Here is a 57,671-nt window from a genome sequence, read left to right as displayed (position 1 = left end):
CCCTGACGGGGCTGCTGCGCGCGCTCGCCGAGCTGGCCGCCGCGGGCGTCCCGGTCGACCCGCTGCCCCTGTTCGCCGGGCGCGACGCCCGCCCGCTGCCCGCCGAGCCCGCCCCGGCGCCCGGCTGGATCGTCAACGGCCATCTCGTCCGCACCGCCGACGGCGCGTACCCGGCGGGCGCGCTCCGGCCCGCCGAGCCCGTCGAAGGCCCCGGCCCGGGCGGCTCGGAGGCCGCCGTCCTGGAGTACCTGCGCGCGAGCCGCGAGGTGATCGCAGCGCAGCGCGAGGTGGTCCTTCGGCACCTCGCGGCCCCGGCGGGACGGGACGCGGCGGCGCGGTCCGTCCCCGCGCCCCGTCCCGTCCTGCCGGGCGAGACGCTGCCCGCCCCGAACGTGGCACAGGGCACGGCACAGGACGCGGCGCGGGAAGGAGCGCAGGACGCTTCGGACGACGCGCCGGAGGAGCGGCCGCCCGCCGATGGCAGGCGGGACGTGCACGCCGCCGCCGGTGCGGTGATCCGCGCCCGCACCGGCGACGACCGGGCGAACGCGCCCGCGGAGCCGCGCCCCACCGTCCCGGAGCCCGCCGCGCCGGAACCCGCGGCGCCCGAGATCACCGTGCTGCCCGAAGTAACCGTGCCGCCCGAGACGACCGTGCCGCCTCCGGCGCGGCCGTCCGCCCATGTGGGGGCCGCGGACCTGTTCGGTCGCCGCCCCGCGCCGCGGGTGTCGCGGCAGATCCCGCGGATCGTCGAACTGGAGGCGCTGCCGGCGCCGCCGGAGTCCGGGACGGGGTTCGCGGGCCGACGCTTCCTGATCGTGGACGACGCCTGCGGCGTCGCGCTCGAACTGGCCGACCTGCTGGAGCGGCACGGCGCGCAGGTGCGCGTGCCCTCGGACGTGGACGGGCCCTGCGACGGGCTCGTCCATCTGGCGGCGCTCCGGCCGGGGGCCGCGCCCGTGCTGCCCCAGGCGTTCGCGGGCGTCCGGCAGGCGCTGGCGGGCGGGCTGCGGTGGCTCGTCTTCGCCAGTGGCGCCGGCGGAACGTTCGGGCACCGGTTCGGCGGCGGCGCCGTCGGGGATCCCGGGCCGGGCGCGGGCCTGGCGGGGCTGGCCCGGACCATCGCCCGGGAGTACCCGGAGATGCTCGTCCGCGCGCTGGACGTCGACACCAAGGACACCCCGCGCGCGATCGCGCAGCGGATCCTGGCCGAGCTGCTGACCGCCGACGCGCCGGTCGTGGTCGGGCACGAGGGCGGCCGCCGCAACGCCCTGGACCTGATCCCCGCCGGGCCGCCCGGCGGGGGAGCGGCAGCCGTGCCGGACCTCGGGCCGGACGGCGTCGTCCTGCTGACCGGGGGCGCGCGGGGCGCCACCGCCCGGGTCGCGCTGGAGTTCGCCCGGACGAGCGGCTGCCACATCGAGCTGGTGGGCCGCACCCCGGAGCCCGAAGGGGAGCCGGACTTCCCCGGCGCCGAGGACGAGGCCGGGCTGCGCCGGGCCCTCGTGGCGCACGGCGAGGAGCAGCCCGCCGAGATCGAGGCGACGGTCCGCAGGCTCCTGGCCGAGCGCGAGATACGCCGGACCCTCACCGCCCTGAGCGGCCACGCCGCCTCCGTGCGGTACCACGCGGCGGACGTGCGGAAGCCGGCCGCCGTGCGGGCCGTGGTGGACGACGTCTACCGGCGGCACCGGCGGCTGGACGGCGTCGTCCACGGCGCCGGCCTCGCCGGGGACCGCCTCGTCCGCGACACCTCGCCCGAGTCGTTCGCGCGGGTGTACCGGACGAAGGTGGACGGCGCCGCCGCGCTCGTCCAGGCGGTCCGGCCCGGCCTCGGGTTCTTCGTCGTCCTCGGCGGCCTCGCCGGCGAGCACGGCGACCGGGGGCAGGCCGGCTGCGCGGCGGCCGGGGACGCGTGCGGCACGCTCGCGCACGTGTGGCGGAGGCGGCTGCGCGGGCGGGTGCTCGTGGCCGAATGGGGCCCGTGGGCCGACGGGGCGGTGCCGCCCGAGCGGGTGCGCGAGCACGCGCGGCACGGCGTCGGCCCGATCGATCCGGACGCCGGGGCGGCGGCCCTGCTCAGGGAGATCGCGCACGGCGACGAGACGCGGGTCGTGCTGACGGGGACGCTCCGGTGAGCGAGGCGGGGGAGCCGATCGCGATCGTCGGCGCCGGGGCGCTGTTCCCCGGCGCGGGCTCGGCGGCGGAACTGTGGCGCAACGTCCTCGACGGCGTCGACGCGATCGGCGACGTGCCGCCCGGCCGCTGGGACCCCGCGCTCTACTACGACCCGGGCGCGTACGGGCGGGAGCCGGAGAGCGACCGGTTCTACTGCCGGCGCGGCGGGTTCGTGGACGAGCTGGCCACCGTCGACCCGGCCAGGTTCGGGATTCACCCGGCGGCGGTGCGGGGCATGGAGCCCGACCACCTGCTGGCGCTGCGCGCGGCCGGGGACGCGATTGCGGACGCGGGCGGCGCCGAGCGGCTGCCCGACCGGTCCCGGATCGGCGTCGTCCTCGGGCGCGGCGGCTTCATCACCCCGGGCGCGGCGCGGGTCGACCAGCGGGTCAGGACCTCCCACCAGGTCGCCGCGATCCTCGGCGAGCTGGTGCCCGAACTCGGGCCGCGGCGCCTGGCGGAGATCCGCCGGGCGTTCTGCGAGCGGCTCGGCCCCGACGATCCCGACGCCTCGGCCGGGCTGCTGCCGAACTTCGCCGCGGCCCGCGTCGCGGACCGGTTCGATCTGCGCGGCCCCGCCTACACGCTCGACGCGGCGTGCGCGTCGTCGCTGCTCGCGGTCGAGCACGCCGTCCGGGCGCTGCGCGGCGGGCAGGCCGACGCGATGCTCGCGGGCGGCGTCCACCACGCGCACCACGCCACGGTGTGGAGCGTCTTCAGCCGGCTCCGCGCGCTGAGCCCGAGCGAGACGATCCGGCCGTTCGACCGCGCCGCCGACGGGACGCTCCTCTCGGAGGGGACGGGCGTCGTCCTGCTCAAGCGGCTGTCGGACGCGCGGCGGGCCGGGGACCGCGTCCACGCGGTGATCCTGGGCGCCGGATCGTCCAGCGACGGGCGCGCCGCGAGCGTCCTGAGCCCGATGGTGGACGGGCAGGTCCTCGCGGTCGAGCGGGCGTGGCGGGACGCGGGCCTGGACCCGGCCGCACCCGGCGCGGTGGGGCTGATCGAGGCGCACGGCACCGGCGCTCCCGCGGGCGACGAGGCGGAGCTGGCGACGCTGCGCCGGGTCTTCGGCGCCGCCGGCCCGCCGATCGGCCTCGGCACGGTCAAGTCGATGATCGGGCACGCGATGCCGGCCGCCGGGATCGCCGGGCTGCTCAAGGCCGCGTTCGCGCTGCGCGACGGCGTCCTGCCGCCGACGCTGCACGTCGACGACCCGCATCCGGCGCTGGACGGCGGGCGGCTGCGGCTCGTCCGGGAGGCCGCGGAGTGGGCCCGGGAGGGCGGCCCCCGCAGGGCGGCGGTCAACGCGTTCGGGTTCGGCGGCGCCAACGCGCACGTGGTCCTGGAGGAGCCGCCCGCCGCCCGCAGGCCGCGGCGGCGCAGGCTCGACGCGCCGCCGTCGGACGAGGGCGTCCTGCGCCTGGCCGCGCGCACGCCCGAGGAACTGTCCGAGGCCCTGGCCGCCCCCGACGAGGAGCTCCTCGCCAGGGCCCGCGACGACGTCCCCGACCTTCCGTGCCGTCTCGCCATCGTCGGCCCGACGCCGCGCAGGCTCGACCTGGCGCGCGCCCTCGTCCAGCGCGGGACGGCCTGGCGGGGACGCAGCGACGTGTGGTTCGCGCCCCGCCCCCTCCTCGCGGGCGGCGGGCGGCTGGCGTTCCTGTACCCCGGGTTCGAGGCCGCCTTCGACCCGCGCGTGGACGACGTCGCCGCGCATTTCGGCATGCCGGTGCCCGCGCTGACCGGCCGCACGGATTTGGCCGGGCACGCCGCCGACGTGCTGCGCGCCGGCCGCCTGCTGACCGCGGCGCTCGGCCGGCTCGGTGTCGAGCCCGACGTCGTCGCGGGCCACAGCCTCGGCGAGTGGACGGCGATGACCGCCGCCGGCGTGTGCGACGCGGACGAGGTCGAGGCGCTCCTCGCCGCGCTCGACGGCGAGGCCCTGGACGTCCCCGACGCCGTGTACGCGGCGCTCGGCTGCGGCGCGGCCCGGGTGCGGGAGGCCGTGGGCGCGCGGTCCGGCGTCGTCGTCAGCCACGACAACTGCCCGCACCAGTCGGTGGTGTGCGGCCCGGCCCGGGAGGTCCGCGAGGTCCTAGGGCGGCTCGCCTCCGAAGGGGTGCTCGGCCGGGAGCTGCCGTTCCGGTGGGGTTTCCACACCCCGCTCGCCGAGGCGTACGAGAAGCCGCTGCGGCGCTCGTTCGAGGCGCTGGACATCCGCGAGCCCCGCGTCCCGCTGTGGTCGGCGACCGCGGTCGCGCCGTTCCCGCGCCGCCCCGCCGAGGTCCGCGAGCTGGTCGCGCGCCACCTGCTCGAACCCGTCCGGTTCGGGGACCTGGTCGAGGAGCTGTACGGCGCGGCGCACGTGCGGGCGTTCGTCCAGGTCGGGCCGGGCGGCCTCACCGAGTTCGTCGCCGACCGCCTCGGCGGCCGCGAGCACCTCGCCCTGGCCGTGAACGTGCCGAAGCGCGACGGGATGGCCCAGCTCCGCCGCGTCGTCGCCGCGCTGTGGACCGAGGGCTACGGCGCGTCCTCGCCGTCCCCGCCCTCGACGACGGGCATGCGCCTGGACCTCGGGACGCCGCTGGTCAGCCTGGACGGGGCCGTGGAGCCCGTCCGGCTCGGCCGCGGGGTCCCGCCGCTGCCCGCGGACGACCCCGTGCTGGCCGAGCTGGAGGCCCTGCTCGACGACGCCGCGAGCGGGGCGCAGTCGGTCCTGGAGGCGCTCGGGGGCGGGCCCCCGCCCCCGCCCGTCCCGGGCGAGGACGTCTCGCCGGTGGCCGCCGAACTGAACGTCTCCCGCGTCTTCTCGGTCGAGTCGATGCCGTGGCTGCGCGACCACTGCCTCGTCCCGCAGCCCCCCGACTGGCCGGACATGGCCGACCGGTTCCCGGTCGTCCCGCTGGCGGGGCTCCTGGAGGTCATGGCCGACACGGCGCGCGAGCTCCTGCCCGACCTGGTGGTCGTCGGGTACGAGAACGTCCGCGCGGTCCGCTGGCTCGTCGCGGCCCCGCCGACGGCCGCCGACATCCGCGCCTACCTCATCGAGTCGGCGGGGCGGCCCCGCAAGGTGAAGGTCGTCGTCAACGGCCACGCCGACGGGACGGTCCTGCTCGCCGAGCGCTACCCGGCGCCGCCCCTGCCGGACCGCACGCCGCTGAGCATCGAGGGGCCCCCCATCGTCACCGCCGAGCGGCTCTACGAGGAGCGCTGGATGCACCACGGCCCCCTCTTCCGCGGCGTCACCGAGATCACGGCGCTCGCGGAGGACGGTGTCCGAGCCGTCCTGACCTCGCTGCCCACGCCGGGCGCGCTCATGGACGGCGCAGGGCAGCTCTGCGCCCACTGGATCCAGGTGTACGGCGACACCAACCAGACCGTCTTCCCGGTGGGAATCGAGCGGGTCGCCCTCTACGGGCCCACCCCGTCCCCGGGGGAGAACCTGGACACGACCATCTGGAACCAGTCCCTCACCGACACCACCATGCGCTGCTCGGCGGAGATGGTCACGGAGAGCGGGAGGGTGTGGGGGCGCGTCGACGGATGGACGACCCACCGCTTCTACACCGACGAGGCGCTCTGGCGGATGAAGTTCACCCCCGAGGTGTCCGGAACGGGGGAGCCGCAACCCGGCCGCTGGTGCCTGGCCCGCAAGCGGTGGGACGGCACCGCGTCCCGCGACCTGCTGATGCGCCAGTACCTCTGCGCCTCCGAGCGCGCCGAGTACGAGGCCCTTCCCCCGTTCGCGCAGGGGCCGTGGCTGCTCGGACGGATCGCCGCCAAGGACGCCGTCCGCCACCACCTGTGGCGCGAGGGCCACGGGCCGCTGTTCCCCGCCGAGCTCACCGTCCGGGACGGCCCGGACGTGACGGGGCCGTTCGAGGAGCCGCTCACGCTCGCGATCGCCGCGGACGCCGACCTGGGCGTGGCCCTGGTCAGGCCCGGCCGCGAACCGGCCGGCATCGGGCTCGCCCCGAACGGGGAGGGCGCGCGGATCCGCGCGGCCAAGCAGGCGGTGCTCCAGGCGGTGCTGCGGGGCACGGGCACCGGAACCGACCGCCCCGAACTGGTGGTGACCGTCGCCGACGCCGAACGGCTCCTGATCGCGGCGGGCGGCACGGTCACCACGGTGGAGACCCGCGAAGTCGAAGGACACGTCGTGGCCTGGACGGCCGCGTCCGGCGCGACGGACATGGAGGAGAGCCGAGTATGAACGACGTCGACCAGCCCCGGACACCGGCGGGAGCCGCCCGGTGAGCGCCCGCCGTGTCCGGGTGCCGTCCCTGCTGGGCGATCCCGGGGTCGCGCGGGCGTGCACCTCGCCGCGCCGCTTCCTGTTCGCGGTCCCGCCGCTCGCGGGGCACGTCGCCGCGGTCGCCGCGGTCGCCGCCGAGCTCGCCCGCCGCGGCCACAAGATCGCCTGGACGGGCCACCGCGCGTCCCTCGAACCCCGGCTGCGCCCCCGCTCGCGGATCTTCAGCGCCCTCGACGACGGCGACGCGGCGCGCCTGTGCGACGACCGGATCCGGGGGCGCGGTCCCGCCGACCCGCGCTTCTGGGAGGAGTTCCTCGTCCCCCTCGGCCACGCGATGCTGCCCGGCGTCGAGACGGCGGTCGAGCGGTTCCGCCCGCACGCGGTGGTCGGCGACCAGCTCGTCCTCGCCGCGCCCGTCGCGGCCCGCCGCCGCGAGATCCCCTGGGCCACGGCCGCGGCGACGCCCGCCGAGTTCACCCGCCCGCTCGCCGACCGGCCGGAGGACGAGCGGCGGGTGCGCGAGCGGATCGGCGGGTTCCAGCTCGACCACGGCATCGACGACCTGCTCGACCTGCGCTTCTCCGACCACCTCGTGCTGGTCTTCGCCACCGGCGCGCTGCTCGGCGACATCTCCTTCTTCCCCGACCACTTCGCCTTCGTGGGGCCCGTCCTCGGCCGTCCGGCGCCGAGCGCGTTCCCGTGGGACCGGCTGGACGGCCGGCCCGCCGTGCTCGTCTCGCTCGACACCGCCGACGACCTGTCGCGCGAGCGGTTCTTCCAGGCCGCCGCCGAGGCCGTCCGCGAGCTGGACGTCCAGGCGGTCTTCGCGGCGCCGGCCGCCCTGGTGGGGGACGTGCCGCCGAACGTCATCGTCCGCGACCAGGTTCCCCGGCCCAAGCTCCTCGAACGGATGTCGGCGGTCGTCTGCGACGGCGGCTACGGCGCCGTGTGCGAGTCGCTGGCCCACGGCCTCCCGCTCGTGGCCGCGCCGGTCCGCGACGACCAGCCGATCATCGCGGGGCTGCTGGAGAAGGCGGGCGCGGGGACGGCGGTCCCGTTCGACGCCGTCCGTCCGGACGGGCTGCGGGCCGCCCTCGCGACCGTCCTGGCCGACGGGCCGCACCGCGCCGCCGCCGGGCGCGTCCGCGACTCCTTCGCCGCGGCGGGAGGCGCCGCCGAGGCCGCCGACCGCCTGGAGAAACTGGCCTGACCCCGCGGGCGGCCGGGATCCCGGAGCGCTCCATACTTGCGGCCATGACGGAACGACGCGCGATCCTCAGCGGTTCGACCTTCGAGGAGCGGATCGGGTACGCCCGCGCAGTGGTGGACGGCGACCGGGTCCACGTCTCGGGCACGACCGGGTTCGACTACGCCACCATGACCATCTCCGACGACGTGGTGGAGCAGGCCGAGCAGTGCCTGCGCAACATCGAGGCCGCGCTCGCGGAGGCGGACTGCACGTTCGCCGACGTGGTGCGCGTCCGGTACCTGCTGCCCGAGCGCGCCGACTTCGAGCCCTGCTGGCCCGTCCTGCGGCGCCGCTTCGGCGAGGTGCGGCCGGCCGCGACCATGCAGGTGTGCGGGCTCGCCGACCCCCGCATGAAGATCGAGATCGAGGTCGACGCGCGGAGGGCGGGCAGGTAAGGCGGGGGCGGCCTAGCCGGCGGCGACGAAGGAGTCGAGGAGGCCGCCGAGGTTGCCGAGGGGGGACGCCGCCTCGCGGAGGCGGTCGGGCCAGTCGGGGTCGGTGCGCTGAGCGCCCACCGCGGTCTCCAGCCCGTGAGAGGAGCCCCACAGCGCGAGATCGCGGGCGGCGACGTCGCGCTGGTCGCGGTCCCACCAGGCGCTGACGGCGCGGAACTGCGCGGCGAGCGTGTCACCGGGGATCGCGCGCCCGTAGCGGCTCTCCCACTCCCCGCTCCGTGGATGGCGCCCGCCGTCGGGAGCCGCTCGCCGCGCCTCCCCGAGCTCCTCCAGCAGGAGGCACCAGCGGTACGGGGCGGCGAAGAACTCCACCTCGTCGGCGGCGCACGCGCTTCCTCGCAGGAGCGCGGCCAGATGGCCGGCCACACCGGCGGGGGCGGCGCGGGACGCGACGGCCGCGTCCACCGCGTGCGAGACGGCGCAGTCGCGGGCCCGGGGCGGCAGCCCGTCCAGGACGGAGGGGGAGGGGCGGGGGGAGCCCCAGCCGGTCAGGTGGGCGGCGGCGGCGAGCTCCGCCCACACCACCAGCTCGGGACGGTCGGACAGGACCCGCTGGGCCGTGCGCATGTCCCGCAGCGTGCAGGGGGAGTCGTGGCAGTCCGGCCCGCACGTCCCGCTGCGGGGGGTCACGAGCGCGCGGGGCGAGGCCGTGGGCGGCGCGGCCTCCTCCAGGCGCGAGCCGTCCGGCATCCGGACCAGGTGCGGGTAGTCCATGCCGTCGGTGAACACCGCGCCCTCGCCCGGCGTGAGCGTGACGAGGAACTGCGACTGCCCCTCGGTGATGTTCATCGTGGCGCCGACCGCGTCCCGGTCGTCCTTCGCGGGCAGCCGGTGAACGATCTTGACGGCGGTGTTCTTGATGACGTCCGGGACGAGCTTGGACGGGATCTGCTCCGCCACGATCAGCCCCTCCCCGTACGCGCGGATCTCCGCCAGCAGGCTCGCGAACGTCTCCACCGCGTGGGACGCGGGACCGGCCTGCTCGCTGCGGCGCAGCAGCCGGTGCGCCTCCTCGAACACGCTGAGGTGCCGCAGCCCGGGCGGCGCGCCCTGCCGCTGCCGCAGCCGCAGGTGCTCGACCAGCCGGACCAGGACGGTGCCCATCAGGAACGCCTTGTCGCGGTCGTCCCCGACGTCCTCGATCTCCAGGACGACGTTGCGGGCGAGCAGCGCGTCGAAGTCGATGGGGTGGCCGCCCTCGAAGAACCGCCCGGTGGTGCCGAGCCGCAGGCTGGACAGCCGGACCCGGATGAAGCCGCGCACGTTGTCGGTGATCTCCTGGCCGTAGCCGATCTCGTCGACGACCTGCTCGGCGGTGGCCTGGAGGTCGGCCAGCGTCGGGTAGCGCGGCGCGGTGCCCGGCACGGTCGGCTCGCCGAGCGCGAGGTCCCAGCCGAGCCGCTCGTAGCAGCGGGTCAGCGCCGCCGCGAGCACCTGCGGGAACGGCTCGTCGGCCTCGAACGCCGCGAGGAACAGGGCCCGGACGAGGTCGGCGTGGGTCTGCAGCGGGAACGGCCGCCCGTCCGGTCCGGTCGCCGGTTCGAGCGGGTTGATCCCGGCCGCGATCGCCTCGGCGTCCCCCGGGCGGACCGTGACGACCTCCGCGTCCGGGAGCCGCGCCGCCATCAGCCGGTACTCCGCCTTCGCGGGCTCCACCACCAGCCACGGCAGCCCCGCGCCCGACGCGGCCGCGAGCAGCGACCGGACGGTCTGCGACTTCCCGGCGCCGGTCGCGCCGCACACGAAGGTGTGCCGGTTCAGGCTGGACAGCGGCAGCGAGATCGGGCCCACGTCGCGGCGGTTGCGGTCCAGGACCCGTCCCAGCGCGACCCCGCCGCCGGGCGACTCGGGCGTGACGTCGAACTCCGGCCGCATCACGAACCGCACCCCGGCGACCTCGCGGACGGGCGGACGGGCCAGCGCCGCGACGAGCTGCGTGCTCGCCTCGAACGGCCCCGCCGCGCCGGGGACCAGCGCGTACGGCAGGCGGCCGAGGTCCGCCGACGCGCACACGAGCGCCGCGACCCGCGCGGCGGCCCGGGGCGTCGCCGCCCCGGCCGCCAGGTGCACCCGCCAGAGGCCCGACGTGGCGGCCTGGCGCAGCTCGCGGTGCCGCTTCTCCATCCGGAGGGCCGCGACCGAGTCCTCCGGCGACAGCTCCGCCATCGACCGGGCCCGCTGCTGCCGGTCGGCCAGGTCGTCGGCGAGGCGCCGCGCCTCGTCCGGGTCGACGGGCTCGGCGACGAGCATCCAGGCGAACGGCTGCGTCCACACCGCGAGCAGGCCGTCCTCCAGGGACGGCCGCGCGGGCTCCTCCGGCGGGGGATCCTCCACGAGCAGGCCGTCGGAGATGCCGCCGATGCTCACCCAGTGCGGCATCGAGTCCTCGCCGACGCCCTCGGGCAGCAGCGTCCCGCGCCCGCCCGCGGGAAGGCTCAGGGTCGCCGCGCGCCCGTCGAGGTCGGCGACGAGGCCGTCCCCGCCGACGAAGACCTCCGTGGGGCCGAACGCCTCCGCGCGCCGCCAGCCGACGAGCACCGGCTCCTTGCCCGCGTGGTACGCCGAGACCAGCGCCGCGAGCCGCTGGTCGCGCCACTCGTCCCGGCCGTCGGACTCGTCGGGGCGGGGGACCTCCGTCAGCCGGCACACCGCGAGCCCGCGCACGACGTCCCACATGGTCAGCCGCGCCGGCGGGCCGGGCCGGACATTTTCGCGATCTCGCCTCGGTCCAAGGTCATGAGCAGTCAGGCTATTGAGCAAGGACCCCGTTGGGAAGGCCGATTCCCGATCAGGGGCCTGACAAGTCACATGTCAATCTGCTTGGGTTATTTGCGGCATATCGAGCGGGGCGGGACGGGGGTTCGGATCGTGAGGGCGGTCGACCATGGGGGATTGCTGTCGCGCCGCGAACGGCTCTTCACCCCCGATCCCCGTCTCGGCTGGGTGTTCCGCGACCGCTGGTGGTTCCTGCGCCCCTTCCCGGAAGCGCCGCCCCAGCAGCAGGCGCTGCCGGACTACCTGGCGCGCCGGGTCCACCAGACCGAGCAGGTCGCGCAGCGCAGGCTGAGCCGGACGCTCCCCGTGAGCGCGACGATCGCGATGGTCCTCGTGCTCTTCGCCGCCTGCTCGGCGGGCGGCTCCGGGTCCGTCTCGATCGGCTCGCTCCTGCTGGCCGCCCTCGTCCTCGCCCCCGGCGCGGCGCTGACCTGGTGGGCCGTGCGGCAGCGGCAGAGCGCCCGGAAGGCCCACGACCTGGCCCAGCAGCAGATCATCGGCGGCTACCAGGACCAGGCGCGGCAGTGGCACGCGCGCAAGCAGGCACACGACGCCGCGGAGCGCGCGCGGCTGCACGACCTGCCCGAATGGGGCGCGGCCCGGCGGCCCGGCCGCCGCCTGGACGTGTTCGGCGGGACGCTCTGGGCGTGGGAGGCGCTGCTCACCACCTACGGGACGTCCACCCTCGCCGTCCAGCCGCTGCTCGTGCTCGACCTGTCCCGCGAGGTCGTCAGCCGCGAACTCGTCGAGCTCGCGCAGGCCGCGTGGATGGGCGTGGACGCGCAGCTGCTGCCCAGCCGCCAGGCATCCTCCGGCCTGCTCGCCGACATGACGCCCCGCGACCTGGTGGACGCGATCGTCGAGTCCATGCACGGCGGCACGCCCGACGCCGCGCGCGCCGACCGCAGCATGGACGACCGCATCCTGACCAAGGTCTGCGGCGCGCTCGGCGACGACGTCACGCTCGGCCGGATCGCGGCGGCGTTGCGCGCCCTGATGGGGGAGCCCGACGACGGCGACGCGCTGACCCGCGACGAGCGCCGCCACATCGCGAACGAGCTGTTCACCGTGGAGTACCGGCGGCAGGCCCACGCGAACCTGTCGCGGATCGAGTCCTACATCCATCCGCTGGAAGACCTCGGGACGGCGCCCGCCGACAGGGAGGGCGCCGGCTACCTGACCTGCGTCGCGCTCGACAGCCAGGCCCGCAACGTCCGCTCCGAGCTGCTGACCGACCTCATCGTCCAGTGGGTGACGCACCGCATCACCGCGTCGCAGGCCTCCACGCCCGCCCTCGTCGTCGCCGGCGCGGACGAGCTGGCCCGCCGCCACCTCGAACGCCTCTCGGACGCCTGCGAGCGGCGCGGCGTCCCGCTGACCCTGCTGTTCCGGCGCCTGCGGGAGACCTCCGCGGAGATGATCGGCGGCGGCGCCGTCGCGTTCATGCGGCTCGGCAACCACGAGGACGCGGCCCGCGCCGCCGACTTCATCGGTCGCGACCACCGCTTCGTCCTGTCGCAGATCACCAAGAACGTCGGCGGGAACGAGTCCCACACCACCACCGAGACCGAGGGCACGGGCGACTCCGAGACCTACAGCACCAGCCGCACCACCGGGACGTCCCGCAACTGGGGGACGTCCCGCTCGTCCGGCACCACCTACTCGGGCGGCGAGATGTTCGGGCTCTTCCCCGACCGCTCGACGTCGCACCAGCGCGGCAGCAACCGGGGCGGCTCCACCAGCACCAGCGACACCGAGGGCACCTCCACGTCCACGTCGCGGAACTGGTCGGCCGCCTACTCCTACGCGGAGGGCACCAACTGGAGCGACGCCGACACCACGCAGCGCGTGTACGAGTACGTCGTCGAACCCGTCACCCTCCAGCACCTGCCCGACCACGCGCTGCTGCTGGTCGAGTCGGCGCCCGGTGGCGGCCGTACGATCACGCCCGTCGAGTGCGACCCGGCCATCATCACGCTGGACCGCGTCACCACCGGCCCCCTCCCGGACCCGCCGCCCCCGCAGCAGGCGCTCCCCGCCCCCGGCCCGGCGCTGGCCTCACCCGGCCCGGCGCCCCAGCCCCAGCCCCAGCAGTGGGGCGCGCCGTCCGCCCCGCAATGGGCCGCCCCGACCGCGCCGCCCCCGCCGCGGGCGCCCCCCGGGACTCGGCCGGGCCCGCCGCCCGGCCAGCAGACCGGCCCGCGGCCGCCCGACGACCCCCGCCAGGGCCCGCCGCCGCTGTTCGGCGGGCGGACCTGACCGGCTCAGCCGAGCCGGCGGCGCAGCGCCTGCGCCCGCCGGACGAGGGGCAGCGGCAGCCCGTCGGGCTGGTGCTCGATGCGATGCTCCACGGCCGCGACCAGGTCCGCGCCGAACCCCATGCCCACCGCCGCCGCGTCCGCCCGCGCCTCGCCCCCGGCGCCCAGCAGCCGCGCGCCCAGCGAGGCGGCGTAGGCGAGCGCGGCCGGCACCGCCACCAGCGCCGTCACCGCCAGGGCGACGGCGGCGAGCAGGAACACCCCGAGGAACCCGATCGGCCGGTGCCACTCGACGGCCCGCTTCCACATCGGGCCGATCGGCGACCACGCCGTCCGCAGCGCCCACTGCAGCGTCCGGTTCGGCAGCGTCACCTGCGCGTGGACGAACGCCGGCACCGCCCGCCACCCCTGGAGGTGCCCCAGCTCATGGGCGAGGACGGCGGCGAGGTGCCCGGGCGCCAGCGATCGGGCCGACTGCGACGTGACCGCCACCGTGCGCGCTGACGGCCTGCACGCGTTCAACCCGTCCGACTCCACGACCACGAGCCGGTAGCCGCTGACACCGGCGTGCTGCTGCACGTAGCGCCACGCGTGCTCCAGCCGCGCGCGCTCCTCGCCGTCCGGCTCCCGGTAGCCGTACGAGCGCGGGGCGCTGAGGGGCGCCAGCAGCAGGAGCGCCCACACGGCGAACACCGAGACGGCGCCCCAGAAGGGCCAGACGGACGCCGCCCCGAACGCGACGGCGGCGACCACGCCCCCTTCGACCAGCACGACGAGGCCGATCGCGACCCTGGCCCGCCCGGACGGCGTGCCCTGCGGTTGCCCTGGCGGAAGATAACGCGGCCCAGGCTCCTCCGCCTGCCGCGGCGCCTCCGCCGCCCGCTGCCCGGGCACCGGCGGCCGCCGCACCGGCCCGGCGGCCCGCGGTGCCGGAGGCCGCGGAGCATGAGGCTTCCGCAGCCCCGGCGTCGGAGGCGCCGACGACTCCATCCGAGCCTCCTGCAAGGGCGGCGGCTGCACAGGCCGCGCCGAAGGAGCCCCTCCAAGCCGCGGGGGAGGCGCAGACGATTCGAACCGCGCCTGCGGAGGCACGGGCCACGAGCCCGCCCCCCGCCCTGACTCCGCACCCGAGGACGCCCCATGCGGCCGCGCTGCCCGAGCCCCCGCCGAGGGCGGCACCCGCGGAGAAGGCGCCGCACGGCCCTCACCGAGACTCGGCGGCGGAGTTTCCGCCGGGGGCGGCGGGACGGGTGCGTGCGGGCGTGTAGGTGTCGTGGGGCGCGGTGGTGTCGTGGGGCGCGGTGGTGTCGTGGGGCGCGGTGGTGTCGGGCTGGGCGGTGAGGTGTGCGGCGGGGGTGGAGCGGAGGGCGTGGGGGGCTCGCCGAGGCTTGGTGACGGAGTCGCCGGTGTTCTCGGCGGAGCTTCCGCCGAGGGAGGCTGCGCGTTTGCGGACGGGCGCGAAGGCGTCGTAAGGCGCGGCGGTGGGTCCTGCGGCCCGGCCGGGGCGGACGGCGTGCGAGCCTCTGTCTCCGGTGAAGCTTCCGGCGAGGGCGGCGAGGGCGGCGAGGGCGGCGAGGGCGCGGCTGGCCGGGGTGGGGGTGAAGGAGCGGCTGCGGGCCGCTGCTGGGGCGGCGAAGGGGGGCGCTGCGGTGTGGGGGACGCGCCGAGGCTCGGCGGGGGAGGCGTGAGGGGATCGGGCCGAGCCTCTTGGAAGGGCGACTGTGAAGCAGGCGGCGTCTCGACAACAGGGGGCGTCTCGACAACAGGGGGCGGGGCCGCGTGCTGCGGCACTCCAGGGCCTGAAAGCGGCGTGTGCGGTGCTTGTGGTGACTGGGGCGGTGGCGCGGGTGCCGGGGTGGCGTCGGACGGGGGGCGGAGTGGAGGCGCGCCCGTGGAGTGTTGCGGTTCGGACCCTGAAAGCGGCGGTGGCGCGGGGTGCGGGGACGGTGCTTCAGGCTCGGTGGCCGCAGGGGAAGGCGGCTCAGGCGCCGGCCGGGGTGCGGGGGTGGGGCGTTGCGGGCGCGGGGCGGGGGCGGGCGGGGGTTCGGCGCTCAGGTTGGCGCGGCGGCGTGCGCGGGAGTCGTAGCGGCGCGACTCGCCGGTCCAGGTCTGACCGTCCCAGTAGCGTTCGCGACCCATCAACTCCGGATCTGGGTACCACCCAGGTGGTGCGCTCACCGGAACCCCGCCTCCCGTAAGGAACAGATCAAGGCTTGCGCACGGCGCGACACAGCGTCAACACGGCGGTCACAGCTTGGGGGTGAAGGGGCGGCGATGGGCGGGATCGTCCGGCTCGGCGAGGCCGCGCAGGGCCGTCTCGACGAGCTCGATCCCCTGGAGGAGGGAGACGAGGCGGGCGCCCTCGCGGCGGTAGGCGTCCAGGACGGACTCGACGCCGTGCGGGGGGACGACGTCGCCGAGGTCGACGCGAGCGGTGCGGAAGCCCTCCCGGGCCGCCTCCACGGACGCGTGGACGTGGTGGCGGGCCATGCGGGCGAGGGCGATGGGGTAGCGGCGCAGGACGCCGTAGCGCCGGTACTCGGGCGGGACGAGTTCCAGCAGCCAGGCGAGCGCCGTGTCCACGAAGCGGTCGGTGCCCGGCGGATGCACCTGCGAGGGCCAGCCGGGCGGAACGTAGGTGCTCACGAGGGCAGGATAACCCCGATTCGAACCTATGTTCGAGAGCGGTTCAATGTGATCATGCGGGGGGCGGGGTGCGCCGGATCCGGATCTTGCCGGACTCCAGGTCGTCGCGGACGTTGCCGGATCCGGTCTGCTCGTGGTCGTCCTGGCGGAGCACCTTCTCCCGCTCCAGCTCCTCCTGCTTGACCTTCTTGGAGCCCTCGAAGGCGGAGGCGAGGTCCTCGAACATGCCCCCGCCGAAGCCGGCGCCGGTCTCGCCGTCGCCCCTGATGGCCCCCATCAGGGACGACTTGCCCGTCCCCTCGCGGGGCCATTCGATGGTCTCCGGCTCGGCCGCCTCCGGGCGGTTGCCCATCGGACGGCCCTTGACGCGCTTGCGGCGGCGAAAGGGTGGCTTCACACACTCTCCAACGCGATGAGTCTCCAGAATGATCCCAGCGGACATTCAGGTTACAAACGACCACCGGGTGGGAGAACCGGTGAAATCTCCCTGGCGGAGCCCGAACACCGACTGTGGCCGCACCGCGACGGTGGCGTTCACCTCCGGGTCCAGGAAGTCGACACGATAGCGCGTGGCGTACTTGGAGTTGACCAGGTCGATGAACCGCTGTAGATCCCGCAGTTCGGTGACGATCTCGGCGCGCCCCTCGATGACCACGGGGTTCTCGGCCTCCTCTGTGGTGACCACCACCTGGGGGTTCGCCCGCAGGTTCACCATCTTGCGGGACGGCACCGCGCTGCTGAACAGCAGCGCCTCTCCCGACCAGGCGCCCCAGACCGGCATGGAGTGCGGACGTCCGTCCGGCCGCACCGTGCATACCCAGAAGTTCCGGGCGGCCCGCAGCCGCTCCACGGCCCAGGACCACGGCAGCAGGCCGCTTCCCTCGTGCGGTCCCTGGATGCCGTAACCCGGCATGTACGGACGTTCCGCCTTCGGTTCGACGGGTCGGATGGGCTGGATGGGCTCCGGTTCCGCGGCGGCGCCGGCGGCCGACATGGCGTTCCTCCCTCGGTCGTGCACTGTCCGTCCCATATCGTTACAGACCTTGGCGTCTCGGGGTGACGCTCGGTGGCTCGTTGGGAGCGCCCGGGCGCGGTAGCCTGCGGGACGTGCGCCTATCCCATGTCATCTCCGCTTTGGAGGAGCTCTACCCACCCGCATGGGCGGAGTCCTGGGACGCCGTCGGCCTCGTCTGCGGCGACCCCGGCCAGGAGGTGGGACGGGTGCTGTTCGCCGTCGACCCCGTCGCCGCCGTGATCGACGAGGCGCTGGCATGGGGGGCCGACCTCGTGGTCACGCACCACCCGCTGCTGCTGCGCGGGGTGCACTCGGTCGCCGCCACCACGCCCAAGGGCCGGCTCCTCCACCGCATGATCACTAACGGGATCGCGCTGCACACCGCGCACACCAACGCCGACCGGGCCGTCCCGGGCGTGTCGGACGCGCTGGCGCGGGCCGTCGGACTCACCGGCGAGCTGCGCCCGATGGTCCCCGCCGACGACGACCCGCGCCGCGGCCTCGGCCGGATCGGGGAGCTGGACGAGCCGGTCGCGCTCCGGGAGTTCACCCGGCGCGCCGCGGCCGGGCTGCCGTCCACCGCCTGGGGCGTCCGGGCGGCCGGCGACCCGGACCGCCCCGTCCGCACCGTCGCCGTCTGCGGCGGCGCCGGCGACTCCCTGCTCGGCACCGCCCGGGCGGCCGGCGTCGACGTCTACCTCACCGCCGACCTGCGGCATCACCCCGCGTCGGAGTTCGCCGAGGAGGGCGGTCCGGCCCTGGTGGACGCCGCGCACTGGGCGACCGAGTGGCCCTGGCTCGCCGACGCCCAGCGGCGCCTGGCCGGGTCGTCCCCAGAAGCGGGCAAGTTGGAGACCCGGGTGTCCACGCTCATCACCGACGCGTGGACCCTTCACGACGAAGGAGCAAAGTGAAAGCCGCACCGCAAGCCCAGCTTCGCCTGATCGACCTGCAGGACCTCGACAGCTCTCTCGACCGGCTGGCGCACCGCCGCCGCACGCTGCCGGAGCTGGCGGAGATCGAGCGGCTGGAGGGCCGGCTGACCGAGCTGCGCGACGCGATCGTGGCGGCCGAGACGGAGGTCGGCGACCTGAGGCGGGAGCAGAAGAAGGCCGAGCAGGACGTCGACCAGGTCCGCACCCGCGCCGACCGCGACCAGAAGCGGCTCGACTCGGGGCAGGTGACCTCGGCGAAGGACCTCAGCAGCCTGCAGACCGAGATCGAGTCGCTGCACCGCCGCCAGTCCGACCTGGAGGAGGTCGTGCTGGAGATCATGGAGCGGACCGAGGAGGCCGAGGGCCGGGTCGCCGCGCTGAACGCCGAGCGCTCCGGCGCGCAGGAGGAGCTGGCCGGGCTCACCGAGCGCCGCGACGCCGCCCAGCGCGAGATCGACGACGAGGCCGGGGCGTCGAGCGCCGCGCGCACCGCCGTCGCCAAGGACGTCCCGGACGACCTGCTCGGCCTCTACGAGAAGCTGCGCGGCCAGTTCGGCGGCGTCGGCGCGGCCAAGCTGTACCGCGGCGCCTGCCAGGGCTGCCACCTCGCGCTGAACACGGTCGACCTGAACCGCATCCGGGCCGCCGCCGAGGACGAGGTCATCCGCTGCGAGGAGTGCCGCCGCATCCTCGTCCGGACGCCCGAGTCGGGTCTGTGAGCGCCGGCCGGAAGCTGGTCGTCGAGGCGGACGGCGGGTCGCGCGGCAACCCCGGGCCCGCCGGGTACGGGGCGCTCGTCCGCGACGCGCTGACCGGCGAGGTGCTCGCGGAGGTCGCCGAGTCGATCGGGCACGCCACCAACAACGTCGCCGAGTACCGGGGCCTGATCGCCGGGCTCGCGGCGGCCGCCGGGATCGACCCGTCCGCCCGCGTCGAGGTCCGGATGGACTCCAAGCTCGTCGTGGAACAGATGTCGGGCCGCTGGAAGATCAAGCACCCGGACATGGTGCCGCTGGCGCTGGAGGCCCGCGAGCTCGCCGCCTCGCTGGGGGCGGTGTCCTACACCTGGATCCCGCGCAACCGCAACGCGCACGCCGACCGGCTCGCCAACGAGGCCATGGACGCCGCCGCCCGCGGCGAGCACTGGACGCGCAAGGTCGAGGAGGCGCCGGAGGACCCCGAGCCGCTTCCCCGGCCCGCCTCGTCCATCCCGACGACCACGCTGCTGCTGCGGCACGGCGAGACGCCCCTGTCGGTCGAGAAGCGCTTCGCCGGGATCGGCGACGTCCCCCTCACCCCCCACGGCCTCGCCCAGGCCCGCGCCGCCGCCCTCGCCCTCAAGGACCGGGGGATCGACGCGATCGTCACCTCGCCGCTGTCCCGCTGCCGCGACACCGCCGCCGAGGTCGCCGCCGTCACCGGCCTGGACGTCCGGGTCGAGGACGGCTTCCGGGAGACCGACTTCGGCGACTGGGACGGGCTCACGTTCGCCGAGGCGGGCAAGGGCTGGCCGGCCGAGCTGAAGGCGTGGCTGGCCGACCCCGACGCCGCTCCGCCCGGCGGAGAGAGCTTCGCCCAGGTGTCCCGCCGCGTCCGCACGGCCCTGGACAAGCTGAAGGTCCGCTACCGCGAGCAGACGGTCCTGGTGGTCTCGCACGTCACGCCGATCAAGCTCCTCGTCAAGGACGCCCTGGGCGCGCCCATGTCGTCCCTGTACCGGATGCACCTCGACGTGGCGGCGCTGACGTCCGTCGACTGGTACGCCGACGGCCCGGCGACCCTGCGCGTCTTCAACGACACCCACCACCTCCCCGCCTGACCGGCGACGGGTACGTGTGCGGCACACGGAGCCGCTAACCTTGAACCACGGCGGACGAGCCGGCCGGACGGCCGCGTCGGGGAGCGATCCCCGTCGAGGAAAGTCCGGGCTCCACAGGGCAGGGTGGTCGGTAACGCCGACCCGGGGTGACCCGCGGGACAGTGCCACAGAAAGCAGACCGCCACCGGTCCGCCGGTGGTAAGGGTGAAACGGTGAGGTAAGAGCTCACCAGCGCCCACGGTGACGTGGGCGGCTAGGTAAACCCCACCCGGAGCAAGGTCAAGAAGGGGCCCCGCAAGAGGCCCCGCGCAGGTGCCTGAGGGCGGCCCGCCCGAGCCTGCGGGTAGACCGCTGGAGACCGCCGGCAACGGCGGCCCGAGATGGATGGCCGTCACCCGCCGCCCCGCAAGGGACGGCGGACACAGAACCCGGCTTACAGGCCGACTCGTCCGCCCCCGGGTCCTCCCATCAGGGCACGACCGTGGCTCTACGCTGCGGCGGATGGGCGGGCACGAGTGCGGTAGGCGCCGGCGCCCGAGGCGACCGCGGCGAGCGTGAACACCGCCCACGCGGCCAACGACTTTCCCAGGTCCTGGAACGGCTGAACGTCAGCCGGGTTCTCGGGGTCGTAGGCGACCTCTACCTGGGTTCCTTGCCCGGCGCTTCCAGGCCAGTCGCGCCGGCTCTCCTCAGCCTTCACCCTCCTGCCGTCGGCCGTCGGGAACTCGACGACTAGGTGGCCGGAGGAGCGGTTACCGCCGACTTCCAGTATCTGCGCGGTTGCTCGCGCCTTGCCCGCCTGTCCTGCCCACGCGGCTATCGTGCCGCCGATCCAGACGACTGAAAGCAGACCCGTGACGGAAGCGATGATGACGCACGCGACATGGACCGGGCGATAGCGGCGCGAACGTCCCCTCGACATAAGACCATGATCGCAGGCCGTTCTGGTGCCGCACCGCACTCCGGGGCCCGGCGACGAAACCCCTGAAAAGCCGCCTGGTCCGCCTTCTGCCGCTTCGGCACCGCGCCGGACGACGGCCAGGCCGTCCGGGACCTCGGCGGGAGGTGGGGCCCGGTGGTGGCCGGGCCCCGATGATGCTGTGTTGAGGACGCCGTCAGGCCTGTCGTGCGGCCGGTACGGCGTCAGTGGGTGACTTCGCGTACCGCCTAGGGCCGGATGGTCTTCGTCCCGTCGGAGTACGTGATCGTCTTCTTGTCGTCGCTGACGTGGACCCGCTCGCCCCCGGGACCCCGGTCGAAGCTGACGGCGTTCGGCTCCACGCGCTCGGGCGACGCCCCGTCTTCCGGCCGGACGTGCTTCGTCCCGTCGGAGTACGTGGTCGTCTTCCCGTCGTCGCTGACGTCGACCAGTTCACCCCCGGGACCCCGGTCGAAGCTGATCTTCCTCGTCATGAGAGGACCTCCTCGGTTGTGATCGGGCCGCGGTCCGTGTCCGCGGCCATGAACCTTGCACCGCTACCGTCCGGGAACACCGGTCACCGGCAACCGCTGAATCGTGCGCGGGGCGGCCGGGGGCCGACGGGTTGGGGACAGAGACTCTCCTGAAACAGGTCATGGGACACAGAGGCCTTCAAACGGGGCGCATACCGTCCAGGTAAGAGCTGATCGCCCTGATCGGTGACGGCGGCGGGACCGGGGTGCTGGAGTCCCGTGGAGAGGAGCGATGATGATCGTCATCGTGTTCGTGGCCCTTGTGCTCGCCGGGGTGCTGGGGAGCCTGGTGTACCTGTGGGACTTCTCGCGCGCCAGCCGGCGCGACGCGCTGTTCCTGCCGGCGACGGACAGGCGCGCGCGCCGGGCGCGCAAGGTCACGGGGATGTACGTCCGCAGCTACACGCGCGGCGAGGACGAGCTCGTCGGGCGCTGATGAGCCGGGTGCGCGGGTCGTCCTGCCGGAGGACGACCCGCGCCTGTGTCAGGTGAGGGACCGGGTCCGCGGGGCCTCGTCCGGGACGGGGACGAAGACGCCGCCGGCCTGGTCGTAGACCTCGACGTTGGCGGACCCGAGGTCGAGGTAGAGGCCGACCAGCTCGATGTCGCCGGAGTCGACCCGCTCCCGCAGCCACGGGTAGGTCCGCAGGTTGTCGAGCTGCTGCATCACGTTGATCTTGCAGAGGCGGGTGAGGGGCTGCTCGTCGGCGGGCGGTTCCTCGGCGAGGAAGCGGGCGAGGCTGTGGTTGCCGTGCTTCAGCCAGCGCGACAGGCCCTCCAGGTGCTCGACCTCGGAGCCGCCGGCGAGCAGCGCGGCCATCGCGCCGCAGTTCGAGTGGCCGCAGACCGTGATCGTCTTGATGCCCAGGACGTTGACGGCGTACTCGACGGTGGCCGCCACCGAGTCGTCGGGCGTCCCGGAGCCGCGCCGGGGCACGAGGGCGCCGACGTTGCGGTTGATGAACAGGTCGCCGGGGCCGCTCGCGGTGATGATGTTGGGCACGATGCGCGAGTCGACGCAGGTGATGAACAGATGCTGGGGCTTCTGCTCCATCGCCAGCTCGGCCATGATCGGGCGGACGAGCGGGGCCGTGCGCCCGTGGTATTCGCGGACGCCGTTCAGCAGGACGTCCGCGGGGGACATCTCGGGTGCGTCCAGCGCGGCCTCGGTTCGCCGCCGGCGGTTGGCCCAGGGGGCCCACCAGCGGGCCGGAGGCGGAGTCTTGGCAGCTTGGGAGATATCGCCAGTCACAGCTCTTTCATACCAAGCCTCGTGAACCTCGTCGATGTCGACCCTCCCCCCTTGGCGCTCGTGGGCGAGCCTCCAGCGGTGGACGGCGTCGAACGCGGCATGGTCCATGAAGTCGACGTTGAGGTCGAGGTCGACGCGGGCGTCCGCCGGGATCTGCTGCAGGGCGCGCGCGACGCGGGGAACGCCGAGGAAGGTGAACGTGCCCTCGACGACCACGTGCCAGCGGGGTGAGGCGGGCGCGTCGCCGGGGGCGGGCACGAACTGCTCCGTCCGGACCGAGAGCCGGGTGAGCCGGCGCAGGGCCAGCACCGCCATGACCCCGATGCCGAGCAGGACCCCCTCGCCGAGACCGAACAGCACGACACCCCCGAGGGTGACGAAGTAGGCGGGCGCCTCGCGGTGGTGGCGCAGGGCGCGGACCCGGGACAGGTCGGCCAGCCGGACGCCGAGCACGACCAGCAGCGCGGCGAGCGCGGCCAGCGGGACCTGCTCGATGAGCGGCCCGCAGGCCATGGCGAGGACGAGGACCCAGACGCCGTGCAGGATGGGTGACAGCCGGGTGCGGCCGCCCGCCTCGATGTTGGCGGTGCTGCGGACGATCACGCCGGTGATCGGCAGCCCGCCCAGCACGCCGGAGACGGCGTTCGCGGCGCCCTGGCCGAGCAGGTCGCGGTCGAGGTCGGCGGACGGGACGCCCGCCGGGCGGGAGCGGTCGACGGCGACGCTGCACAGCAGGGACTCGACGGCTGCCACGAGCGCCACGGAGATGACCGCTCCGGTGATACCGAACAGTGTCCCTTCCGGCATGACGGGGAGGGTCCAGCCGTCCAGCAGCGAGGACGGCAGGTCGACGCGCGGCACCCTCCAGCCGAGGGCCCAGGCGAGGGCGGTGGCCAGGGCGACGGCCGGCAGCGGGCCCGGGACGAGGCGGAGCGCCCCGCTCTTCGGCAGCCGGGACCAGCCCAGCACGACGAGCACGGTCAGCCCGGCGACCAGCGCGGACTGCGTGTGCGGCCGCGCGAGCTGGCCCGGCAGCTCGCTCAGGTTCGCGACGGCCGACTGCTGGGGGCTGCCGCCGAGGACCACGTGGACCTGGGCGAGGACGATGACGACGCCGACCCCGGCGAGCATGCCGTGCACGACGGCGGGGGAGACGGCGAGGGCGGCGCGCGCGACCCGGCTCGCGCCGAGGACGATCTGCACGAGTCCGGCGAGCAGGGTGATCGTGCAGGTGGCGCGCCAGCCGTAGGTCTGCACGAGGCCGGCGACGAGGACGGTGAGCCCGGCGGCGGGCCCGCTGACCTGGAGCGGCGAGCCGCCGATCAGGCCCGCGACGATGCCGCCGACGACGGCGGCGATCAGTCCGGCGGCGACGGGTGCGCCGGAGGCGACGGCGATGCCCAGCGAGAGCGGGATCGCGACGAGGAACACGACGAACGAGGCGAGGAGATCTCGCCGGAGCGTGGATGCGTTCGGTGGCTTAAAAGTCACACAACGTATTCAATCATGTGCTCAGCGCTTCCCTCGGACACGACGAGGGCCGCCGGACGGATCCGGCGGCCCTCGATCAGGTGTGCCTTGGTCAGCGGCGGTAGTTCTCCCAGTCGTCGGTGGGCTGCTGGGAGCCGTACGGGGGGTTGTCGTTCTGCTGGCCGCCCTGCGGGTAGCCGCCCTGCTGCTGCGGCGCGCCGCCGTAGTAGCCGGACCCGTACGCCTGCGTGGCGTTCGGGTCGGCGTAGCCGCCGGTGCCCGGGTCGTGCGGCGCGGCCAGCGGGTCGCCGCCGTTGTAGCTGCTGCCGCTGAAGTCGCCGTAGGCCCCGGAACCCCCGGTGCCGGTCTCGCCGCCGCCTCCGGCTCCGCCGCCGCCGAACCCGCCGAGCGGGTCGTCGTAGCGCTGCGAGTCGCCGTAGGCGGGGGCGGTCGGGTAGCCGTCGTTCGGCTGGCCCTGCCCGTATCCGGGCGGCCCGCCGATCCCGGAGTCGTAGCCCTGGCCGGAGCCGCCGCCCTGCTGGCCGCCGGACGGCCACGGGCCGGTGTTGCCGGTGCTCGGCGGGCCGGGCGGGGTCGTCCCGTAGGAGCCGGTGCCGAGCGGGTCGCTCAGCGGGTCGTTCAGGGAGCCGCCGTAGGAACCGCCCGTTTCGGACGGCGAGGGCGGGCCCGACCGCTGCCGGTCGGACTGGATGCGCTGGAGCAGTTCGTCGACGGTCGGGAGCTTGTGGCCGTCGGTGTCAGAGCCGCCGCCGTGCGCCGCCGGGGCGGCGGGGGCGGGGGGAGCCGGTGGGGCGGGCGGAGCCGGCGGCTCTTCGGGACGGCCGAGGGGCAGCCCGAGCGGGTCGCCGCCGAGGGCCCCGCCGGGGCCGGACGAGCCGAGCGGCAGGTCGTAGTCCTGGCGGCCTCCGGGCGGCGGGCCGGCGGCCGGACGGCCTCCGAGCGGGTCGGAGGCGTAGTCGCCGTAGGACGGCTCCTGGGAGCCGTACTGGGGCTGTTCGGGGATGCCGTACTGGGGCTGGTCTGCGCCGTACTGCGGCTGGTCTGCGCCGTACTGGTCCTGGCTCCCGTACTGGTCCGGGACGCCGTACTGGTCCTGGCTTCCGTACTGGTCCTGGCCGCCGTAGGACGGGTCGCCCGAGCCGTAGTCGGACGCTCCGTACGCGGGCTGCGGCTCCTGGCCGCCGTACACCGGCTGGTCGGGCGCGCCGGGGCCGCCGAAGGGGCTCTGCGGGCCGGTGCCGCCGTGGCCGCCGGGGGCGCCCGGTCCGGCCAGGTCGGTCGGGATGGGGTCGAGCGACGTCGCGCCCGGGTCGCTGCCGGGGAACGGGGAGCCGCCCTGGAACCCGCCCGGGCCCGGGGGCGTCTGCTGCGGGCCGGTGCCGAGGCCGTTGAGGACGGTGCCGTCGGGGCCGAGGGAGACGGGCTGGGTGAGGCCGGGCGGCTCGATGGCCGGCTGCTCGGGCGGGGGAGCCTGCGGGGGAGACTGCGCGTTCAGCGGGTCGGCGGCCGGGTCGCTCTCGGGGCGCGGGCCGCCCTCGTTCTGCTGCCAGGGGAACTTGGGCTTGTCGAAGGTGATCGTCGCCCAGTAGTCGTCGTCCTCCATCTCGTCCGACGCCTGGCCCGGAGGCGGGGGCGGCGGGGCGGACGGCCCCGGGGCGGAGGTGGGAGCGGCGAGCGGGCCGCCGCCGGGTCCGGCGACGCGACGGTCGGGAACGGGCTCGGGAGCGCGGTCGTAACCGCCGTCGTAGCCCTCGTCGTACCCGGGGCCGTACTCGTCCGGGGCGCCGCCCATCTGCTCCTGCGGCGGGGGGACTCCTCGGCGGCCGCGGGGCTGCTTCTGCGGCTCGTCGTCCATCCAGTCGTCGTCGTCATCGCCCCCCGCCCTGCTGGCCCGCAGGCCGAGGGCCACGAGGACGACCACGAGGACGACGACCACAATGAGGCCGAAGACCACGATGTAAGAAGTCATGCCACCACCCAATGCCTTGGCCCGGCGAGAGTCGCCAGCGCGGACCGCGGGTCCGTCCCGATTGTCGCCAGCGTCCGGATAGTCACGGGTTTCCGCCGCCTTGGCTTAACCCGATTCTCTCCGACCGCTATGACCGTTGTCACACCCTTCGCGCACATTTACCCTCACACGGCGCGTGCCGATCGGCCAACTCCGCCGACCCGCACGCCCCTGACAGCTCCGGCCCCCGCCGGGGCCGTCCCGGCCCCGTCCTCGCAGGCTCCACGGTCAACGCGCCTGCTCGCCGCCGAAGTTCCCGGTGATCCGCCCGCGCCCCACCGTGTGCTTGGCGATCGCGGGGAGCGAGTCCTTCAGAGCCGCGCCGTTCCGGAACGGCGCCGGATCGTCCAGCGCGTAGATGCTGAACCGGTACCGATGCTTCTCTCCCTTGGGCGGGCACGGAGGCGCGTAACCCGCCTTCTTGCCTGTGGTCAAGCCCTCGACGGTCCCGTCGAGCCGGGCGCCTTCGACCAGCTCGTTCACGGTTCCGTCGATGCCCGCGATCACCCAGTGGACCTTGGCGCCGCCGGAGGCGTCCGGGTCGTCCACCACGATCGCGAACGACCGGGTGCCGGCCGGCGTGCCCGACCACCGGAGCGGCGGGGTCTTGCCCTGTCCGCCAGGGTACGTCGTGCAGCCGTATCGCGGGGGCAACTCGCGCCCATCGCGGAAGACCGGGCTGGTCACGGTGAACCACTCCGACAGTTCCGCGCTCTTGTTCTGGGGCTGGCCGATCAGCCCGCAGCCGCTCAGCGCCCCGGCGAGCGCGAGCGCGCCCGCCGCGGCCATGACCGGCCGCCGGTCTCTGCTCATCATCGATACGCTCCCGGGCGAGATCGTACGCCGCGCGCCGCCGGATCGCCGTCATCTCGGCCCCCGATTGTCGGCCGCGCGCGTCCCGCCGCCGGCGCCCCCTTCCTCGTCCGCCCCAACCTTAGGGGTTTTCCGGGGGTGGGACGGGCCGTTCGCCCCGCCTCGGGAGGCCGCCGCCCACGGCGGTGTCCTGTGACGTTCGTCATGCGTGCATTGCTGCGCTCCACCCCGCTTTTGGGCAAGTAGTGGCGGGTTTCACACCCGTATCGGCGGGATCCTTTGCCAGAACGGGAAGTTCGGCGGTTCTTTCCTGGTTCCTGATTGGTGAACGGCACGTTCCATCCGCTAGTTTGTGAATGTCTTCACAAGCCGACCGTGACATTGGAGGGCCGCAATGGCCAGGACCGCCCAGGGGACCCCCGGCGCTCCCCACATCCTCATCGTGGGTGGCGGCTATGTGGGCATGTACACCGCTCTTCGCCTGCAGAAGAAGCTGAAGCGGGAGCTGAAGAGGGGCGAGGTCAGGGTCACCGTCGTCGACCCCAACTCGTACATGACGTACCAGCCGTTCCTGCCCGAGGCCGCCGCCGGGAACATCTCCCCGCGGCACGTCGTCGTCCCGCTGCGCCGGGTGCTGCCGAAGTGCACCGTCCGCAAGGCGCGCGTGACCGAGCTGAACCACGACGAGCGATGGGCGATCGTCCAGCCGCTGGCGGGCCCGCCGGAGCGGATCACCTACGACTACCTGGTCATGGCGGCCGGCGCGGTGCCGCGGCTCCTGCCGATCCCCGGGCTGGCCGAGAACGGCATCAGCCTGAAGACCGTCGGCGAGGCCATCCACCTGCGCAACCACGTCCTGGAGCAGCTGGAGATCGCCGAGTCGACCGACGACGTGGAGCTGCGCCGCAAGGCGCTGACCTTCGTGTTCGTCGGCGGCGGGTTCGCCGGCGTCGAGGCGGTCGCCGAGCTCGAGGACATGACCCGCGACGCCACCAAGTACATGCGCAAGGTCACGCCGCAGGACCTGCGGTTCGTCCTGGTGGAGGCGGCCGACCGCATCCTTCCGGAGGTCGGCCCCGACATGGGCAAGTGGACCGCCGAGCAGCTGCGCGGCCGCGGCATCGCGGTGAAGATGAACACCTTCCTGCAGTCGGCGGTGGACGGCCAGATCGAGCTGTCGGACGGCAGCAGCTTCCCGGCCGGCACCCTCGTGTGGAACGCGGGCGTCAAGCCGTCGCCGGTCGTGCGCAACGGCGACCTGCCGGTCGACGAGCGCGGCCGCGTGAAGGGCACCGAGTACCTCACCATCGAGGGCCTCGTCCGCGCGTTCACCGCGGGCGACAACGCCGCGATCCCGGACCTCACCGAGGACGGCATGTTCTGCCCGCCGAACGCCCAGCACGCCGTCCGCCAGGCGAAGCTGCTCGGCGACAACATCGTGCGGTCGATGCGCGGCAAGACGCTCAAGCCCTACGTGCACGGCAACCTCGGCGCCGTCGCGGGCCTCGGCCTGCACAAGGGCGTGGCCAACCCCCTCGGCATCAAGCTCAAGGGCTGGCCCGCGTGGTTCTTCCACCGCAGCTACCACGGCGCGATGGTCCCGACCTTCAACCGCAAGATCCGCGTCATCGCGGACTGGACGCTCGCGCTGTTCCTCAAGCGCGAGACCGTCTCGCTCGCGACCATCGAGCAGCCGCGCGCCGACTTCGAGCTCGCGGCCCTCGACGACGGCAAGGCGAAGGCGAAGGCCGACCAGAACGCGGCCTGAGCAGAACGCGGTTTGAGCAGAACGCGGTTTGAGCCGTTCCACGCGAAACGCCCCGGCGGTCACCGACCGCCGGGGCGTTCCCCGTTTTCAGCAGTGCCTCAGTCGCGCTTCGGCAGTGCCTCCGTCGCGCCTCAGGCGCGCTGCTTGAAGGCGCGGAGCGACAGGGGCGCGAAGACCAGCGAGATGCCGACGCCCCACGCGAGCGCGATCCAGGCGTGCTCCAGGACGGGGCCGCCGACCAGGAGGCCGCGCATCGCCTCGACCAGCTGCGTGACGGGGCTGTTGTCCATGACGTACGCCAGCCAGCCGGGGATGCCCTTCGTGGACGGGATGAACGCCGTGCTGAGGAAGCTCAGCGGGAAGATCACCACGAAGCCGAAGATCTGCACCTTCTCCGGCTCGCTGACCTTCATCGCGATGAAGACCGACGTCCAGGAGAACAGGATCGCGAAGGTCAGCAGCAGCAGGAACGCGCCGAGCACCGCCAGCGCGTTCGTCTCCACCCGGAAGCCGATGGCGAACCCGACCAGCAGCAGGATCGTCATCGACCACGCCTGCTTGACGGTGTCGGCGATGATCCGCCCGGCCAGCGGGGCGCTGCGCGCGATCGGCAGGCTGCGGAACCGGTCGAACACGCCCTTGGTGATGTCGGTGTTGAGCCCGAACCCGGTGCTCATCCCGGCGAAGAGGGCGTTCTGGGCGATGATGCCGGGGATCACGATCGGCAGGTACGCCTCGACGCTGCCGGCCATCGGCGGGCCGAACACGTAGGCGAACAGCAGCACGAACATGATGGGCTGGATCGACAGGTCGAGCAGCTCCATCGGGTTGTGCTTGATCTGCACCAGGTTGCGCCAGGCCAGCGTGACCGTGTTGCGCAGGGCCGTGGCCGGCGCGACCCGCTTGGACAGATCCTGCGGCGCGAGCGTCGCGGTGGTCATGCGGAGGCGCCTTCCTTGTCGGTCTGCTTCTGCAGTGCGTCGGCCTCGGCGTCGATGTCGTCGGTGTGGTGGCCGGTGAGGGCGAAGAACACCTCGTCCAGGCTGGACTTGCGCAGCGACAGCTCGCCGACGGCGACGCCCGCCTCGTCGAGGCGGCGGACCACGGCCGGCATCAGCTGCGGGTCGGTGATCGGCGCGCTGACCAGGTCGTCGCGGACCTCCGGGACGGCCTCGGCCAGCTCGCCGACGATGCGCTCCACCGCCGCCACGTCCGCCGCGTCGACCGGCCTGACCTCCAGCACCTGCCCGCCGACCTGGGCCTTGAGCATGTCGGACGTGCCGTGCGCGATGGCCTGGCCGCGGTCGATGACGATGATGTCGTCGGCGAGCTGGTCGGCCTCCTCCAGGTACTGCGTGGTGAGCAGCACGGTGACGCCGTCGTCGGTCAGGCCGCGGACGATGTCCCAGAGGCCGTTCCTGCTGCGCGGGTCGAGGCCCGTGGTCGGCTCGTCCAGGAACAGGATCTGCGGGCGCCCGACGAGGCTCGCGGCCAGGTCGAGGCGGCGGCGCATCCCGCCCGAGTAGGTCTTGGCGGCGCGTTCGGCGGCGTCGGTCAGCTGGAAGCGCTCCAGCAGCTCGGCGGCGCGCGCCCTGGAGTCCCGGCGCGAGATCCCGAGCAGCCGCCCGATCAGGATGAGGTTCTCGGTGCCGGTCAGCATCTCGTCGACGCCGGCGTACTGGCCGGTGAGCCCGATCAGCTGCCGCACCTTGTGCGCGTCCTTCACCACGTCGAACCCGCCGACCCGGGCGGCGCCGCCCGTCGGCTCGATCAGCGTGGCGAGGATACGGGTCATGGTCGTCTTGCCGGCGCCGTTCGGCCCCAGCACGCCGAGAACCGTTCCGGCCTCGGCGGTGAGGGAGACGCCGTCCAGCGCCCGGGTCTCACCGAACCGCTTCTCCAGGCCGTCCGCCTGGATCGCGTAGGTCATGGGATCTCCTAGGACTCGGTTGCCGGACGCCCACGCCCCCGGCCAGGGGGACCAGCCAAAATAGGCGGAGTCCGGTTCAAGTGCATTCGAATTTCTGCCGCCGCCCAGGCGACGCCCCGCGGCGGCGTGAACCACGTCACAACGTGGCACGCGCCACCGACAATCTCGCACGCGCCACTGACAGAAACGACGGCGCGCCCGCGATCGTGCCGCCGGTTCCTCGGCGTTTCCGGTCGCGCGGGGCGGCGGGAAGGCGCGTCCGGCGCTCTAGACTCGCCGTGTGACGTCGGTGCGGCCTGGTCGCCGGAGGGACGGCGGGGGGCCGCGCCCGCCGCGTCTGAGGCCGCCCGAACACCGGGTCTCGCCCCGCGCGATCGCGCACTGGGCCATCGAGTACCTGCTGCTGTGGGGCCTGGCGTTCGGCCTCGCCCTCGGCGTGGCCGCCTGGATCGGCGACGCGGGCTGGGACGCGCTGCCCGCCTGGCTGACCGGCCGGATCGGCTGGCTCCCCTCCATCGTCGGCGCCGCCGGGCTGCTGGTGGTCACGGTCGCGCCCGTGTGGCGGTACCGCGTCCACCGCTGGGAGGTGAGCTCCGACGTCGTCTACACGCGGACGGGCTGGTTCAGCCGCGAATGGCTGCTGGTTCCCGTCGGGCGCATCCAGACCGTCGACAGCAAGCAGGGGCTGATCGAGCGGATGCTCGGCCTCGCCACCATCGAGGTCAACACCGCCTCCCACACCGGCTCCTCGGAGGTCGCGGGCCTGCCCGTGGCCGTGGCGACGCGCCTCGCCGAAGACCTCGCGCACCGCGCGCACGACCTCCGCGACGACGCCACGTGACCGCACGCCTGCATCCGCTCACCTTCGTGGTCGGCGCCGTCCGCGAGCTCCTGGCGCTCCTCGCCGCCGGCGCGACGGGCCTGCTCGTGGGCGGGCTGTCCACCGCGTTCTACTTCACGCTCGTGGGGCTGGCCTTCGGGCTGGTCTTCCACGTCGCGAACTGGGCGACGTTCACCTACGTGCTGCACGAGGACCGCATCGAGTTCCGGCGCGCGCTCGTCGGCCGGTCGGTCAAGAGCATCCCGCGCGACCGGATCCGGGGCGTGGACATCACCGCGTCCCTCCCGCACCGGCTGCTCGGGCTGGCGGTCGTGAGCATCGACGCCGGCGCGGACGGCGGCGAGGGGGAGCTGAACGCGGTCTCGCTCGGCGAGGCCGAACGGCTGCGCGGCGTCCTGCTCGCCCGGGACGCCCCGGTCCCGCCGCGCCGCACCCTCGGCCGCATGCGGCGCCGCTGGTACCTGTACGCCCCGCTCAGCGGCGCCTACCTGCTGACGCCGTTCGCGCTGGCGGGCAGCCTCCTCGGCACCGTCTACAACCTCGGCGACGACCTCGGTCTGATCACGCGGGAGCGCGTGGAGACGCTCGGCCACGACGTGGTGGGGCTGCCGACCGCCGTGGTGCTGGCGCTGGTCATCCTCACGCTGATCGCCATGCCCGTCATGTCGGTGATCGTCTTCACCCTCTTCAACTGGGACTTCACCGTTCACGAGCGGGACGGGTCCGTCGTCGCCGAGCGGGGGCTCGTCACCCGCCGCAGCGTGTCCCTCGAACGCCGCCGGCTGCGGGGCGTCGAGCTCGCCGACAACCCGTTCGAGCGCGCGGCGGGCGTGACGCGCCTCGGCGCCCTCATCACCGGGCTGGGGGACGCAGCCCAGCGGGGGCGGCTGCTGCCCGCCGCGCCCCGGGCGGCCGCCGAGGCCCTCGCCGCGCGGGTCGTCGGGAACCTCCCCGGGCCGCTGACCGCGCACCCGCCGGCCGCGCGGGGCCGCCGCGTCGTCCGCGCGGTGGCGCCCTCGCTGGGCGTCGCCGTCCTGGCCGTCCTCGCGGGGCAGCCGTGGGTCGCGTACGCGTGCGCCGCGACCGCCGTCCTGGCGGTGCCGCTGGGGCTGGACCGCTACCGCCAGCTGGGCCACGCCACCGACGGGGAGCGCCTCACCGTGCGGTCGGGCTCCCTGCGCCGCCGCCAGGTCGTCGTCGAGCACTCGGCCGTGATCGGCTGGCGGGTCCGCCAGACGCTCTTCCAACGCAGGCTGGGCCTCGCCACCCTCTTCGCGGCCGTGGGCGCGGGCGACGGGGGCTGCTCGGCGACGGACATGTCCGAGGAGGGCGCCGTGGCCCTCGCCGCCGCCATCACCCCGGCGTGGCTGACCCCGTTCCTGGACGGGCCGCCCGGTGCGGGCGCGGAGACTATTCCGGCCGGCGGGCACCGAACATGATCTCGTCCCAGGACGGGACGGAGGCGCGCTTGCCCTTGGCCTTGCGGCGCCGGGCCGGACGCTGCGTGCCCGCGGGCTCCCCGGCCGCAGCGGCGGCGGCGGGCGATCCGGTGACCGGCTTGTCCTGAGCGGCGGCGGGCATGGTGGGCCGCGCCGCCGGCTTCTTCTTGGCCGGCGGCCGCGCGGGCTGCCGCGGCGGAGCCACGGGCGTGCTCTCCGCGGCGGGCTCGCGGGCCGGAGCGGGCCTGCGGACGGGTTCGGCCTCCCGCTCCTCCTCGGGAACGCGCGTCGCGTCGTCCTCCACCCGCGGCCGGGCGGCGGCCGGCGCCTCGGCGGGCTCGGCCGGTTCCTCCGGCTCGGCCGAAGGGGCGGGCTCGGGAGCCTCCACCGCCTCCGGCGCCGCGCCGGCCGCTTCCCGCACCTGCTCTGCCTCGTGCGCTTCGCCGGCCTCGGGTTCGTCGCGGCTTTCGCCCGCCTGCTCCCGGAGGGCCGGCTCGGCCGATCCGGCCGGTTCGGCGGACGCGTGCTCCTCTTCACGGACCTCTTCGAGGTCGTCGGCGTCGATCGCCTCGATCTCCTCGGGAACCCGGGCCTCGTCCTCCGGCTCCTCGGCGGCCTCGGCGGGGCGCGCTTCCTCCGCGGCGGTCTCGTCGGCGGTGCTCTCGGCCGCCGCCTCGCCCGGCTCGGCGGTCTCGGCCGCGGTCTCGTCGTCCGCACCGGGGGACTCGGCCGGTTCGGCCGACCCGAGCGCGGCGGCGACGCCGTGCGGCTCCTCGCTCTGGACGGCCGTGACGGGCTCGTCGGCGGGCGTCTCGGCGGAGGGCGCCTCCGTGGCCGCCTCCTCGGCGGGCGGGGCCGGAGAGGGCGGCTCAGGGGCGTGCGCGGCAGGACGCGGCGGGGCGGCCTCGCGCAGGGAGGGCGGCTCGGTCGCCTCACGGAAGGCGGGCCGGGGGTCGACCATGCGGCGGCGCTCGACGATGTCGGCGCGGGGCTCGGCGGCGGGCAGCGGCTCGGGCGCCGGCTGCTCGGGCTCGGCGGGCAGGCCGCGCGCGGGCAGCCCGCGGCCGGGCGGGGCGTCGCGGTCGCTGGAGACGACCTTCATCGCGGGACGGCGCGGCACGAGCGGCGTGACGGTGTCGGAGAGCGCGTCGTCGTCGTCCCACTCGACGGAGGTCAGCCGGGCGGCGACCTCGTCCAGCGGGGAGACGTGCCGGCGGCGCGGGTCGAACGTCCACTCGGCGGCGTGCGGGCGGCCGCCCTCGAAGAAGGACAGCCGGACGCGCCAGGTGTTGTCCTCGCACTTCCAGGAGTCCCACTCGACCTCTTCCAGGTCGACGCCGCCGCGGCCGAGGCGCTCCTCGACGGTCTCGCCGAGCGGCGGGCCCGGGGTCGACTCGCCGGGGCGGCGGACGGCGACGCGCTGCGCCTGCTGGGCCATGTATTCGCGTTCCTGCAGGACCGGACCCTCGAACCAGCGGACCCGTTCGACCGGGATGCCCGCCGACTCGGCGATCTCCTCCGCGGTCTCCCCGGACCGGATGCGGGTCTGGATCTCCTTGGGGCGCAAGGGACTCTCCACTTCGATCTCGAACTGGCCGAGGCGGGAGAAGTGCCCACGGACCGCGGCGCGGAGCCGGTCGTCGACGGGCAGGGTGAACCGGGTGCCTCGGCCCGCGGTGGCCAGGACGAGGTACGTACCGTCCTCGCTGACCGCGACGAGGCGCAGCTCCTGCATGCGTGTCCTTCCTGCCCTGTCCAGACGGCACGGAGGACGCCGGACCGCGCGACCGTGCTCTCACCGGTCGGCCGTCCGATGCCCACCGAGGGCGCATGCGTGCCCTTCCCCCGGGTTCCCGAGTCTCTCTTTCGGACACACCTGCTGCCAGCACCGTACCCGGCATGTCCGAACATCGCCGCTCTCGAAGCCCTCTTCACGAGGTCGAAGAGGGCACCTGACCAAGCTTGCCGGTGCCGCGACCGGCGGGGGGCCGCTCTGCTCGATTCTTGTCCATCCTTTTCCACACCGTTCCTGACGAGGCCGTGAACGCCCCGCCAGTTCGACGTTGCGAGCGTCACGTCGTGGGCAGGAACACCCGCGTCCTTCCGATCAGTTCAATCTCGGGGTGTCCGTGGCGACAGACAGGGGTGAGACAGGCGATGCCGCGCAAGCTGCCGGACGTGAGCACGACGCAGCTGATCGCGAGTGCGGTGGCGACGGCGGTCGCCGCCCTGGGCGCGTCCTTCCTGGGCGTGTACGGGACGATCATCGGCGCGGCCCTGATGAGCGTGATCTCCACGGCGGGGTCGGCGGTCGGCAAGCACTACCTCGACCAGGGCCGTGAGCAGATCAAGGAGCTGACGCACCTGCAGTCGGCGGTCCGGCGGCGGGAGATGGCCGAGGGCGCGGCCGGCGAGGCGAGGAGCGCCGTCCCCACCCGGACCGCGGTGTGGTCGGGCGATCCCGGCGCCACGCGCCTGGACCCCGTGTTCGGCGGGGGAGACCCGAACGCCACGCGGCTCGACCCCGGCGGCGACCCGAACGCCACGCGCCTGGACCCCGCGCAGACGGTCGCCGCCGCGTTCGCCGAGGAGGCCGGCGAGGACGCGGTCCGGCAGGTCGTCCGCCGCTCGGCGTGGCAGAGCACGGTGGAGTGGGCCAAGGCGCACTGGGTGAAGCTGGTGGTCTCCTCGGCGGCGGTGTTCGCGGTCGTCATCGGCGGGATCACGATCTACGAGGCGGGCACCGGCCGGCCCGTGGGCGGTGCCGGCGGCAAGGGCCTGACCGTCACGAAGGTCCTCGACGGCGGGGGCAGCGCGAAGCCGGCCGACACGCCTTCGCAGGACCCCTCCGGAGGCGCCACGGACAAGCCGACCTCCACGCCGAGCGGCACTCCGACGAGTGAGGCGCCCACCGGGGGACCGGGCTCGACGGCGCCGCAGCCGTCGTCGGAGCCGACCGAGCGGCCGACGCAGGAGCCCACGACCGTGCCGCCGACGACGGCGCCGACGACGCCGGAGGCGCCCGCGACCACCGGAGGCCCGCAGGACGGCGGCCAGGGCGTCCCCGACCCGCGCTCCACGCCGGGCGGCTGAGCCCGGCGGCCGCCGGGAAGGCCGGGTGCGGCTAGTCGCCGAAGACCTGCCTCGTGTAGGGGTTCGCGAAGCGGCGGTCCGGGTCCAGCTCGTCCCGCAGGGCGCGGAAGTCGCCGAACCGGGGGTACGCCTTCTCCAGGTAGGCGGCGCCGCGGGTGTGGAGCTTGCCCCAGTGGGGACGGCCGTCGAACCCGGTCAGAAGGTCCTCGACGCCGCCGAAGTAGTCCTCGTGCGGGTCGCGGTGGTAGACGTGCACCGCGATGAACGCGCTCTGGCGGCCGTGCGCCATCGACAGCCAGGCGTCCTCGGGGGGAAGCAGCCGGACCTCGATGGGGAAGCTGATCCGCCAGTCCCGCTTGGCGAACAGGGTGCGGAGGTCGCGCAGCGCGGGGACGAGCGCCTCGCGCGGGATCGCGTACTCCTGCTCCTTGAAGCGGACCGTGCGCGGGCTGGTGAAGACCTTGTACGAGGTGTCGCTGTAGGTGCGGGCCCCCAGCGCCTTGGCGGAGATGCCGTTGACGAAGGGCGTCGCGGCGGGGGCCCGGTGGGTGACCCTGTTGACGGCGCCGAAGACCGTGTTCGACAGGAACCGGTCGTCCAGCCAGTGCCTGACCTTCGACAGCGGCTCGGCCGGACCCTCGACCCGGTTGTTGCGCTTGGTCAGGCAGCCTTCGGTGTGCGGGAACCAGTAGAACTCGAAGTGCTCGTTGGCGGCGTCGAACTCGTCCACGCGCGCGAGGACCTCGTCCCACTTCATCGGGGCCTCCTGCGCGCGCAGCAGGAACGCCGGGACGGTCCGCCAGGTGATGGCGGTGACGACGCCGAGAGCGCCGAGCCCGGCGAGGGCCGCGGCGAACAGGTCGGGGCGCTCCTCGCGCGAGCAGTTCGCCACGGTGCCGTCGGCGAGGACGAGTTCCAGGGCGGCGACCTGGGAGGCGAGGCCGGCGGCGTCGCGCCCGGTTCCGTGCGTCGCGGTCTGCAGCGCGCCCGCGACGGTCTGCTCCTGGATGTCGCCCATGTTGGCCAGCGCGAGGCCGTGCTCCTCCAGAACGCGGTTGAGCGCGTGGAGCGGCAGGCCGGCCTCGACGGTGACGAGCCCCGTGGCGGTGTCGACGGAGCGGACCGCGGTGAGCGCGGTGGGACGGAGCAGGACCCCCTCGGCGACGGCGGCGCCGGTGAAGGAGTGCCCTGTGCCGGTCATGCGGACCGTGAGGCCGTCGGCGGCGGCCGACCGGACCGCGGCGGCCACCTCGTCGGCGCTGCGCGGTGCGGCGACGCGATGCGGTGTGGCCTGCTGGTTTCCCGCCCAGTTCCGCCACGTCTGCTTGGTCGCTGGGGACATGCCGTGACTCTACTCACGAATCGATCGTGAGGAAAGTTCACATTTTTGGACGGCCCGAGCGGGGGCACAGAGTCGTCGATACCGTACGATCCGGTAACCACGGCAGGCTAACCGTCCGTAGCGAGACTCGTGGGGAAATGTTGTGGCTCCTCCTTCAGCTCCGCGCACCGGCGCGATCGGCGGTGGTGAGGCGCCCGCCGCCCGTCCGCACCGGCCCCGGCCCGAGAAGAACCAGCCCGAGAAGAAGAAGCGGGATCCGCGGCGCCCGGACGCGGGGCTGCGGCGGGGCGGCCGTGCGCTGCCCCTCCTCATCGGCGGTATCGCGGTCCTGGCCGTCGCCAGCACCTCCGGCGGCGTCTACGCGGCGCTGACCACCGAGAAGGCGGATCCGGCCGGGGCCGAGTCGCCGCAGGAGGCGGCGCCGCCGAGCGTGCGTCCCGGCGACCCGGTCAACGTGGCCACCGGCGGCCAGGTAGCGCCGCTGCGCCGCGTCGTGCCGCCCGACGTGCTCGCCGTCGGGACCGCCTCGATCCCCGCCGCCAAGATCAATCGGATCGCGAGGCTCGGCAGGGTCGGGGACGTGGCGGCCGTCGCGGGCGGCGCCGTCCAGCTCCAGGGCCGCCAGGTGAACGCGCTCGCCGTGGACCCGTCGGCGTTCCGCTCCTGGACGCCGCCCGCGACGGCGAAGAAGACCGACCTGTGGGCCGCCCTGGCCGGTGACCAGTTCGTGGTGTCGCCGGCCGCCGCCCAGCAGCTCCAGCTCAACCGCGGCTACCAGTACCCCGTGGTGGCGCGGACGATGCCGAAGCTCACCATGGGCGGTTCCGGTCCGCTCGGCCTGCCCGGCATCGACATGCTCGTCAGCAGGAAGTCCGGGCAGGAGATGGGCCTCGTCCCCAACGTGGCGGTCCTCGTCAACGCGCCCGGGGTGGACCCCGCCAAGGTCGTCAAGGCCGTCGGCAAGGTCCTCGGCCCCGGCACGAGCGTGCTGAACCTGCACGAGAGCAAGTACCAGGCACCGGCGGACGGCGGCCGTTCGGGCGGTTACCTGGACCTCTACAAGCAGGCGGCCAGGAGCTGCCGCGGCCTGTCCTGGACGGTTCTCGCCGCGATCGGCCAGGTCGAGAGCGACCACGGGCGCAACGCGGGCCGCTCCAGCGCGGGCGCGCTCGGCCCGATGCAGTTCCTGCCCTCGACGTGGAAGGCGTACGGGGTGGACGGCGACGGCGACGGCAAGGCCGACATCATGAACCCCTACGACGCCATCCCGGGGGCGGCCAAGTACCTGTGCGCGAACGGGGCGGGCCAGGGCGGGCGGCAGCTCTACCGGGCGGTCTGGCAGTACAACCACGCCGACTGGTACGTCCAGAAGGTCCTCAACCTGGCGAGGGCGTACTCGGCGCGCTACGAGTGAGCACCCCTGACGGGGAATCGGCCCGACGGCTGATTGGATGGACGCATGACGTCGTATGACGCGTTGCTTCTGCTGTCCTTCGGAGGGCCGGAAGGGCCCGAAGAGGTGATCCCGTTTCTGGAGAACGTCACCAGGGGGCGCAACATCCCCAAGGAGCGCCTGGAGGAGGTGGGGGAGCACTACTTCCTGTTCGGCGGTGTCAGTCCGATCAACCGGCAGTGCCGGGAGCTCAAGGCCGCGATCGAGGCCGACTTCGCCGCCAACGGCGTCGACCTGCCCGTGTACTGGGGCAACCGGAACTGGACCCCCTACCTCGCCGACACCGTCCGGCAGATGGAGGAGGACGGGATCCGGCGCGCCGCCGCGTTCGTCACGTCCGCCTACAGCGGCTACTCGACGAACGACCAGTACCTTGAGGACATCGCCCGCGCCCGCGCGGAGGTGCCGGGCGCCCCCGAGATCGACAAGCTCCCCGTCTACGCGGACCGCCCCGGTTTCCTCGAACCGTTCGTGGACGCGACGAAGGACGCGCTGGGCCGCCTGCCCGAGGGCGCGCGGCTGGTGTTCACCGCCCACAGCGTGCCGCTGTCCCAGCCCAACCGGGAGCTGTACACCGCGGAGCTGCACGCCGCCGCGCAGGCTGTCGCGGGGCAGGCGGCCCCCGAGGCGCCGTGGGACCTCGTGTACCAGAGCCGGAGCGGGCCGCCGAGCCAGCCGTGGCTGGAGCCGCAGATCACCGACCACCTGGAGGAGCTGCACGGCCGGGGCGTCCGCGCCGTGGCGGTCGTGCCGATCGGGTTCGTCTCCGACCACATGGAGGTCAAGTACGACCTCGACGTCGAGGCCGCCGACCGCGCCGCGGAGCTCGGGCTCGCGTTCGAGCGCGCCGCCACGCCCGGGAGCGACCCGCGCTTCGCCGCGCTGCCCCGCCACCTCCTGGAAGGGGTCTCATGAGCCTGGCCGAGGAACTGCTGGACCTGGCCGCGGCGACCGCCCGCGAGGCCGGCCGGATGCTGGTCGACAAGCGGCCGGCGGGCGGCCCGGACGTCGTCCAGACCAAGTCGTCCCCGACCGACGTCGTCACCCAGATGGACCGCGCCGCCGAACGCCTGATCATCGAGCGGATCAGGGCGGTGCGCCCCGGCGACGGCTTCCTCGGCGAGGAGGGCGGCTCGCAGGCCGGCGGGAGCGGCGTGCGGTGGGTGGTCGACCCGATCGACGGGACCGTCAACTACCTCTACGACCTGCCGGACTGGGCGGTCAGCATCGCCGCCGAGGTGGACGGCGAGGCCGTCGCCGGCGTGGTGGAGATCCCGCGCCGGGAGGAGACCTACACGGCCGTGCGCGGCGGCGGGGCCCTCCAGCACACCGCGGCGGGCACGCGCGAGCTGCGCGTGAACGCCCACGTCCCGCTGGGCCGGGCGCTGGTGTCCACCGGGTTCGGCTACGAGGCGGGACGGCGGGCGCGGCAGGCGGAGGTCCTCACCGGCGTGCTGCCGAACATCCGCGACATCCGCCGGGGCGGGTCGTGCTGCGTGGACCTGTGCTCCCTGGCGGCGGGGCGGGCGGACGCCTACTACGAGCGCGGCGTGCAGGCGTGGGACATCGCCGCGGGCGGGCTGATCGTCCGGGAGGCGGGCGGGCGCGTCGAGGGGCTGCACGGGGCGGCCCCCGGCCCGGAGCTGACCATCGCCGCCGGCCCGGGCACGTTCGAGGCCCTGCACGATCTGCTGGCCCCGCTCGACCCGGCCAGGGACTGACGCGAGCGGGCCTCACCGGCAACGACACCGGCAACGGCAACGGCAACGACAACGGGGAGCTCGGGACCGGGTCCCGGGCTCCCCGTCACGGACAGCGCCTTGCGACGGCGGGGGTCAGTCGCAGCGGGGCGGTTCGACGCCGATGTCGTTGTTCGCTGCGATCCGGCGCAGGTCTTCGATCTCCTCCCGGCGGATGTCCGCCAGGTAGGCGTCCCCAGCCTGGTGGGCGCTCCGCAGCGACGCGTACGCGTCGTCGAGCCGCTGCTGGATCATGCGTGTCAACTCGCCCATGGGCCTCCTCCCGGATCGTGCCCATGCCTACCCAGGCCTAGGCTGAAGGTAAACCTGTCTTGCGATGCAATTTTCGCGGATCCTTGCGTCCGCGAGATCACCATCTGGCGTACCAGGAGAGGAACAGCTGCTTACGGGCGTCTTACGGCCTCCATGGCATATGTGAGGCGGGCATGTGTGATGCGCCATGTTCCGGGCGCGGGGCCGGCCGCGCCCCGACGAGGAGGGGGACCCTTTGCGTGTTCTAGTCGTCGAGGACGAGCGCGTGCTCGCCGACGCGATCGCCACCGGCCTGCGCAGGGAGACGCTGGCGGTGGACGTGGCCTACGACGGCGCGGGCGCGCTGGAGCGGGCCGGCGTCAACGAGTACGACGTGATCGTGCTGGACCGGGACCTGCCCAAGGTGCACGGCGACGACGTCTGCAAGCAGCTCGTCTCGCAGCGCTACCCCGCGCGGATCATCATGCTGACGGCGGCGGGGGAGCTGGACGACCGGGTCGAGGGCCTGTCCATCGGCGCCGACGACTACCTGGCCAAGCCGTTCGCGTTCGCCGAGCTGATCGCCCGGGTGCGGGCCCTCGGCCGGCGCGCCGCCGCGCCGCTGCCGCCCGTCCTGGAGCGCGCCGGGATCACCCTCGACCCGGCCCGCCGCGAGGTCGCCCGCGACGGCCGCCCGGTGGAGCTGACCCGCAAGGAGTTCGCGGTGCTGGAGGTGCTGCTCAGCGCCGACGGCGCCGTCGTCAGCTCCGAGCACCTGCTGGAGAAGGCGTGGGACGAGCACATCGACCCGTTCACCAACGTGGTCCGGGTCACGATGATGACGCTCCGCAAGAAGCTCGGCGACCCCCCGGTGATCGAGACCGTGCCCGGAGTGGGATACCGCCTGTGACCGAGGAGACCGCACCCCAGGACCGCCCGGACGGGCCGGACGGCCAGGCCGCCGGCCCGGACCGGGAGAGCGGCGCGCAGGCCGCCCGGCCGGCCGCGCCTCCCGGCGATTCCGGCGACGCCGGAGCCCGGCGCGGCGGGCGGTGGCGCCGCCCCGGCCCGCAGCAGGTCCCCCAGCCGCACCCGGCCGCGAAGGGCATGTGGCGCGGCGAGGGCGGCGGGGCGTTCGCCCCGATGACGGTGATGCCGGGCCGGATGAGCGTGCGGCTGCGCCTCACCCTGCTGTACGGGCTGCTGTTCTTCATGGCGGGCGCGCTGCTGCTGTTCGTGATGTCGGTCCTGATGGCCAACATCCTCGGCAACGTCAAGGTGATCGGCTTCGGCATCTCCGACGCGGAGGCGGCCGAGCTGCAGCGCCAGTTCGTCGAGCAGACGATGCGCCAGCTCGTCGGGCGGTCGCTGCTCGCGCTCGGCGGGGTCGGCGTCATCACGCTGGTGCTCGGCTGGTTCGTCGCCGACCGGGCCCTCAGCCCCCTGCAGCGGGTCACCACCACCGCGCGCCGGCTCTCGGAGAGCACGCTGCACGAGCGGATCGCGCTGGAGGGCCCGGACGACGAGATCAAGGAGCTGGCCGACACGTTCGACGCGATGCTGGAGCGGCTCGGGCAGGCGTTCGACACCCAGCGGCGGTTCGTCGCGAACGCCTCGCACGAGCTGCGCACCCCGCTCGCGATCAACCGGACGCTGCTGGAGGTGGCGCTCGGCGACCCGGAGGTCTCCGACGACCTGCGCGCCGTCGGCCGGACGCTGCTGGCGACCAACGCCCGGCACGAGCGGCTCATCGAGGGGCTGCTGCTGCTCGCCCGCAGCGAGCGGGAGCTGACCGCCCGCACGCCGGTCGACCTGGCGGAGGTGGCGGCGACGGTGCTGGAGCAGTCGGCCCGCCGCGAGCACGACAACGACGTCGCCGTCCATCCCGAGCTGACGCCCGGGACGGCGCTCGGCGACCCGGTGCTGCTGGAGCACCTGGTGTCCAACCTCGTCGAGAACGCGATCAAGCACAACGTCGAGGACGGCGGCGAGCTGTGGATCCGCACCGGCATGCTGGAGGGCTACGCCACCGTCCAGGTCGAGAACACCGGGCCCGTCGTGCCCGCCTACGAGGTGGAGCGGCTGTTCGAGCCGTTCCGGCGGCTGAACGCCGACCGCGTCGAGTCCGCCAAGGGCGCGGGGCTCGGCCTGTCGATCGTCCGCTCGGTGGTGCTGGCGCACCGCGGCGCCGTCTACGCGGTGCCGCGGCCGGGCGGCGGGCTGATCGTCACCGTCCGCCTCCCCCCGGGCCAGCCGGCCGCGTGAGCCGCGGCGGCCGCCGCGACCTGAGCGCGGCGGCCGCCGCTGCTACTTGAGCGCGGCGGCCGCCGCTGCTACTTGAGCGCGGCGGCCGCCGCGGTGGGGTCGCCGTCGTAGTCCGGCTCCAGCCCGACGTACTTGCCGGGCCGGACCATGGCGACCCGGACGTCGTTCAGCAGCGGGATGAGGGCCATGTCGTCCAGCGCCACCTTCTCGGCCTGCTTGAACAGGCCGGTCCGGTCCGCCGGCGTCGGCGTCCTGAGCGCCCTGGAGATCGTCCCGTCGAAGGTGGCGTTCCTCCACTTGCCCAGGTTGTAGAAGCCCGTGTCGCTCGTCTCGCCGCCGCCGAGCAGCGGCCATAGCATGGTGTAGGCGCCCGGGTAGTCGGGCCCGTACGGCAGGAAGGCCAGCCCGGACGCGTCCTTGGACATGACGTCGTCCCGGTACTTCGTGAACTCGGCGACGGGGTAGGACTTCATCTCGACCTGCACGCCCAGCACCGACTTCAGCTGCGAGCTCACGACCGCCGCCAACCGCTGGTCGACGGGCGACTGGCGGTAGTACAGCCGGACGGTCGTGCCGCTGGTCAGCCCGGCCTGCGCGGCCAGCATCTTCGCCTTCTCGAAATCCGTTCCGTCGCAGGACGGGCAGACGCCGCGCCGGCCGAACCCGGGAATCGGCGCCGGGACGATGCCGTAGGCGGGCTTGGGAAAACCGCCGAGCGCCAGGCTGAGCTTGCTCCGGTCGAGCGCGTAGGAGACGGCCTGACGGGCCTCCCTCGACTTCATCGGGCCCTGGGCGGTGATCGGGACGAGCATCCGGGTGAACGGCGCGGGACGGGCGACCAGGCCCGTTCTCGGGGTCGAGGCCAGATCCTCGGTGCCCACCGCGTACCAGTCGGTCTGCCCGGCCGTGTAGGCGGTGCGCCCCTTGGCGGAGTCGTCGGTCAGCATCACCGTGACGCCGTCCAGCTTGGTCTTGCCGAACGCCCAGCGGTCGTTGCGGACGAGCGAGACCGACGCGCCCTTGGTGTAGTCCCGCAGCCTGAACGGGCCGTTGCCGACGGGGCGGGTGTTGAACGCCGCGTTGTCGACCTTGCCCGCCTCCTCGGGGACGGGCATGAACGCCGGTTCGGACAGCCGGTCCGCGAAATCGCAGTTGGGAGAGGTGAGCGCGACTTCGAGCGAGGTGCCCGACACCACCTTGACCCCGGACAGCGACCCGGTCCCGCCGTCGGACACGGAGGAGTACCCCTCGATGTCGGTCATCAGGTAGGACGCGGGACCGGTCTTGTCCGCGGCGCTGCGCGCCCAGCCGCGGGCGAACGCCTGCGCGTCGACGGTCTCGCCGTTGCTGAAGGTCGTCCCGTTCCTGAGCGTGATGGTCCACCTGCGGCATTCGGCGTCCGGCCTGATCGCCGTCGCGAGCCGGTTGCGGGCGGCGCCGTCGGCGCCGACCTCGGTCAGGCCGGTGAACAGCTGCTTGCTGAGGAACCGCTCGGTGCCGCTGAGGGCGCGGGAGGGGTCGAACCCGCCGTCGGTGGCGGTCGGCGTCGGCATCGCGACGGGCAGCGTCCCGCCGACCCGTCCGCCGGTGGCCGTCGTTCCCTGGTCGCCGTCTCCGCGGAACTGGACCCAGGCCACGGCGGCGGCGAGAACCAGCACGGCCAGCACGGCGCCTCCCGCCCCGGCGAGAACGCCGATGTGGGGACCCTTCCTCCCCCCGGACGGCTTCGTGAAGTCGACCCCCGGAGAGGAGACGGACGGCCACGTGGCGGGCGTGTTCCCGTTGGGCGGCGGGGCCGGTGACGGCCACCCCGCGCCGGGCAGGGGCGGCGGCGCGTGCGGCGGCGTGTGCGGCACCGCGGGGTGCGGCACCGGCGGGGCGGCCTGGAAGGGCGCCGGCGTCTGCGTCCGCAGCCGTGCGGACTCGGTGGCCGCCGTCTGGGCGCCCTGGGTGAGCATCAGGGCGTCCTGGGCGGGGCCCGGGGCGTCGGGCTGCTGCGCGCCCGCCGGCTGCGGGAGGCTGCCCGCGAGCGCCAGCAGGTGCGCCAGGACCTGCTGGGAGGCGGGACGCAGCGCCGGGTCCTTGCTGAGGCAGTTCGCCACGATGCCGCGCAGCGGATCGGGAAGGTCGCCGAGGTCGGGCGGCAGGTTCAGGATGCGGTGCATCACCGCGGGGATCGAGTCCTGCCCGAACGCCGGCCGCCCGTTCGCCGCGTACGTCATCGTGGCGCCCCAGGCGAACACGTCGGCGGCGGGCCCGACCATGGCTCCGGAGATCTGCTCCGGCGCCATGTAGGCGGGGGTGCCGACCGCCGTGCTCGACATGGTGCCGGTGGCGTCCAGCGCCCGCGCGATCCCGAAGTCGATCACGCGCGGACCGTCCGGCGCGAGCAGCACGTTGGCGGGCTTGAAGTCGCGGTGCACCACCCCCGCCTGGTGGATCGCGGCGAGCGCCGTCATCGTCCCGATCGCCAGCCGGTCCAGGTCGGCGCCGCGCCGCGGGCCGTCCTGCGCCAGCACCCGCGACAGCGCCGGCCCGTCGATGTACTCGCTGACGATGTAGGGGCGGTCGCCCTCGACGTCGGAGTCCAGGACGCGGGCCGTGCAGAACGCCGACACCCGCTTGGCGACCGCGACCTCGGCCGCGAACCGGGAGCGGGCCTTCGGGTCGCCGCTGAAGCGCGCGTGCAGCAGCTTCACGGCGACCCGGTGGCCCGGCTCGTCCTCCCCGAGGTAGACGGCGCCCTGCCCGCCCTCGCCGAGCAGACCGGTCAGCCGGTACGCGCCGAGGCGGGAGGGATCGCCCTTGCGGAGGGGGGCGACCTCGGTCATTACTTGGACACGGTCCCGTACGCGGTCGCGGTCGTCTCGGACTGGAGCTGGCGCCACTCCCACCGCATCGTGGTGCCGCCGGAGGACGGGACGAACGTGACGTACCCGGAGGCGCACTCCTTCGGGTCCATCCCCGCCATCGGCGTCTCCCGGTACTGGACCCTGGCGCTGTTCTCGTCGCCGGACAGCAGCGAGAGCCGGGTGTAGCAGGTGTCCTGGGCACCGGACGGATAGGTGTACGTCGCGACGCCGCTGGAGTACAGCAGCGAGAACTTGACGTTGAAGGAGGTGTGGCCGGATTCGGCGCCCGGCTGGTACCCGTTGCCGGTCCAGTTGCCGAGCAGGCCCCCGGTGGTGCTGCCGGTCGGGCTGTCGGTCGGCGTGTAGGTGTTCGGCGGCGAGTAGGTCGGCGTCGGCGGGTCGTCGTCGCTGTTGGCGCCGATGACGGCGAGCACCACGACCACCAGGATCACGATCAGCGCGAGCGCGCCGCACCCGATCGCGATGATCGGCCCGGCGGAGCTGGACCGCTTCGGCGGCTGCCCGTACTGCGGCGGGCCGGGCGGCATCGGCATCCGGGGCTGCGTCTGCGGCGGGGGCGGCATCGCCCCGCCCTGGTACATCGGCATCGGCGGCGGCGTGATCGGCTGCTGCGGATGCCCGGCGGGGCCGGGCATTCCGCCCTGGTGCAGCGGCATCGGCGGCGGGGTGATCGGCTGCTGCTGCGGCTGGGGCCGCGGCGCCGGGGGCACCGGGGGCGGCGGCGGAAGCTGCGAGGCGATCCGGGTGCCCTGGTTGAGCAGGTCCTCCTGGCCGCCGCCCTGGTTCGCGGGCGCGGCGCCGACATGGCCGAGCAGGTTCAGCAGCAGCTGCGCCGCCGGGGGGCGCAGGCCCGCGTCCTTGGACAGGCAGCGCCCGATCATGTCGCGCAGCGGCCCCGCGGGCAGCGCCGACAGGTCCGGCTCCTCGTTGAGGATCCGGTTGATGATGACCGGCAGCGTGTCGGCCTCGAACGGCGACTGCCCGGTGCCGGCGAACACCATGGTCGCGGCCCAGGCGAAGATGTCCACCGCCGGGGTGAGCGGCGCGCCGGTGAGCTGCTCGGGCGCCAGGTAGCCGGGCGTGCCCACCACCATGCCGGTCGCGGTGACGGCGCTCTCCTGCGAGTTGACCGTCCGCGCGATGCCGAAGTCGACGACGCGCGGGCCGTCGGAGGCCAGCATGACGTTGTTCGGCTTGAAGTCGCGGTGCACGATCCCGGCCTCGTGGATGGCCGCGAGCGCGGTCACCGTGCCGATCGCGAGCCGCTCCAGCTCCGCCGCGCCGCGCGGGCCGTCGTGCGCGACGACGTCGTGCAGGGAGGGCCCGTCGATGAACTCGCTGACGACGTAGGGCTGGTCGCCCTGGACGTCGGCCTCCAGGACCCGGGCCGTGCAGAAGGGCTCGACCTTCTGCGCCGCCGCGACCTCGCGGGTGAACCGTGCGCGTGCGGCCGGATCGTTGGCCATCTGCGCGTGCAGCAGTTTGACGGCGACGTACTCGCCGTTCGGCGCCTTGCCCAAATAGACGGCGCCCTGGCCTCCGGCGCCCAACCGTCCGATGACCTCGTACCGTCCGAGTGCCCTAGGATCGCCCGGCTCCAGCGGAGCGGCATCCGGCATCTGACCCTCCCGTGACCCGCAGTGATGTCCGCGACATTGTGCGCCGGACCCGCTCGCGGGGCCCCGTGCCGGCGATCGCCGGGCTGACCCCCGCAGGGGATCCGCCCCCAACCTCAGGCGGGCACGATATCGCGTTAGTTCTGACGTTTCACTGATGTATCCGGTTCGGTGTTCCGCCTGCCGGGTACGGCCGTCCCGGCGCACCGGGGCGGCCGGTGCGCACAACGCCTCCGGGACCGATATGATCCCGCCGCCGCGGGAACCCCGGCAGGCGCCGCGGCCCCCGGAACGGGGCCGTGTCTCCCGCCGGGTATGTGATGGATGACACAGTGCGAGGGAAGAGTCGGGTGATGGGTGTCACTCGTGGGAACGGTCGCGCCTCGTGTGTCGCAGGTCACCAACCGTGACAGAATTTCCCGCCCGGATCGGGCACAAGAACGGCCCCCCGAGCGTTAGATCCGCGCGACGGGGCGCATAAAGCACTGAGGGGGATGGAGACAGAAGATGGCGACCGACTACGACAGCCCACGCAAGACAGACGACGACCTGAGCGAGGACAGCCTCCAGGAGCTCCAGGCACGCCGTGCCGACAAGGCGGCGAGCATCATCGACGAGGACCTGGACGCCGGCGAGGTCGCCGAGCTGCCGGGCGCCGATCTGTCGAACGAGGAGCTCACCTTCCGGGTGGTGCCTCGGCAGGCCGACGAGTTCACCTGCACGCGCTGCTTCCTGGTCCACCACCGCAGCCAGCTGGCCACCGAGAAGAACGGCCAGCCGGTCTGCCGCGAGTGCGCCGCCTGACCGGCGGCGGACACGGGGTGACGGGACGAGGGCGCGTGACGGGAGAGGCCGGGTGACGGGAGAGATCGAACCGCGTGGTGGCGAGGTGGAGCCGGCGCGCGGCGACGGCTCCACGGAGCTGGGCGAGCTGATCGGCCGGCTCGCCTCCGACGAGGACATGGACCGCGAGACCCGCGGCCGCCTGCTCGGGCGACTGGCCAGACTGCTCGGCCAGAGCGCCCGGAAGGTGGGGGCCGCGGGTGTCGCGCGCGGCAGGTGGCTCGCCGACCTGCTGCTCGCGGCGGCGCCGCACATCCCGATCCGCGATCTGGAGACCCTGCAGGCCCACCACCACGGGCTGATGGGCGAGGAGCTCGCCGACCGGATCGTCAAGGCGGCGGGCAACGCCACGACCGCCGTCGGCGCCGCCGGAGGCGCGCTGGCCGCGGTGGAGTTCGCCGCCCCGCCGCTGCTGCTGACCGCGCCCGCCCAGCTCGCCGCCGAGACGCTCGTCGTCGCGGCGATCGAGGTGAAGATGATCGCCGAGTTGCACGAGGTGTACGGCGTCAGCGTCCAGGGATCCGGCACCGCGCGCGGTGCCGCGTTCGTGACGTCCTGGGCCCGGCAGCGCGGCATCAACCCCCTGGAGGGCGGCACCCTCACCAGCGCCCTCGGCACGGCCGCCAAGAGCGCGCTGCGCCGGCGCATGCTCCGCGTCTTCGGCCGGAGCCTGTCCACCATGGGCCCCCTGCTCACCGGCGCCGCGGCCGGCGCCGCTCTCAACCGCTCCGCGACCAAGGGGCTGGCCCTCAAGGTCCGCAACGACCTGCGGGAGATCGCCGGCTCCCTGCCCCCGCTCCCCGGCGACCAGCCCCGTCGCCTGGACTCCTAGCCGGCCGCCCACCCCCTGGCGGCACGCGCGAGTGTCGAGGAGGCGGCGCGTCACTCGTGGCGCGCCCGTCTCCGTGCGCCTGAACATCCCGGGGCGCCTGAGCTTTCAGGCGACCCGGACCAGCGAGAACGCGTCGTGGCCGGTCCCTCCGATCAGCGGAGGAGCCGGCCACGACGCGCATGGCCTCCGGCCGGGGGCGGGCCCCCGGCGCGGGACGTCCTAGACGTCGGCCTTGAGGTTCTGCGGGAGCTGGCCGGTGCCCTTGGCCCACTGGTGGGCGGCGGCCCGGGTGGCGAGCAGCCGCGCGACCTCCATGCCGACGCCCATCACCACGGCCCAACCGATCGCCTCGGCCAGCGCCACGTCGGGGGACTCGGGGTTGGTCGGGGGCTCCTTGCCGGTGCTCTTCTTCCAGGCCAGCGTGATGACTTTCTTCGCGACGAAGCCGCCCGCGAATGCGGCCGCTCCGGCCATCACCCGCCAGCCGATGTCGCCCTTGTCCGCCATGTTGGTCCTCTCTCGTCCTGTCGTCTCCGACGCTACCGGAACGGCCCGCCCCCGGAGGGGAAGGCGATCACCGCGTCGGCGCCGGTAATCGGCATGCGACCCGGGCCGATGTCAATACGATTGGCCCCATGACAGAGCAGCCGCGTACTCCGCACGTCCCTCCGAAGCCATCCCTGGACGGCCTGGAGGACAGATGGGCACGCGTCTGGGAGGACGAGGGAGTCCACCGCTTCGACCGCACCCGGCCGCGCGGCGAGGTCTACTCGATCGACACCCCGCCGCCCACCGTGAGCGGGTCCCTCCACGTCGGCCACGTCTTCTCCTACACCCACACCGACACCGTCGCCCGGTACCACCGCATGCGCGGTCGGGCGGTCTTCTACCCGATGGGCTGGGACGATAACGGCCTTCCGACCGAGCGCCGCGTGCAGAACCATTTCGGCGTCCGATGCGATCCGTCCCTTCCCTACGACCCCGACTTCGAGCCTCCCGCCAAGCCCGACCCGAAACGCCAGCAGCCGGTCTCGCGGCGCAATTTCATCGAGCTGTGCGAGCGCCTCACCGAGGTCGACGAGAAGGCCTTCGAGGAGATGTGGCGCCGCGTCGGCCTGTCGGTCGACTGGAGCCACCTCTACACCACCATCGGCGCCACCGCCCGGACGGCTTCCCAGCGCGCGTTCCTGCGCAACCTCGCCCGCGGCGAGGCGTACGTCTCCGAGGCGCCGACGCTGTGGGACGTCACGTTCCGCACCGCCGTCGCGCAGGCCGAGCTCGAGGACCGCGAGCACCCCGGCGCGTTCTACCGGATCCGGTTCCACGGCGACCAGCGCCCCGTCTACATCGAGACGACGCGGCCGGAGCTGCTTCCCGCCTGCGTCGCGCTGGTCGCGCACCCGGACGACGAGCGGTACCAGGAGCTGGTCGGGACGACCGTGCGCACGCCGCTGTTCGGCGTCGACGTCCCGGTCGTCGCGCACCGGCTGGCCGACCCCGGCAAGGGCTCCGGCATCGCGATGATCTGCACGTTCGGCGACGTCACGGACGTCACCTGGTGGCGCGAGCTGGACCTGCCGACCCGCGCGATCATCGACTGGGACGGGCGGCTCGCCGCCGACCCGCCGCAGGGCGTCCCCGCCCGGCCGTACGACGAGCTGGCGGGCAAGACGGTGTTCTCGGCCAAGGAGCGCGTCGTCGAGCTGCTGCGCGAGTCCGGCGACCTGGACGGTGAGCCCCGCAAGATCACCCGGCCGGTGAAGTTCTACGAGAAGGGCAGCAAGCCCCTGGAGATCGTCACCACCCGGCAGTGGTACATCCGCAACGGCGGCCGTGACGAGGGCGTCCGCGCGGAGCTGCTCGCCCGCGGGCGCGAGCTGGAGTGGCATCCGGGCTACATGCGGGCCCGCTACGAGAACTGGGTCGAGGGCCTGAACGGCGACTGGCTGATCTCGCGGCAGCGGTTCTTCGGCGTGCCGATCCCCGTCTGGTACCGGCTGGACGAGTCCGGCGAGCCGGTGTACGACGACCCGATCGTGCCGGCCGAGGACGCGCTCCCGGTCGACCCGTCGTCCGACGTCCCGCCGGGGTTCACCGAGGACCAGCGCGGCCGGCCGGGCGGCTTCGCCGGCGACCCCGACGTGATGGACACCTGGGCCACCTCGTCGCTGACCCCGCAGATCGCGGGCGGCTGGGAGCGCGACGCCGACCTGTTCGCCCGGGTCTTCCCCTACGACCTGCGGCCGCAGGCGCACGACATCATCCGGACGTGGCTGTTCTCCACGGTCGTGCGCTCGCACCTGGAGCACGGCTCGCTGCCCTGGAAGGGCACCGCCCTGTCCGGGTGGATCCTCGACCCCGACCGCAAGAAGATGTCGAAGTCCAAGGGGAACGTCGTCACGCCGATCGACCTGCTGCGCGAGTACGGCTCCGACGCCGTCCGGTACTGGGCGGCGAGCGGGCGCCCCGGCACCGACACCGCGTTCGACACCGGCCAGATCAAGGTCGGCCGCCGCCTCGCCATCAAGATCCTCAACGCGTCGAAGTTCGTGCTCGGGCTCGGCGAGGCGGCCCCGGACGCGCCGGTCACCGAGCCGCTGGACAAGGCGATGCTGGCGGCGCTGGCCGGGGTCGTCGAGGAGGCGACGGAGGCGTTCGAGGGCTACGACTACGCGCGCGCTCTTGAGCGCACCGAGCGGTTCTTCTGGGAGTTCTGCGACGACTACCTGGAGCTGGTCAAGGCCCGCGCCTACGGGGACGGGCCGCAGGCGCTGTCCGCGCGGGCGGCGCTGCGCACCGCGCTGTCGGTGCTGCTGCGCCTGTTCGCGCCCGTCCTGCCGTTCGTGACCGAGGAGGTCTGGTCGTGGTGGCGGCGCGGGTCGGTGCACACGGCCCCGTGGCCGTCCGCCGCCGAGCTGCCGCCGGGCGGCGACCCGGCCGTCCTCGCGGCCACGGGCGAGGCGCTCCGGCAGGTCCGCAAGGCCAAGTCGGAGGCCAGGGCGTCGATGCGCGCCGACGTCTCCCGCGCGGTCGTGCGCGGCTCGCAGGTGACGCGGATCGCGCGTCCCGACCTGGCCGCGGCCGGGCGGATCGCCGACCTGACCCTGGAGGACGCCCCCGCCGCGCTCACCGTCGACGTCGTCCTGGCCCCCGCGACGTAGATCACCCCGGCCGGGTCTTGACGCGGATCCGGCGCACTCCACATATTAGATCGGCAGTCTAATTGGATGCCGCCGCGCGGGACGGCGCGAACGGTCCGCGCGGCGCGGGAGGGACGCGGGATGAGCGAGATCGACGAGCGGCACCCCGTGATCGCCCCGCGCCGGGTGCGGTTCGACTGGGCGGACACGCCGCTGCACTGGATCCCGGGCGAGCCGGTCGCCACGCACTTCATCAACGTCCTGCACCTGCTGCTGCCCGCGGGGGAGCGGTGGTTCGTGCACGTCTACAAGGAGGCGCTCCCGCTCGTCCGCGACGACGAGCGCCTCTACCGCGAGGTCAAGGGCTTCATGGGCCAGGAGGCCGTGCACGCCTACTCCCACCAGGGCGTCCTGGACCGGCAGATGCGGGAGCAGGGCCTCGATCCGCGCCCGCTCACCGACCGGATCGAGTGGGTGTTCCGGCGGATCCTCGGCGACCGGTGCTGGATCCCGTTCCTGCCCCGCAAGCGCTGGCTGTTCGTCCGGATCGGCGTCATCGCGGGCATCGAGCACTACACGGCGGTGCTCGGGCAGTGGATCCTGGACGCCCGCGAGCTGGACGAGGCCGGCGCCGATCCGACGATGATGGACCTGCTGCGCTGGCACGGCGCCGAGGAGGTCGAGCACCGGTCCGTCGCGTTCGACGTCTACCAGCATGTGGCCGGCCGGTACTGGATGCGGTTCATCGCGTTCTTCCTCGGCGTCCTCGCGCTGCCGCTGATGGTGTACGCCGGGGCGGTGTTCCTGTGCCGGGCCGATCCGACGCTGAAGGGCGTCCGCCCGCGGATCCGCGACTACCGGCGGGCGGTGCGGCGCGGGCTGTTCCCCAGCAACCGGTTCATGATCTCCGCGGGGCGCGCCTACCTGCGGCGCGACTACCACCCGTCCCGCGCGTGCTCGACGCAGCGGGCGCTCGACTACCTCGCCTCGTCGCCCGCGGCGCGGGCCGCGGGCGGCCGGGTGTCCTGAGCCATGTCGCTCACAGGGCCGCTCGCAGGGCCGCTCACAGCGTGCAGGGCAGGTGCTTGATGCCGTTGATGAAGTTGGAGTAGAGCATCTGGGGCTCCCCGCTCGCCCGGATGCCCGGGACGCGGGTGAACAGCTCCCGGAACATCACCGTGATCTCCTGCCGGGCCAGGTTCGCGCCCAGGCAGAAGTGCGGGCCGGGGCCGCCGAACCCGACGTGCGGGTTGGGGGAGCGGGTGATGTCGAAGACGTCCGGGTCCGTGAACACCTCCGCGTCGCGGTTCGCGGAGTTGTAGAACAGCAGGACCTTGTCGCCCGCCCGGTACCGCTGGCCGTTCATCTCGTGGTCGCGGGTGACGGTCCGGCGGAACTGGATGACCGGCGTCGCCATCCGGACGATCTCCTCGACCGCCCCGGGGATGCGGGCGTCGAAGTCCTCCATCAGCAGCGCCCGCTGCTCGGGGTTGTCGGTGAACAGCTTCAGCCCGTGCGTCATCGCGTTGCGGGTCGTCTCGTTGCCGGCCACGACGAGCAGGATGAAGAACGAGCCGATCTCCTGGTCGGTGAGCGACTCGCCGTCCACGTTGGCCGAGACCAGCCGCGACACGAGGTCGTCGCCGGGGTGCCGGCGGCGCCTGCGGGCGAGCTTCATCGCCAGGTGGTTCAGCTCGTACCCGGCGGACATCGCCATGAGCAGCCCGTACAGGACGCCGATCCGGGTGATGCCCTCGCGGGTCACGTCCCGGCCGCCGGTGTACTCCGGGTCTCCGAGCCCGAGGATGGTGTTCGTCCGGTCGTACACCATCGGGCGCACCTGCTCGGGGATGCCCATCATGTCGCAGATGACCTGCACGGGCAGCCGCGCCGCGACGTCGGTGACGAAGTCGGCCGACCCCTTGCGCTCCAGGTCGTCGACGATCCGCGTCGCGGTCGCCTGCAGGTCGGTCTCCAGCTTGGCGAGGACGCGCGGGGTGAACGCCCGCGACACGATCCTGCGGATCTTGGCGTGCCGCGGGTCGTCCATGTTGATCATCGAGCCGAAGTAGCGGGCCATGTACCGGGGCAGGTCGGCGATGCTGTTCGAGCACGGCTCGCTGCTGAACACCTCCGGCGTCCGGCTGGCCTCCACCACGTCCGCGTGCCGGGTGAGGGCGTAGTAGCCCGGTCCGGTCCGGATGAACGGCAGCTTGAGCTCGGGGAAGAACGCCGGGCGCTCGCGCTCGCGCAGCCGCGCGAACGCCGCCGCCCGCCGGTCCGGGGGGAGGGTCCAGAAGGCCAGATCGGACAGGTCGTCCCGCGTCGCCCGTGCCGTCGTCGTCACCGCGCACCGTCCTCGGTAGTCAGAACGCCGTTCGGTTGCCATCGAACCCAGCCTTCCGGACCCCCGTCAAGGCCGATCAGGCCGCCGCCGGGGTCCGGCGGTGCAGGACGGCCCGCTCCGCGGCCGTCCACGCCCCGGACGTCAGCAGGTACAGCCCCGCCGCCAGCGGCAGGAACGCCGCCACGGCGACCGTCCCGAACGGCGCCAGCCGCGCGACGGCGCCCATCGGCCCCTCGGCGGTGACCCGCCGCGACGTCACCACCGCGACGACCGCGAGCAGCGCGAACAGGCCGAGGAAGACGAGCGAGGGCGGCGCGAGGAGGCCGCCGCCGAGGACGCCGATCCAGTTCTGCCCGAGCGGCGCCGCGAGCAGCGTGTGCGCGAGCAGCAGGTTCTGGTGCCCGGCGACCGTCGCGGACACGAACAGGCGGTACATGACCATGAAGAACGGGATCTGCGCGACCATCGGCAGGCATCCGGCCACCGGTGTGGCGCCCTCCGCCTCGTACAGCGCGGCCATCTCCCGCTGGAGCCGCCGCGGGTCCTTCGCGTGCTTCTTCTGGAGCGCCTGGACCTTGGGCATGAGCCGGGTGCGCGCCCGCTCGCCCCTGGCGGCCGAGACCGCCAGCGGGACGAGCGCCAGCCGCACCCCGGCGGTGAACAGGACGATCGCCAGCGCGGTGGCCAGGCCGCCGGCCACCGGGTCGAGGGCGTCCGCGAGACCGCCCACGAGGGAGGCGGCGATGGAGACGGGAATGTCGAACATGAGAGGAGAACCTTCCGGAACGAGGGGATCGGTGGCGTTCCGGCCGCGCTCAGGCGGCCGCGATCCCCGTTCCGGGCGCTCGCGGGCGGGGCCGTCCCGCCGCGTCCGGGTCCCGCTGCGGCAGGAAGGCGGTCCGCAGCGTCCTGTCCCGCAAGGTCGTCCGCACCCGCGCCCGCGCCGCTCCCAGGCCCCGGTGCGCCGCGCGGACCCGCACCGCCGCGAGCACCAGGAGCCCGGCCACGGTCAGCGCGCCCAGCGTGACCAGCACCGACTGCCCCGGCGCCGACCCGGCCCATTCGGCCACCGCGAACCCGCGCAGCAGCGCGAAGACCAGCAGTGACCAGAGCACGACGAGCCTCTTTCCGGTGCGCGGCGGCGAGATGTGATCAGTCTGCCACGGCGGCGCGATGACGATCGCCCGGCTTCCGGTCACAGCAGCAGGAGGGCGAGGGCGGACAGCGACGCGAGGGCCGCCGCGGTCTTCACGGGCGGCATGCGGACGGCCATCGCGGCGTCCCGGCCCTCGTCGCGGGCCAGGTAGGTGAGGAGGGCGCTCAGCGCACGCCCGGCGCCGAAGGCCGTGCCGGTCAGCACGGTCGTGAGCGGGTCTTCGTGGATCAGGAGCAGGCCCAGGGCCAGGACGTACGGGGCCGTGGCGGACACGTAGGTGCGGACGCCGGTCCCGAGTTCGAAGCCGAATTGGAGGGCGCCCCTGCGGAGGTGGGCCTGCAGCACGTCCTGGGGGATCTGGCGGGCGTTCTGGGGGAGCGGGACGCGGACCAGTCCGGCTTCGCGCGCGGCCCCCAGCGCGGCGAGGGCCAGGATCGCGGCGGTGCGGACGCCCGGCGGAAGCGGCGCGGAGAGGCCGGACAGCAACCAGATCACCGTCGCGGTGAGCGTGCCTCCGAGCAGGAGCCCGAGGGTGAAGACGGCCAGGACCTCGCCCTGCCGTACGGGGGCCCGCCAACCTGGCGAGAACAGCACGGATTCGCTGTTGCGCGTTCAGACGCTGCCCGACAGCGAGAATCCGGCGAGCGCGCCGATCGACGCCCAGCACAGGACGGCGGCGTCCAGGGCGGCGGCCGCCACCGAGAGGAGCGCGAGGGCGGCGACGGGCAGGAGCGGATCGGTCGTGCCCCGCCGCATCCGCCCCGCGGTCAGTTCTTGCACGCCATCGCCTTGCGGCAGATGGTCTTGTACCAGTTGCCCTTCTTGGACTTCTTCCAGCCGTCATGGCAGCGCCAGGTGACGCCCTTCTTGCAGCTGCCGCAGCTCTTGGCGTAGGCCCAGAGCCAGCCGTCGTAGCCGCCGCCGTAGCACTGGTTGGGGCGCAGCTTGTAGCGGCCGGGATCCGAGACTCCCGATTTGTGGAAGCCCTTGTACTTCCCGCTCGTCCGGCAGCACACGCTGCACACGAGGCTGGGCCCGCAGCCGGGGGAGCAGTTGTGGTTGGCCGCGTACGACGGACAGCGCGGATAGATGTCGTAGTAGCCGACCAGCTGGAAACCCGAGGCGAGCGCCTCGCGCGCGGGCGGGAAGACGCCGAGGGCCTTCAGCCCGGCGGTGGCGCCCGCGGCGGCGAGCCCGGTGAGGACGCTGCGCCGCACCGGCCGGAACCGGGGCCCGTCCGCCGGCGGCGGGCGGGCCCGGTCGCGCTGCGCCCCGGCCGGGCGGGGGCCGCGCAGCGGCGGGACGTCTTCGAGTTCGATCATCGTGCCGCCTCCAGGGTGAGGGCGCGGAGGGCTTCGGGGGAGCCGACGGGCTCGGCGGCCCGGACGCGCCCGTCCGCGCCGACCAGCACGGCGAACGGGGTCGCGGGGACGCGGTAGTCGGCGAACAGGCCGTCCTGCTCGCCGGCCAGCACGGTCACGCCGGGAGGCGCGGGCTCGCCGGGCGGCGGCCCCGCGAAGATCGCGTGCAGCGGCCGTCCGGCGGGGACGGCGGCGAGGACGTCCGCGCACACGCCGCACTCGCGGTCCAGGAACAGCAGCAGGCCGGGCCCGAGCCGGTCGAAGGCGGGGGCGGGCGCGCCGGGCGCGGGGCCGAGCCCGGCGGGCCGGGCGGCTCCCCGGCCGAGCGCGTGGACCTGCCGGACGAGCCCGGCGACCACCAGGGCGAGCAGCAGGATCGCCGCCCATGACAGCAGGAGCGCGCTGTTCTGGAAGCTCATCCGGCCGTCCTCCTCTCCTCGGTCATGGCGTGCGGGAGCGTCCACAGGAGGACGGCGAACCCCAGGCCCGCGACGATCTCCACGGACGACTCGTACAGGGTGGCCCCGGAGGGAGGCCCGAGCAGGGCGCCGGCGAGGGCGAGCGCGGAGAGCGCGGCGGCCCGTCCCGCGACCCAGCCGGTCATCGGCGTGCCCGCGCCGCCGCATCCGCAGGGGACGCCGCGCCGGGTGCGCGCCACGTGCGCCGCGTAGGCCGCGTACAGGGCCAGCAGGGCGGCCGCCGCCCCGCCGGCCGCGCGCGCCGGGCCGTCGAGCCGGAGCAGCGGCGCCGCCGCCCCGGCGACGCCCATCAGCGCAC

General features: G+C 74.2%; 48 protein-coding genes, 1 other RNA gene and 1 pseudogene (1 of these 50 running past the window's edge). 23 read left to right on the top strand and 27 right to left on the bottom strand.

Going from position 1 to position 57,671, the window contains the following annotated elements; translation table 11 throughout:
* The 4 genes in view from ABD944_RS19770 to ABD944_RS19755 are tightly spaced (at most 44 nt apart) and all read left to right on the top strand, a layout consistent with a single transcriptional unit that may run on beyond the window.
* Positions 1-2,138 carry the 3' end of an SDR family oxidoreductase gene (locus ABD944_RS19770; protein ID WP_345178547.1) on the top strand. Its footprint begins 4,624 nt before the window's first position, so only the last 2,138 of its 6,762 coding nucleotides appear in the window; the start codon falls outside the window, past its left edge; it ends in the stop codon at positions 2,136-2,138.
* Positions 2,135-6,394 (top strand): beta-ketoacyl synthase N-terminal-like domain-containing protein, encoded by a 4,260-nt coding sequence (locus tag ABD944_RS19765; protein WP_345178545.1) that lies wholly within the window; start codon positions 2,135-2,137, stop codon positions 6,392-6,394. Before ABD944_RS19770 ends, ABD944_RS19765 begins: the two co-directional genes overlap by 4 nt.
* 40 nt (positions 6,395-6,434) lie before the next feature.
* Complete coding sequence (locus ABD944_RS19760; RefSeq protein ID WP_345178544.1) at positions 6,435-7,646, top strand: glycosyltransferase; 1,212 nt, start codon at positions 6,435-6,437, stop codon at positions 7,644-7,646.
* Positions 7,647-7,690: 44 nt separating this feature from the next.
* Positions 7,691-8,080, top strand: coding sequence for a RidA family protein (locus ABD944_RS19755; RefSeq protein ID WP_345178541.1), 390 nt, complete (start codon positions 7,691-7,693; stop codon positions 8,078-8,080).
* Between the two features lie 12 nt (positions 8,081-8,092).
* Here the strand turns inward: ABD944_RS19755 and ABD944_RS19750 are convergent, their stop codons facing one another.
* On the bottom strand, positions 8,093-10,804 hold the full coding sequence (locus ABD944_RS19750) for an ATP-binding protein (protein ID WP_345178539.1): 2,712 nt from the start codon (positions 10,802-10,804) through the stop codon (positions 8,093-8,095).
* A 204-nt stretch (positions 10,805-11,008) separates the two neighbouring features.
* On the opposite strand from ABD944_RS19750, the gene ABD944_RS19745 reads away from it, so the two are divergent.
* A complete protein-coding gene (locus tag ABD944_RS19745; protein ID WP_345178538.1) occupies positions 11,009-13,174 on the top strand; it encodes a PspC domain-containing protein in 2,166 nt (721 codons plus the stop codon).
* Positions 13,175-13,179: 5 nt separating this feature from the next.
* On the opposite strand, the gene ABD944_RS19740 is transcribed toward ABD944_RS19745, so the two are convergent.
* From ABD944_RS19740 to ABD944_RS19725, 5 genes and pseudogenes are all read right to left on the bottom strand, one after another.
* Entirely contained in the window at positions 13,180-13,944 is a 765-nt protein-coding gene (locus ABD944_RS19740; RefSeq protein WP_345178536.1) for a M48 family metalloprotease, read from the bottom strand.
* 1,320 nt (positions 13,945-15,264) lie between these two features.
* A pseudogene (locus ABD944_RS42455) lies at positions 15,265-15,351 on the bottom strand (DUF2510 domain-containing protein); the annotation flags it as partial.
* 69 nt (positions 15,352-15,420) lie between these two features.
* Positions 15,421-15,819: a hypothetical protein gene (locus tag ABD944_RS19735; RefSeq protein WP_185026136.1), complete on the bottom strand. Its 399-nt coding sequence runs from the start codon at positions 15,817-15,819 to the stop codon at positions 15,421-15,423.
* 52 nt (positions 15,820-15,871) lie between these two features.
* Positions 15,872-16,216, bottom strand: coding sequence for a DUF6191 domain-containing protein (locus ABD944_RS19730; protein ID WP_345178533.1), 345 nt, complete (start codon positions 16,214-16,216; stop codon positions 15,872-15,874).
* Between the two features lie 45 nt (positions 16,217-16,261).
* A complete protein-coding gene (locus ABD944_RS19725; RefSeq protein WP_345178532.1) occupies positions 16,262-16,813 on the bottom strand; it encodes a pyridoxamine 5'-phosphate oxidase family protein in 552 nt (183 codons plus the stop codon).
* A 113-nt stretch (positions 16,814-16,926) separates the two neighbouring features.
* Between ABD944_RS19725 and ABD944_RS19720 the strand changes: the two genes are divergently transcribed.
* The 4 genes from ABD944_RS19720 to rnpB all read left to right on the top strand — a co-directional run bounded on the left by ABD944_RS19720 (position 16,927) and on the right by rnpB (position 20,040).
* Complete coding sequence (locus ABD944_RS19720) at positions 16,927-17,748, top strand: Nif3-like dinuclear metal center hexameric protein (protein ID WP_345178531.1); 822 nt, start codon at positions 16,927-16,929, stop codon at positions 17,746-17,748.
* Positions 17,745-18,488: a zinc ribbon domain-containing protein gene (locus ABD944_RS19715; RefSeq protein ID WP_345178530.1), complete on the top strand. Its 744-nt coding sequence runs from the start codon at positions 17,745-17,747 to the stop codon at positions 18,486-18,488. The genes ABD944_RS19720 and ABD944_RS19715 overlap by 4 nt, the downstream gene beginning before the upstream one ends.
* Positions 18,485-19,588 carry a bifunctional RNase H/acid phosphatase gene (locus ABD944_RS19710; protein WP_345178529.1) on the top strand — a complete coding sequence of 368 codons (1,104 nt, stop codon included), beginning with the start codon at positions 18,485-18,487 and terminating at the stop codon, positions 19,586-19,588. The genes ABD944_RS19715 and ABD944_RS19710 overlap by 4 nt, the downstream gene beginning before the upstream one ends.
* A 55-nt stretch (positions 19,589-19,643) precedes the next feature.
* An RNA gene (rnpB, locus tag ABD944_RS19705) (RNase P RNA component class A) lies at positions 19,644-20,040 on the top strand.
* 35 nt (positions 20,041-20,075) lie between these two features.
* Here rnpB and ABD944_RS19700 read toward each other — a convergent pair.
* Positions 20,076-20,510 (bottom strand): DUF3592 domain-containing protein, encoded by a 435-nt coding sequence (locus tag ABD944_RS19700; protein ID WP_345178528.1) that lies wholly within the window; start codon positions 20,508-20,510, stop codon positions 20,076-20,078.
* A 245-nt stretch (positions 20,511-20,755) separates the two neighbouring features.
* A complete protein-coding gene (locus ABD944_RS19695) occupies positions 20,756-21,001 on the bottom strand; it encodes a hypothetical protein (protein WP_345178527.1) in 246 nt (81 codons plus the stop codon).
* 271 nt (positions 21,002-21,272) lie between these two features.
* On the opposite strand from ABD944_RS19695, the gene ABD944_RS19690 reads away from it, so the two are divergent.
* Positions 21,273-21,476, top strand: coding sequence for a hypothetical protein (locus ABD944_RS19690; RefSeq protein WP_345178526.1), 204 nt, complete (start codon positions 21,273-21,275; stop codon positions 21,474-21,476).
* Positions 21,477-21,524: 48 nt separating this feature from the next.
* Here the strand turns inward: ABD944_RS19690 and ABD944_RS19685 are convergent, their stop codons facing one another.
* From ABD944_RS19685 to ABD944_RS19675, 3 genes are all read right to left on the bottom strand, one after another.
* On the bottom strand, positions 21,525-23,783 hold the full coding sequence (locus ABD944_RS19685; protein WP_345178525.1) for a SulP family inorganic anion transporter: 2,259 nt from the start codon (positions 23,781-23,783) through the stop codon (positions 21,525-21,527).
* Positions 23,784-23,874: 91 nt separating this feature from the next.
* The gene (locus ABD944_RS19680; RefSeq protein WP_345178523.1) at positions 23,875-25,752 is read right to left on the bottom strand and encodes a hypothetical protein; all 1,878 of its coding nucleotides are present in this window, start codon (positions 25,750-25,752) and stop codon (positions 23,875-23,877) included.
* 267 nt (positions 25,753-26,019) lie between these two features.
* A complete protein-coding gene (locus ABD944_RS19675) occupies positions 26,020-26,607 on the bottom strand; it encodes a YbhB/YbcL family Raf kinase inhibitor-like protein (RefSeq protein ID WP_345178521.1) in 588 nt (195 codons plus the stop codon).
* Positions 26,608-26,998: 391 nt separating this feature from the next.
* On the opposite strand from ABD944_RS19675, the gene ABD944_RS19670 reads away from it, so the two are divergent.
* Positions 26,999-28,372 (top strand): NAD(P)/FAD-dependent oxidoreductase, encoded by a 1,374-nt coding sequence (locus ABD944_RS19670; RefSeq protein ID WP_345178520.1) that lies wholly within the window; start codon positions 26,999-27,001, stop codon positions 28,370-28,372.
* Between the two features lie 131 nt (positions 28,373-28,503).
* Here ABD944_RS19670 and ABD944_RS19665 read toward each other — a convergent pair whose 3' ends face one another.
* A complete protein-coding gene (locus ABD944_RS19665; RefSeq protein ID WP_345178517.1) occupies positions 28,504-29,313 on the bottom strand; it encodes an ABC transporter permease in 810 nt (269 codons plus the stop codon).
* Entirely contained in the window at positions 29,310-30,302 is a 993-nt protein-coding gene (locus ABD944_RS19660) for an ATP-binding cassette domain-containing protein (RefSeq protein WP_345178516.1), read from the bottom strand. Before ABD944_RS19660 ends, ABD944_RS19665 begins: the two co-directional genes overlap by 4 nt.
* A 280-nt stretch (positions 30,303-30,582) precedes the next feature.
* Between ABD944_RS19660 and ABD944_RS19655 the strand changes: the two genes are divergently transcribed.
* Together ABD944_RS19655 and ABD944_RS19650 are read left to right on the top strand one after the other, a co-directional pair.
* Positions 30,583-31,143: a PH domain-containing protein gene (locus ABD944_RS19655; RefSeq protein WP_345178515.1), complete on the top strand. Its 561-nt coding sequence runs from the start codon at positions 30,583-30,585 to the stop codon at positions 31,141-31,143.
* Positions 31,140-32,582 (top strand): PH domain-containing protein, encoded by a 1,443-nt coding sequence (locus tag ABD944_RS19650; protein WP_345178514.1) that lies wholly within the window; start codon positions 31,140-31,142, stop codon positions 32,580-32,582. The genes ABD944_RS19655 and ABD944_RS19650 overlap by 4 nt, the downstream gene beginning before the upstream one ends.
* Here the strand turns inward: ABD944_RS19650 and sepH are convergent.
* Entirely contained in the window at positions 32,554-34,317 is a 1,764-nt protein-coding gene (gene sepH, locus ABD944_RS19645) for a septation protein SepH (protein ID WP_345178513.1), read from the bottom strand. The two genes, ABD944_RS19650 and sepH, sit on opposite strands and share 29 nt — an antisense overlap.
* Before the next feature lie 443 nt (positions 34,318-34,760).
* Here sepH and ABD944_RS19640 point away from each other — a divergent pair, with 443 nt between their 5' ends.
* Positions 34,761-35,675: a hypothetical protein gene (locus ABD944_RS19640; RefSeq protein ID WP_345178511.1), complete on the top strand. Its 915-nt coding sequence runs from the start codon at positions 34,761-34,763 to the stop codon at positions 35,673-35,675.
* A 31-nt stretch (positions 35,676-35,706) separates the two neighbouring features.
* On the opposite strand, the gene ABD944_RS19635 is transcribed toward ABD944_RS19640, so the two are convergent.
* Complete coding sequence (locus tag ABD944_RS19635; protein WP_345178509.1) at positions 35,707-37,017, bottom strand: D-arabinono-1,4-lactone oxidase; 1,311 nt, start codon at positions 37,015-37,017, stop codon at positions 35,707-35,709.
* A 142-nt stretch (positions 37,018-37,159) separates the two neighbouring features.
* Between ABD944_RS19635 and ABD944_RS19630 the strand changes: the two genes are divergently transcribed.
* From ABD944_RS19630 to ABD944_RS19620, 3 genes are read left to right on the top strand one after another with little or no spacing between them, the layout of a single operon-like run.
* The gene (locus ABD944_RS19630) at positions 37,160-38,431 is read left to right on the top strand and encodes a lytic transglycosylase domain-containing protein (RefSeq protein WP_345178507.1); all 1,272 of its coding nucleotides are present in this window, start codon (positions 37,160-37,162) and stop codon (positions 38,429-38,431) included.
* 45 nt (positions 38,432-38,476) lie between these two features.
* Entirely contained in the window at positions 38,477-39,385 is a 909-nt protein-coding gene (locus ABD944_RS19625; protein ID WP_345178505.1) for a ferrochelatase, read from the top strand.
* Complete coding sequence (locus ABD944_RS19620) at positions 39,382-40,191, top strand: inositol monophosphatase family protein (protein WP_345178504.1); 810 nt, start codon at positions 39,382-39,384, stop codon at positions 40,189-40,191. Before ABD944_RS19625 ends, ABD944_RS19620 begins: the two co-directional genes overlap by 4 nt.
* A gap of 114 nt (positions 40,192-40,305) precedes the next feature.
* On the opposite strand, the gene ABD944_RS19615 is transcribed toward ABD944_RS19620, so the two are convergent.
* Positions 40,306-40,482, bottom strand: a complete 177-nt coding sequence (locus tag ABD944_RS19615) for a hypothetical protein (protein ID WP_345178501.1) — start codon at positions 40,480-40,482, stop codon at positions 40,306-40,308.
* A 235-nt stretch (positions 40,483-40,717) separates the two neighbouring features.
* Between ABD944_RS19615 and ABD944_RS19610 the strand changes: the two genes are divergently transcribed.
* Together ABD944_RS19610 and ABD944_RS19605 are read left to right on the top strand one after the other, a co-directional pair.
* Positions 40,718-41,371, top strand: a complete 654-nt coding sequence (locus tag ABD944_RS19610) for a response regulator transcription factor (RefSeq protein ID WP_345178499.1) — start codon at positions 40,718-40,720, stop codon at positions 41,369-41,371.
* Positions 41,368-42,726, top strand: a complete 1,359-nt coding sequence (locus tag ABD944_RS19605; RefSeq protein ID WP_345178498.1) for a sensor histidine kinase — start codon at positions 41,368-41,370, stop codon at positions 42,724-42,726. Before ABD944_RS19610 ends, ABD944_RS19605 begins: the two co-directional genes overlap by 4 nt.
* 68 nt (positions 42,727-42,794) lie before the next feature.
* Here ABD944_RS19605 and ABD944_RS19600 read toward each other — a convergent pair whose 3' ends face one another.
* Both ABD944_RS19600 and ABD944_RS19595 read right to left on the bottom strand, forming a co-directional pair.
* The gene (locus ABD944_RS19600; protein WP_345178496.1) at positions 42,795-45,557 is read right to left on the bottom strand and encodes an ABC transporter substrate-binding protein; all 2,763 of its coding nucleotides are present in this window, start codon (positions 45,555-45,557) and stop codon (positions 42,795-42,797) included.
* A complete protein-coding gene (locus ABD944_RS19595) occupies positions 45,557-47,218 on the bottom strand; it encodes a serine/threonine protein kinase (protein ID WP_345178493.1) in 1,662 nt (553 codons plus the stop codon). Before ABD944_RS19595 ends, ABD944_RS19600 begins: the two co-directional genes overlap by 1 nt.
* Positions 47,219-47,722: 504 nt before the next feature.
* Here ABD944_RS19595 and ABD944_RS19590 point away from each other — a divergent pair.
* Together ABD944_RS19590 and ABD944_RS19585 are read left to right on the top strand one after the other, a co-directional pair.
* Positions 47,723-48,019 (top strand): DUF4193 domain-containing protein, encoded by a 297-nt coding sequence (locus tag ABD944_RS19590; RefSeq protein WP_117404125.1) that lies wholly within the window; start codon positions 47,723-47,725, stop codon positions 48,017-48,019.
* Between the two features lie 52 nt (positions 48,020-48,071).
* Positions 48,072-48,890, top strand: coding sequence for a hypothetical protein (locus ABD944_RS19585; RefSeq protein WP_345178492.1), 819 nt, complete (start codon positions 48,072-48,074; stop codon positions 48,888-48,890).
* Between the two features lie 219 nt (positions 48,891-49,109).
* Here ABD944_RS19585 and ABD944_RS19580 read toward each other — a convergent pair whose 3' ends face one another.
* On the bottom strand, positions 49,110-49,397 hold the full coding sequence (locus tag ABD944_RS19580; RefSeq protein ID WP_179836389.1) for a DUF4235 domain-containing protein: 288 nt from the start codon (positions 49,395-49,397) through the stop codon (positions 49,110-49,112).
* A gap of 128 nt (positions 49,398-49,525) precedes the next feature.
* Between ABD944_RS19580 and valS the strand changes: the two genes are divergently transcribed.
* Positions 49,526-52,051, top strand: a complete 2,526-nt coding sequence (gene valS / locus ABD944_RS19575) for a valine--tRNA ligase (protein ID WP_345178490.1) — start codon at positions 49,526-49,528, stop codon at positions 52,049-52,051.
* A 120-nt stretch (positions 52,052-52,171) separates the two neighbouring features.
* The gene (locus tag ABD944_RS19570) at positions 52,172-53,059 is read left to right on the top strand and encodes a metal-dependent hydrolase (RefSeq protein ID WP_345178488.1); all 888 of its coding nucleotides are present in this window, start codon (positions 52,172-52,174) and stop codon (positions 53,057-53,059) included.
* A gap of 34 nt (positions 53,060-53,093) precedes the next feature.
* Here ABD944_RS19570 and ABD944_RS19565 read toward each other — a convergent pair whose 3' ends face one another.
* The 8 genes from ABD944_RS19565 to ABD944_RS19530 form a co-directional block, all read right to left on the bottom strand.
* Positions 53,094-54,419 (bottom strand): cytochrome P450, encoded by a 1,326-nt coding sequence (locus ABD944_RS19565; RefSeq protein ID WP_378188914.1) that lies wholly within the window; start codon positions 54,417-54,419, stop codon positions 53,094-53,096.
* Positions 54,420-54,453: 34 nt separating this feature from the next.
* Positions 54,454-55,143 (bottom strand): YidC/Oxa1 family membrane protein insertase, encoded by a 690-nt coding sequence (locus tag ABD944_RS19560; RefSeq protein WP_345178485.1) that lies wholly within the window; start codon positions 55,141-55,143, stop codon positions 54,454-54,456.
* Between the two features lie 49 nt (positions 55,144-55,192).
* Positions 55,193-55,576: a DUF6412 domain-containing protein gene (locus tag ABD944_RS19555; protein ID WP_345178482.1), complete on the bottom strand. Its 384-nt coding sequence runs from the start codon at positions 55,574-55,576 to the stop codon at positions 55,193-55,195.
* Positions 55,573-56,127, bottom strand: coding sequence for a hypothetical protein (locus ABD944_RS19550; protein ID WP_345178481.1), 555 nt, complete (start codon positions 56,125-56,127; stop codon positions 55,573-55,575). The genes ABD944_RS19555 and ABD944_RS19550 overlap by 4 nt, the downstream gene beginning before the upstream one ends.
* Positions 56,128-56,145: 18 nt before the next feature.
* Complete coding sequence (locus tag ABD944_RS19545) at positions 56,146-56,313, bottom strand: hypothetical protein (RefSeq protein ID WP_345178480.1); 168 nt, start codon at positions 56,311-56,313, stop codon at positions 56,146-56,148.
* Complete coding sequence (locus ABD944_RS19540; protein WP_345178479.1) at positions 56,301-56,855, bottom strand: hypothetical protein; 555 nt, start codon at positions 56,853-56,855, stop codon at positions 56,301-56,303. Before ABD944_RS19540 ends, ABD944_RS19545 begins: the two co-directional genes overlap by 13 nt.
* Positions 56,852-57,313: a hypothetical protein gene (locus ABD944_RS19535; protein WP_345178477.1), complete on the bottom strand. Its 462-nt coding sequence runs from the start codon at positions 57,311-57,313 to the stop codon at positions 56,852-56,854. The genes ABD944_RS19540 and ABD944_RS19535 overlap by 4 nt, the downstream gene beginning before the upstream one ends.
* On the bottom strand, positions 57,310-57,671 hold a 362-nt coding region (locus tag ABD944_RS19530), incomplete at its 5' end, for a MauE/DoxX family redox-associated membrane protein (RefSeq protein ID WP_345178475.1). The genes ABD944_RS19535 and ABD944_RS19530, both read right to left, overlap by 4 nt.

It is taken from the genome of Actinomadura verrucosospora, from assembly GCF_039540335.1.
GTDB lineage: Bacteria > Actinomycetota > Actinomycetes > Streptosporangiales > Streptosporangiaceae > Spirillospora > Spirillospora verrucosospora.
The sequence above is the reverse complement of the archived record's forward strand: the minus strand, read 5'-3'. Positions and strand labels throughout refer to the sequence as shown.

Bases quoted from the DNA above. Each gene is read 5' to 3' on its own strand.
- ABD944_RS19755 (WP_345178541.1), top strand. From the start codon at position 7,691: ATGACGGAACGACGCGCGATCCTCAGCGGTTCGACCTTCGAGGAGCGG.
- ABD944_RS19725 (WP_345178532.1), bottom strand. From the start codon at position 16,813: ATGTCGGCCGCCGGCGCCGCCGCGGAACCGGAGCCCATCCAGCCCATC.
- ABD944_RS19700 (WP_345178528.1), bottom strand. From the start codon at position 20,510: ATGTCGAGGGGACGTTCGCGCCGCTATCGCCCGGTCCATGTCGCGTGC.
- ABD944_RS19695 (WP_345178527.1), bottom strand. From the start codon at position 21,001: ATGACGAGGAAGATCAGCTTCGACCGGGGTCCCGGGGGTGAACTGGTC.
- ABD944_RS19690 (WP_345178526.1), top strand. From the start codon at position 21,273: ATGATGATCGTCATCGTGTTCGTGGCCCTTGTGCTCGCCGGGGTGCTG.
- ABD944_RS19680 (WP_345178523.1), bottom strand. From the start codon at position 25,752: ATGACTTCTTACATCGTGGTCTTCGGCCTCATTGTGGTCGTCGTCCTC.
- ABD944_RS19675 (WP_345178521.1), bottom strand. From the start codon at position 26,607: ATGATGAGCAGAGACCGGCGGCCGGTCATGGCCGCGGCGGGCGCGCTC.
- ABD944_RS19670 (WP_345178520.1), top strand. From the start codon at position 26,999: ATGGCCAGGACCGCCCAGGGGACCCCCGGCGCTCCCCACATCCTCATC.
- ABD944_RS19665 (WP_345178517.1), bottom strand. From the start codon at position 29,313: ATGACCACCGCGACGCTCGCGCCGCAGGATCTGTCCAAGCGGGTCGCG.
- ABD944_RS19660 (WP_345178516.1), bottom strand. From the start codon at position 30,302: ATGACCTACGCGATCCAGGCGGACGGCCTGGAGAAGCGGTTCGGTGAG.
- sepH (WP_345178513.1), bottom strand. From the start codon at position 34,317: ATGCAGGAGCTGCGCCTCGTCGCGGTCAGCGAGGACGGTACGTACCTC.
- ABD944_RS19635 (WP_345178509.1), bottom strand. From the start codon at position 37,017: ATGTCCCCAGCGACCAAGCAGACGTGGCGGAACTGGGCGGGAAACCAG.
- ABD944_RS19625 (WP_345178505.1), top strand. From the start codon at position 38,477: ATGACGTCGTATGACGCGTTGCTTCTGCTGTCCTTCGGAGGGCCGGAA.
- ABD944_RS19620 (WP_345178504.1), top strand. From the start codon at position 39,382: ATGAGCCTGGCCGAGGAACTGCTGGACCTGGCCGCGGCGACCGCCCGC.
- ABD944_RS19615 (WP_345178501.1), bottom strand. From the start codon at position 40,482: ATGGGCGAGTTGACACGCATGATCCAGCAGCGGCTCGACGACGCGTAC.
- ABD944_RS19600 (WP_345178496.1), bottom strand. From the start codon at position 45,557: ATGACCGAGGTCGCCCCCCTCCGCAAGGGCGATCCCTCCCGCCTCGGC.
- ABD944_RS19595 (WP_345178493.1), bottom strand. From the start codon at position 47,218: ATGCCGGATGCCGCTCCGCTGGAGCCGGGCGATCCTAGGGCACTCGGA.
- ABD944_RS19590 (WP_117404125.1), top strand. From the start codon at position 47,723: ATGGCGACCGACTACGACAGCCCACGCAAGACAGACGACGACCTGAGC.
- ABD944_RS19580 (WP_179836389.1), bottom strand. From the start codon at position 49,397: ATGGCGGACAAGGGCGACATCGGCTGGCGGGTGATGGCCGGAGCGGCC.
- valS (WP_345178490.1), top strand. From the start codon at position 49,526: ATGACAGAGCAGCCGCGTACTCCGCACGTCCCTCCGAAGCCATCCCTG.
- ABD944_RS19570 (WP_345178488.1), top strand. From the start codon at position 52,172: ATGAGCGAGATCGACGAGCGGCACCCCGTGATCGCCCCGCGCCGGGTG.
- ABD944_RS19565 (WP_378188914.1), bottom strand. From the start codon at position 54,419: ATGGCAACCGAACGGCGTTCTGACTACCGAGGACGGTGCGCGGTGACG.
- ABD944_RS19560 (WP_345178485.1), bottom strand. From the start codon at position 55,143: ATGTTCGACATTCCCGTCTCCATCGCCGCCTCCCTCGTGGGCGGTCTC.
- ABD944_RS19540 (WP_345178479.1), bottom strand. From the start codon at position 56,855: ATGATCGAACTCGAAGACGTCCCGCCGCTGCGCGGCCCCCGCCCGGCC.
- ABD944_RS19535 (WP_345178477.1), bottom strand. From the start codon at position 57,313: ATGAGCTTCCAGAACAGCGCGCTCCTGCTGTCATGGGCGGCGATCCTG.